Genomic DNA, 57,671 nt, shown 5'->3' with positions numbered 1-57,671 from the left:
GTTCTCGCCCGAGATGCGCAGGCCGATGTCGCCGCCCGCCTCGACATGGACCGCCAGTCTTTTGTCCACGGGCAGCAGCGCCAGCGCGGCGCCAATCGATGTGGTCTCGCCGCTGGGGGCGAGGTTTTCGGCGCGCGCCAGGTCGAGCAGGCGGCGCACCAGAAGATTGAGCCGTCCGGCGTCGGTGACGATATTGTTCGAAAACCGTTTCCGCTCGGCCTCGTCCATGGCGCTGCCCGAATCGCGCAGCAGCTCCGCCGCGCCCTGGATCGCCGTCAGCGGCGATTTGAGCTCATGCGAGACATGGGTGGCGAAGGTCTGGATGCTGTCGGAGCGCGCATGCAGCTTTTCGGCCATGTCGAGGAAAGCCGCCGAAAGCTCGGCCATCTCGCGCGTGCCGTGATGGTCGAGCGGCCGGATCGCCGTGCGGTCGCCGGCGGCGATGCGCTCTGTCCGCTCCATCAGCGCATAGATCGGCCGGCTGACGGTGCGCAGGAAGACGAAGGCGATGAGCAGCGTGCCGCCGAGAATGGCGATGGCCGCGAGCGTTACCTTGCCGCGTTCGCCATAGAGATGCTTGACGATGTTGTTCGGCGTCCGCGACAGATAGACGACGCCGGCGACCTTGCCGTCCACGGCAACCGGCATGGCGACGAAGACGCGCACTTTCGTGCCCCGGCTGACCGAATAGAGCGGTGGCGCCGGCTGATCGGGGATCCGCAGCCTGAGCTCACTGGCGTAGCGGCCGGAAAGCGCCTCGCGCACCTCCGCGACATCGGCGAGCGACTGCCCAACCTCTTCGCGCCCGGCAATGACGACGCCCCTGGGATCGAGCAGCCGGAAGCCGGCCAGCGTGGTTTTCTGTGTCTCGGCAAGGATGCCCGACAGACGCGAGCCGATTGCCGCGAAGACTGGGTCGAGACTGGCGGCGACGACCGCAGGTCGGGTCGACAGGACAGTGTCGGAGGCAAGATCGAGGCTCGGCTCGATCGGCCGGTAGCGGGAGGCGAGCTCGGTGCTCCTGCCCGGATATTCACTCTCTTCCGCGGGTATCGGAGCGCCAAGCCGTTCGGCTGGAATGCCGGCCTCGCGCACATCCTGCGCATAGATGGCGGCGAGCACCGCGCCCTGCGCGATCAGCTCGGCCTCGGTCTGGCGGATCAGCTGGTTCTCGTAGAGCCTGAAGAAGAACAGGCCGACCAGCGGCAGCGCCATCACCATGATCAGAATGGCGACGACGATCGTGGCCAGCCGCGGCCGCCATTTGGTGCCGATCCATTTTTGCGCGCTCACGCGCCGCATTTGCCGAGCCGGAAGCCGACGCCGTGCACGGTCTCGATCGCATCCTGGCAGCCGGCCGCCGCCAGCTTGGCGCGGATGTTGCGGATATGGCTGTCGACGGTGCGGCCGGCGACATGGATGTTGGCGGCATAGGCGCTGGCCATCACCGTCTCGCGGTCGAGCACGTGCGCCGGGCGCGCCAGAAACCCTTTCAGGATCGAAAATTCGATCGCGGTCAGCGCCAGCGTCCTGCCGTCGAAACTGGCGGCGTGGCTGGCCGGCGCCAGCGTGAGCCTGCCATGCGAGAGATGCCGGTCGTCGATCTCGACCGGCGCCGGGCGGGCGCGCCGCAGGATGACGTTGACGCGGGCGACCAGTTCACGCGGGCTGAACGGCTTGGTGACATAGTCGTCGCCGCCCATTTCCAGCCCGAGAATACGGTCGATCTCCTCGTCGCGCGCGGACAGGAACAGCACCGGCACGTCGGATCGCTGCCTGAGCCGCCGGCACACTTCCAGCCCGTCCATCTCGGGCATGCCGATGTCGAGCACGACGAGATCGGGCGCGCGGCGCTCGATCGCCTGCAGGGCGGCCGCACCGTCGGCGACGGGAAGCGTCTTCATCCCCGCTTTTTCCAGCGCAAAGCAGATGATCTCGCGGATATGCGGGTCGTCGTCGGCGACGAGGATGTGATGCGGCATCAATCAGGGACCCGACAGGGGACGTTCGAAGCGATCAGGAACCACGAACGGCCCGTGCGTGTCGAGATAGCCATCGAGCCGCCAGTTGCGAAAGCTCCAGGCCCGCCAGTTTTTCTGCACCACGCGATACGCAGCCTTGTTTGCTTCATGCCGGTCCACAAGGTTCAGCAAGGCGGTAACCGACGCTGTGTCGGCGGCGATCGATCTGCCCTGATGCTCGAGGAAGCGGTCGAGAGCCGGGAAGGCGCCCGGACCCAGCGCATGCAGATACCCGACATCGAGCGAAGTGCCCCTACCGGTCATTTCGAGACAATGGTCGACATTGTAGTTGGCGATCAGCGCGGCGAAGTTGATGTACGAGCAGGCATAAAGCGTCGCCGAAAGCGTCAGAAGATTGGCGGAAGAGAGCCATTCATTGGGTTTTTCCAGCGCGATGCGGGCGATGATCAGGGCAAGGCCCGCCGCCACCAGTCCCATCCAGACGAAGGCGGCGACGCGCCAGTAGGTCAGCGCATAGATGCCGATATAGAGGTCGAGCCGCAGGATCGACGAGACGACCAGCGCGATGGTCTGCGCCACCCAGGCATAGACCAGGGTGCGGATCAGCCGATCGCCTGACGTCGCGCTGCCGGGCCTCAGCGCCGCCAGCACGAAGCCGGCGGCGAGCAGCGCCGTGATAACAAGTGGATAGGCGCCACGATGCGCATAGGCGGCGTAAGTCAGGCCATCGGGGAGTGCCGCGCCACCCCAGAGATAGGCGGCGTCGAGCCCGGTCTGCACCACGAACAGGATGTTGAAAACGACGAGCGCGCGAAAAATGGCGGCCTTGCCGAAGACGATGTCCTCGATCGTGGTGGTGGTTTTTGCCGACGGCCGCACTTTGGCGGTCGGCGCCAGACGCGGAATGCGCCTGGCAAAGCGCGGCAGGCGCGGCCGCAGGAAGGCCCAGACGCCGGCAAGCACGACCAGCCAGAAGAACAGCCGCGGCAGCTGGATGAGCTTGAGCAGGGCGAAGAGGTCGATCAGCGAAAACCAATATTCGATGACCGGATTGGCGGCGCCGAACAGCGCCAGGAACACCGCGCCAAGCACCAGCGGCATGATCCAGACGGCGATTGCCGCGAAGCGGATGCGGCGCTGGCCAAGCTGCCGCGCCGCCCTGCGCCAGCGAAAGAAGTCATGGACGAACCGGAAGGGCGTGGCGAGCGCGAAGGCCAGGAGCTGGCCGGCAATGCGGGCAAGGTTGTGCCGCAGCCGCCGGGTGAGCGAAAGCGCAAAGACGGCCAGGGCCGCAAGCCCGATCGAGACGGACAGGACGCTGACATTTTCGGTGAGCGGCAGCAACGCGACCAGCAGTGCGGAAGGCTTCAACCAGACCCTGATGTCGCTGAGAGCGGAAGGATGCACGGCAACGACCGCACCGGCGGTCAGGATGGCGAACAGGAAGAAATTGATGCCGGCGGGCTGGCCGTAGAAGAGGAAATCCGCCAGGGCCGCAAGCAGCACGGCGACGCCGAAGCGGCTGCAATAGCTCGGCGTGAGATACGATGTCATATCAGGACCTTCGCGATCGCCCGGCCGGGATATCGCGGCGCGGGCGTTGGGATGAAAGGGAGCAGGGTGGAGCGCATCCCAGGTGGATCGATAAGCCACCAGCCTTCGTTTCGGAGCCGATACGGCAGCCGCCAGCGGGGATTTTCTTGATCTTGCATGCCCACCTCTTTCGCGTGCCGGCAAGGACGCGGCGGGGCGGACCGGAGGAGATTTTCTGCAAGGGCGTGCAGTTTTCGTGCAGTTGTTCCTCGCCCCACGAAGTGGGGAGAGGTGGCCCGGCGAAGCCGGGACGGAGAGGGGCCTTCGGGACGTCTGGGAACTGACTTCGAATTCTGCCCGGTCTCGCGCCCTGTCCCTCACCGGGTTTGGCTTCGTGACTGTCGTCCCCCTCTCCGACCCGGCTTCGCCGGGCCACCTCTCCCCCGCATTCACGGGGGCGAGGAGCCAAGAGCGCAAGCCCGATCTCCCTGCATGCTTGCCTCAGGCGGCCTCAGGCGGCATAGATCGGACATGACGCAAACCTATCGCCCGCGCCGCTCGGTGCTCTATGTCCCGGCCTCGAACGACAAGGCGCTGGCCAAGCTGCCGTCGCTGGCCTGCGATGCCGTCATCATCGATCTCGAGGATGCCGTTGCCCCGGCCGACAAGATCGCCGCACGGGAAAAACTGGCTGGCATTTTCGCCAACCGTCCCGGGCGTTGCGAGATGATCGTGCGCATCAACGCGCTATCCAGCGAGTGGGGCGCCGACGATCTGCTGGCCGTGGCCAAATGCGAGCCCGACGGCATCCTGCTGCCCAAGGTCGACAAGCCGCGCGATATCCTGGAAGCCGGCGATGTGCTCGACGACAATTTTGCCCCGGACGAGGTCAAGCTCTGGGCAATGATCGAGACGCCCAAGGCGCTGCTCAACATCGGCGCCATCGCCGAACTCGGCCGCGATCCGGCCTCGCGGCTTGCTTGTTTCGTTGCCGGAACGAACGATCTGGTCAAGGACACCGGCGTTCTCGCCACGCCGGACCGGCGCTATCTCGTGCCGTGGCTGATGCAGATGGTGCTGGCCGCGCGCGCCGGCGGCCTCGATATGCTCGACGGCGTGTCCAACGATTTTCGCGACCTCGATGCCTTTGCGCGCGAATGCGCGGAAGCGGCCGCCATGGGCTTCGACGGCAAGTCGCTGATCCACCCGGCCCAGATCGAGGCGGCCAACCGTGCCTTTGCGCCGTCCGCCGAGGAAGTGGCCGAGGCGCGCGCGGTGAAGGATGCCTTCGGGCTGGCGGAGAATGCCGGCAAGGGCGTTATTGCGCTGAACGGCAAGATGGTCGAGCGGCTGCACCTGGCGCAGGCCGAAAAATTGCTGGCAAAGGCCGCCGCCATCGGGGCATGATCATGCTTAAATCAAAGTGCTCGCGGGCGACGGCAACCACGACAGGGTCGAAGAATGAAACTCTACCGCTTTTTGTCCGCTCCGGACGATTCCAGCTTCTGCCACAAGGTGACGGCGGCGCTGAACAAGGGCTGGCACCTGTTCGGCTCGCCGACCTATGCCTATGACAAGAAGACCAAGTCCATGCGTTGCGGCCAGGCCGTGGTGAAGGATGTCGAGGGCCAGGAATACGGACCGGACACCAAGCTCAGCGATTGGTAGGCCATCCGTATACGCAGATCCCTTTGAGATGTTGGCGGGACAGCGCCGCTTCTCGACCTGCGCGCGGCACTCAAGCAGTCGTTACTCCGCCGCCTCTTCGATCTTCTCCATGTCGTCGTCCGACAGGCCGAAATGGTGGCCGATCTCGTGGATCAGCACATGGGTGACGATGTCGCCCAGCGTCTCCTCGTTCTCCGACCAATAATCGAGGATGGCGCGGCGGTAGAGCGTGATGCGGTTCGGCCCCTCGCCGGTCTGCGGATTCCAGCGTTCGGCGATGCCGCGCCCCTCGAACAGGCCGAGCAGGTCGAACGGCGTTTCCAGCGACAGATCGTCCATGATCTCGTCGGTCGGGAATTCGGCGATCTGGATGACGATCTCGCCGGTCAGCTTACGGAAATCCTCCGGCAGATGGGCATAGGCCTCCAGCGCCAGGAACTCGATTTCCTCCATCGACGGCGAAAGCTCGGCGTGCCAGGTGCGGGTCTTGTAGATGCGGGCCATGCTTTGTCCTTTCCCGGGCATATAGGCTTTCGCACCGGGTGAGGCAAATGACCGGGACGCTCCGTACGTGGGCGAGGGACAGGAATAGATTCAACATATCGTACTTCGCGTACCTTGTACGCTGATAGGAGCGGAATATGATTCCGGTTTCGATCAGTGAACTCGCCGCCATTCTTCGCGGCGGTGAACAAGAAGGAATTTTGGCCTTGCTTAGGGCCTACTTCGATGCGTCTGCGACTGACCCATCCAAGGGGGCCGTCTATGCTGTAGGCGGTTTCGTCGGGCGCGAAGGCGCTTGGATCAAAGCCGAAGCGGAGTGGAAGGAAGGATTGCGCACCTTCCAACTTAATGAGTTTCACCTAGCCGATATTATCCCAAATTTAGGCCACGAGATGGGTGGGCTCTGCATCCTTCATTTTTCAAAGATTGTTGGACGGTCAGGACTTCGAGGGATCGGCGCGTCCTGCGATATCGAACACTGGAAAAACCGGGATACCGGCTACGCCAACCCTTATCACTTCTGTTTCAGCATGGCGCTCAACATACTCCGTGAGGACGTGTCACTTGAACTAGGCGGCGAGCCAGTAGCGCTTGTCGTCGATGATGATGTGAAGCCACGTGACGTGACCGAAGGGGTATTTGCCGCGTACCAGGAGGATACGAACGGACAAATTTTCAAGGCGCTTGCGTTCGGCAATCGGCGAACCTTCCTGCCGATCCAATGCGCAGACTTGGCGGTAGGCGCGCTACGAAAGGAGTGGCTTGAAGGCATTTTGAGCGATAGCAAAAAAACGCTAAAGGAATTCCAAGGAGCGATTGGCTCTTAGGCCCGTTTCACCCACTTTTCGGCTGAAACCGAACGAATCGTCGACGAGGCGATGAATCGCATTAAGAACGGCGACCAGTCCCTAGAATAATGGTCTTTAGCGCGCGCTCAAATGTCTGCCCGGACTCATCCGCCTCTAGCTCCCGACCGGCCATTGGGAATAAATTCCCCATGACTCCGCTTGACTCTTCGATCCCCCTCTGGAATCTATAGGAACATAACAGGAACAATTGTGAGTGGAAGCTGACCGTCATGGCGATGACCGCCGTGGCGCGGGAGACTGTTTTTGCCCTGCGCCGCCAGATCGCGAAGATCGAGGGAACGCTGCTCGAGCGCCTGCAGGCGCCGGCCGGTGCGGCCCCGGCTGGCTTGCCTCCTGACGAGGATGCACGGGATCTGACCATTGTGCGGCGCGGCCTTGCGGTGGCGCCGCCCGATGCCTTCCTGCGCACCGGCGCCGAGCCTCTCGATGCCGCGCTCGGCGGCGGCCTGCCGAAAGCGGCGCTCAGCGAGATCCATGGCGCTGAAACCCGTGACGCCGGAGCCGTCACCGGCTTTGCCCTTTCGCTTGTCAGCCTGATCCTGAAGCGGCAACAGCCGCGCTTGCCCATTCTCTGGATCGGCACATCGGAGATTTTTCGCGAGGCCGGCTTTCCCTATGCCAGGGGGCTTCAGACCTCCTTCGGCATCGAACCCGGAGAATTGCTGTTTTCCGAAGCGCCACGGCTTGTCGATGCTTTGTGGGTCGCCGAGGAGGCCGCAAGGATGACGGCGCTCTCCGCCGTCATCCTCGAAATCCGTGGCAGTCCGCAGCGATTGGACCTCACCGCGACGCGACGCCTGCACGCCCGCGCGCAAGCGGCCGGCCGGCCGGTGTTCCTGCTGCGCCAGGCCGGCGAGGCCGAACCGACCGCCGCGCCCGTGCGCCTCATTGTGTCTACAGCCCCTTCCGCAAGCCGCGCCACGATCGCCGGGCCGCTCGCCGGCTCGATCGGCCGGCCCGCCTTCACCGTCGGCATCGGCAAGAGCCGCACCGCCTTGCCTGGCCAATTCACACTGGAGTGGAACCCCGATGACCATGTTTTCGAGCAAAGAAGGGCCGGGGAGGCAAAGGATCCTGTCCCTGTGGTTCCCGCATCTCGCCGCCGAAAGGATCCTGCGCCAGCGTCTGGGGCGGTCCTGGCGTTCGCGGCCGTCGGATCACCTGCCGCCATCTCACCCACCGCTCGTGATCAGCCATCGCGACCGCAACGCCCAGCGCATATCGGCCCTCGACGAGCGGGCTGAGGCGCTTCACCTGAAGCGCGGCATGGGCATTGCCGATGCGCGCGCCATGCATCCCTCGATCGATGTCGTCGAGGCCGATCCGCAGGCCGACCGCCGCCTGCTCGAAGGCCTTGCCGACTGGTGCGACCGCTACACCCCGCTGGTGGCGATCGACGGGATCGACGGCCTGTTCCTCGACGTCACCGGCTGCACCCATCTGTTCGGCGGCGAACGCGCGATGCTGGACGACATACTGTCGCGCTTTTTCCATCAGGGTTTCGGCGTCCGCGCCGGCCTTGCCGCCACGCCCGGTGCGGCCTGGGCGGCGGCCCGGTTTTCCGGCGACCACATCGTCCGGAGCGGCGAGGAGGAGGCGCTTCTTTCCCCCTTGCCGCTGGCCGCACTGCGCATCGAACCCGACATCCGCGCCAGCCTGGAAAGCGTCGGCCTGCGCACGGCGGGCGCCGTCATGGCAGCGCCGCGCGCGCCGCTTGCCCGCCGCTTCGGCGCAACCCTGCTCTTGCGCCTCGACCAGGCGCTCGGCCGCCTCGACGAGGCCGTCTCGCCGCGCCTGCCGGTGGCGCCGCTTTCGGTCGAACGCCATCTCGCCGAACCCATCATGCTGACCGACGACATAGAGCGGCTGGTGAGCCTGCTGGCGACGACGTTGAAGGCCGATCTCGAGCGCCGCGGCGAGGGTGCGAGACGGCTGGCGCTGCTGCTTTTCCGCGTCGACGGCGCCGTCAGCCGCATCGCTGTCGGCACCTCGCGTCCCCTGCGCGAGCCACTGTTGATCCAAAAACTGTTCCACGAAAGGCTGGCCGCGCTCGAACAGGATATCGATGCCGGCTATGGCTTCGACCTCGTGCGTCTCTGCGTGCTGTCGGCGGCGGCCTTCGACATGCAGCAGGCGGACCTGTCCGGCGAGACGGATGATTGCGACGCCGATATCGCGCTGTTCGCCGACCGCATCCGCGCCCGCCTCGGCGACGGCGCTGTCCTGCGGCCGGTCACTGTCGAGAGCCATCTGCCGGAGCGCGCCGTCGCCACTGTGCCTTTCTCGGAAGTCCCGCAAAGGACCTCGCCGCCGCGGAAGCCGGTCAGAAATCCGCCCATGACCATTTATCCGCCGGCCACGATCTACCCGCCAGAACGCCCGATCCGGCTGTTCCGTTCGCCCGAGCCGATCGAGGTGCCGGCCACCGAGATGCCTGAGGGACCGCCGATGAATTTCCGCTGGCGGCGGGCCTTGTATCGCGTCGCGCGCGCCGAAGGGCCCGAACGCATCGCGCCGGAATGGTGGCGGGGGCAGGGCGGCGAGGACGCGCCGACCCGCGATTATTTCCGCATCGAGGACAGCGACGGCCGCCGCTACTGGCTCTACCGCCAGGGCCTCTACGGCGCATCGCAAGCCTCGCCGCGCTGGTTCATGCATGGGGTTTTCGCATGAATGCGCTGACCATTGTTCCCTATGCCGAATTCGGCATCCAGTCGAATTTCTCCTTCCTGCGCGGCGCCTCCAAACCGGAGGAACTGGTGGTCGCGGCCAAGTTCCTCGGCTTCTCGTCGATCGGTCTTGCCGACCGCAACACGGTGGCCGGCGTCGTGCGCGCCTGGCAGCAGGCCAGGGTCGAGAAGCTGCCCTACCATCCCGGCTGCCGACTGGTTTTTTGCGACGGCACGCCGGATATTCTTGCCTATCCGCAGGACCGCAAGGGCTGGGGTCATCTCTGCCGCATGCTGACGCAAGCCAATCTACGCGACGAAAACGAGAAGGGCGCGACCCTTTTGAAGCGAAGCGACCTTCTCGAATGGGGCGATCTGCTGTCGCTGGCCGTCCTGCCCGAATTGACATCGGGCGCCGACGACAGTCTCGCATTGCTTAGCCGGCTCAAGGAGCGCTTCGGCGGGAACCTGCGGCTTGCCGTTGCGCCGGATTATCGCGGCAATGACCGCTTCCGCATCGAGCAGGCGGCAGCGATGGCCGAGGCATCAGGCATACCGCTGATGGCGACCAACGATATCCTCTATCACAGCGCCGAGCGGCGGCCGCTGCAGGACGTGCTGACGGCGATCCGCCTCAATATGCCTGTCGGCGAGGTCGGGCTGGAGCTGGCCGCCAATGCCGAGCGTCATCTGAAGCCGCCGGTCGAGATGGCCCGCCTGTTCCGCCGGCATCCGCAGGCGCTGGCGGAAACGCTGCGCTTTGCCGGGGAACTTACCTTCTCGCTCAGCGACCTCCAGTACAACTATCCCGACGAGCCGACGGAATCGGGCCTCGGGCCGCAGGCCGAGCTCGAACGATTGGCCAGGGAGGGGGCCGCCACGCGCTATCCGGCGGGCGTCCCCGCTTCCGTAATGCAGCGCATTCGCGAGGAGCTCGCTCTAATCGAGCGCCTGAACTACGCGCGCTATTTTCTGACCGTCCACGACATCGTCAAATTCGCCCGCAGCAAGGGTATTCTCTGCCAGGGGCGCGGTTCCGCCGCCAATTCGATCGTCTGCTTCTGCATCGGCATCACCGAAGTCGGGCCTGACAGGATCGATACGCTGTTCGAGCGTTTCATTTCCGAGGAAAGAAACGAGCCGCCCGACATCGATGTCGACTTCGAGCATGAGCGGCGCGAGGAGGTGATCCAGTACATCTATACGAAATACAGCGCCAAGCGCACCGCCCTGGCCGCGGCCGTCATCAGCTATCGCGGCCGCTCGGCGCTGCGCGAAGTGGCCAAGGCGATGGGCCTGTCCGAGGATGTCCGCAGCGCATTGTCCAGCTCGATCTGGGGCTGGTCGACCTCGGAGCTCGGTGAGAAGGAGGCCCATGCCGGCGGCATCGACCGCACCGACCCGCTGGCAAGGCAGGTGATCGAACGCGCCAACGAGATCATGGGCTTTCCCCGCCATCTGTCCCAGCATGTCGGCGGCTTCGTCATCACCAGGGACCGGCTCGACGAGATCGTGCCCATCGTCAAGACGGCGATGGACGAGCGCAAGATGGTCGAGTGGGACAAGGACGATCTCGACGCGGTGAAGATCCTCAAGGTCGACGTGCTGGCGCTCGGCATGCTGACCTGCCTGAAGCGTGCCTTCACCCTTCTGCACAACCACTACGATGTCCGCGACGAGTATGACCGTCCACTGGGGCTGGCGACACTGCCGGAGAGGGACGAAAAGGTCTACGACATGATCTGCCGCGCCGACACGCTCGGCGTCTTCCAGATCGAATCCCGCGCCCAGATGTCGATGCTGCCGCGCTTGAAGCCGCGCACCTTCTACGATCTCGTCATCGAGGTGGCGATCGTGCGGCCCGGCCCGATCCAGGGCGACATGGTGCATCCCTACCTGCGCCGCCGGCAGGGCAAGGAGAAGGCCGAATACCCCAAGCCGGAGCTGGAGAAAATCCTTGGCAAGACGCTGGGTGTTCCGCTGTTCCAGGAACAGGCGATGAAGATCGCCATCGTCGCCGGCGGCTTCCGGCCGGGCGAGGCCGATGAATTGCGCCGCGCCATGGCCACTTTCAAGCGCACCGGCACCATCGGCAATTACCGCCAGCGCATGATCGATGGCATGATGAAAAAAGGTTACCAGAAGGACTTCGCCGAGCGCTGCTTCAAGCAGATCGAAGGGTTTGGCGAATACGGCTTTCCCGAAAGCCATGCCGCCTCCTTCGCTTTGCTGGTCTATGCCTCCTGCTGGTTCAAGACCTTCTACCCGGATGTGTTCTGCGCCGCGATTCTGAATTCGCAGCCGATGGGCTTCTACCAGCCGGCCCAGCTCGTCCGCGATGCGCGCGACCATGGCGTCGACATCCGCGAGGCTGACGTCAATTTCTCCGGCTGGGACTGCGCCTTGGAGGAATCGGCCTTCGATCCGGCCCGCACCCTTGCCCGCCATGCCGAAATGCGAGGTGTCATACGGACCAACCATGCCGTGCGGTTGGGTTTCCGTCAGATCAAGGGGCTTTCCAAGGACCGCATGGAGGCTTTTGTCCAAAGACGCGGTTCAGGGTACGAGAGCGTCAGGGATGTCTGGCTGCGCTCGGGTCTCGACGTCGATGAGATCGAGAAACTGGCGCAGGCGGACGCCTTCCGCTCGATCGGCCTCGACCGTCGCGCGGCCCTGTGGGCGGTCCGCGCGCTTGACGGCAAGAGCGCCGCCGAGATGCTGCCGCTGTTCGACCAGAAGAATATCCGCCTGCGCGATCTCGAGCCCGAGACGAAGCTGCCGAAAATGCCGCTCGGCGAGCATGTCATCCATGACTACCGTTCGCTCGGCCTGTCGCTGAAGGCGCATCCCGTCGCCTTCCTGCGTGAGCGGCTCGACCGGATCGGGGTGACGCCCAATGCGCGCCTCCCTTCGGTTCGCGATGGCCGGCGGGTCTCCGTCGCCGGGCTGGTGCTCGTGCGCCAGCGCCCAGGCAAGGGCAATGCGATCTTCCTGACGCTGGAGGACGAGCAGGCGGTCGCCAACGTCATTTTCTGGGAGCGCACCTTCACCCGCTACCGGCCCATCGTCATGGGAGCAAGGTTCGTCCGCGTCACCGGCAAGTTGCAGTCGGAATCCGATGTCATCCATATCGTCGCCGAAAAGATCGAGGACCTGACGCCCTGGCTGGCAACGCTATTGGAGGAGAACGCACCTGTCGTGCAAAACGACCGGCGGGATATCGCGACGCTGTCGGGAAAGGCGGAAAGGGTCATGCCCAGGGGGCGCAATTTTCAATAGAGGTATCTTGCGAGATGTCGGCGGGACAGCGCCCCCCTCTGCCCTGCCGGGCATCTCCCCCTCAAGGGGGGAGATTGGCAGCTTCGCCTGCAGCACTTCTCCTGCAACGTTGGAGATTGGCGAAACCCGTGGCGACATCCAATCTCCCCCCTTGAGGGGGAGATGCCCGGCAGGGCAGAGGGGGGTGGCCGTAGAGTGCCGACCCGATGTGTTCAGCCCGGCCCGCCCAGGCGCGGCGGAGGCGGCGACAACACATCCTCGGCCGAGATCGCCCGCGCCTCCGAAGGCAGCATGATCGGGATGCCGTCGCGCACCGGATAGGCAAGCTTTGCCACCCTTGAGATCAGTTCGCCGCGTTCCGGATCCCAGGCCAGCGGTCCCTTGGTCAGCGGGCAGGCCAGCAATTCCAGCAGCTTGGGATCGACATCGATCTTCTTGCCGTCACGCCCATCCGCCGCCATCGGCTTCCTCTTTCCCGGTCAACTGAGAGCCTAAGGTGTGTTGAGATTCAGGTCAGGCCGAGTCGAAAATGGTGGATTCCGAGAACCGGAGCGGAGCGTACGTTTGGGTACGTGAGCACCGGAAGCGCAGGAAGCTGCCATTTGCAGGCCGGCATCACCTGAATATCGATACACCTTTACTGCAAGCTCGAACCAAAATCCTCATTCTCGCGCGCCAGCGCCATTTCGGTGATGGCGATCAGCGTTTCGGCGCGCGTCTTCAGGTCCGGCGCCTCGAGCAGCGCCTGTTTCTCGGCCGGCCCATAGGGCGCCATCATCGACAGCGCGTTGACCAGCATGGCGTTTTCCGCGCGGCTGACGCTTTCCCAGTCGGCTTCCAGATCATTGGCCTGCAAATAGGCACGGAACGCCTTGAGCAGCGCCGGCCGGTCGATCCCGGCCTCCGCCTGGTCTTCGTCCAGATCGGTGAGAAAGGGCGCGAAACGACACTGGCGAAACGGCGTCTTGACGGAGAGTTCCTGCACGATACGAAACCGGCACACGCCTTGCAGCGAGATCAGATAGCGGCCGTCACCGCTCTCGGAAAAAGCGATGATGCGCCCGGCGCAACCAACGTTGCAGAGTTCCGGCTCGCCATGGGCACGCAGCGCCCCGTCGAGGCTCGGCTGGATCATGCCGATCAGCCGCGGTCCAGCGATCGCCTCGTCCACCATCTGCAGATAGCGCGGCTCGAAGATGTTGAGCGGCATGCGGCCTCCCGGCAGCAGCAGGGCGCCTTCGAGCGGAAAGATCGGGATCGTCGCCGGCAGATCCGTGCCCAGCCGGTAATGCGCGTTTCCCGCTTGCACCTCGTTCCTCCGATCGCTTCATATCGAGAAGCGCACCTGCCTGCGATCCGCCTGTGCCCAACGCAGCGAGGCGATCGGACCTGTCCCGAAGCGTTCCACGTCCTGAACGGACCGATGCGCTTCAAGTCCTTGTTTTAGTGCATACCGTCCAAAACCGCTGCCTGCTCTTGGGCCCATGCACTAATCTGGCGCAGCCATCGCCGGCCGCAAGGCCAACGGTCAAAAACAGCGCCGGCTTACGAAAACAGCAACGACGACAATTTGCGTCGTGCCGACAGCGTCGCCTCGTCGGTCATGCCCCAGGCCTCGAAGAATTGCAGCAACTGGTTCCTGGCGCCATCGTCGTTCCATGTGCGATCCGCCTTGACGATCGCCAGCAGGTTGTCGGCCGCCGCCATGCGCTCGCCCTTGGCGTTCTGGATCATGGCAAGATCGAACCGCGCCTGGTGATCGCCTGGGTTTTCGGCCAGGCGCCGCTCGAACTCGGCCGGATTGCCAAGCGCTGAAGCCTGCGCGGCAAGCGCTATCTTGGCCCGCACCGCCGCGAGCGGCGGTGCATCCTTCTTTGCCTCCGGCGCCCGCGCCAGCACGGCTTCGGCACCCTCGGCATCGCCGGCCTCAAACAGAAGATCGGCCAGCCCGGCGATCGCCTCGATCGTTTCCGGCGCCTGTTCCAGGATCGCGTCGTAAATGTCTGCGGCCGTTTGCGCGTCGCCGGCCTCGCGCGCCTCCGTCGCCGCCGCAAGCGCCTCGGCAACCTGCGGCGCGCCACCACTCTTGCCGCCGACCTTGTCGATGAATTGGGTGATCTGGCTCTCGGGAATGGCGCCCATGAAGCCGTCGACCGGCTGGCCGTCCTTGAAGGCGATGACCGCCGGTATCGACTGGATGCCGAGCTGGCCGGCGATCGAGGGATGATCGTCGATATTCATCTTGACCAGCTTGACCTTGCCGCCGGCCGCCTTCACCGCCTTTTCCAGCAGCGGCGTCAATTGCTTGCAGGGGCCGCACCACGGCGCCCAGAAATCGACGAGCACGGGCTGACGGCGAGATTCCTGAATGACGTCGGCGGCGAATGTGGCGGTCGTCGTGTCCTTGATGACATCGGCCGGCGCCTCGCCAAGTCCTGCTTTCGCGGGTGCCGCCTCGGTGCCGCCATACTGCACCGACGTGGCGTACTGGCCGCCATTGCTGCCAAACTGGCCGCCAAATGGATTGTTGTCGCTCATCTCATCGCCCTTTCGGTCGCGCCGCCGGCTTCGGCCTGGCGCAACGTCTTGTCTCGGAATTCGGTCTTTCAGCCATCCCGGCTTTTCCGCCATGCATGTGGCGTTTATGCCGAGACTTTCAAGATAGCAGCATCGTGCCCGGTTGCCTCGACGAATCTGACGAGATCGGCGGCAGCGATCGACGTCGTTGCCTCATTGGTCAGCGGATGGGCGTTGATCACGGCATGGTCCATCAACGCCTGGTCGAGAACGACCTTGACCCGCAGCTTCGTATCGTTGATCAGGCCGAAAACCGTGACCGCGCCCGGAACGACGCCGAGCAGTTCCATCAGCATCTCCGGCCTGCCGAAGGAGACGCGGCCGGCGGCGCCGATCACCTGATGGATCTGCTTCAGGTCGACCACCGCCTCCTCGCCGACGCTGACCAGGAAGAAATTGTCCTTCTTATCCCTGAGGAACAGGTTCTTGGTGTGGCCGCCGGCGATTTCCCCGCGCAGCGCCTGCGAATCGGCGACGGTGAACAGCGGCGGATGGCGCCGCGTCGAGACGTCAATGCCGAGATCGGCGAGAAAGGCGAAAAGCTCTGCTTCGGTTTTCGGCATCAGGCATCCTGTCGGCGCGGTTCCGGTCAAGCCGTTTACGGCCAATGGCGCGGTCGAGACAAGACCGTAGCGCGGCGACGTGCTGGATTCCGTTAGCCGTCACCTATGCGGCGATCTCCGTTTGCGTCGCCGGGCGCCGCCGAAAAAGCCTGCGATTTCCCTGTTGCAATCGCCGCGCTCTTCAGCCATATAGGCGCGGCTTGCGGCCCAAAAGCCGCGCGAGCGGGTGTAGCTCAGGGGTAGAGCACAACCTTGCCAAGGTTGGGGTCGAGCGTTCGAATCGCTTCACCCGCTCCAGTTTCCTCCCAGGGAATCAAGCAGTTGAACAGGGCCGCCTTCGGGTGGCCTTTTCATTTTTCGCCGCGTGTCGCCACACTATCGCCACCGCGACTGATTTCCGAGAGCCAGGCGCACGAGATGTGGATGCCCCATCCAAGCGGCTGATGTTGGCCCGATCAAACATTGCCCGATGGTTCGCAGCCTGATACTCGACGCGAGTTGGAGATTGCGAGCGCCCGCTGAACCCGAGATTATCCAGCCCGATGAACAGGTTGAAGGCCTATCGAGAATTGGGGGACCGCGAACGCGACCGGCGCGTTCCCGTGATGAAGATGGGCTCACTGTATTTTGTCTGGTGGTCCTCTGGCAGAACTGACCCGCCCAAATGACCGCGAGACCCTTGCAACGTTATCACCTGGTCGACATTTCCAGAGGTGCGGCGGCCTTGGCCGTCCTGATCTACCACTATCAGCACTTCTACTTTCCACAGGCAGGTGTCGATCCAATCGCTGGCGACAGCAGTATGCTGCCGTGGCATGGGGCTTTGTGGATTTTCTACGACTACGGCTATTGGGCGGTGCAATTCTTCTGGATTATCAGCGGGTTTGTGTTTGCGGCCACCTACATTGATCATCCAGTAGGTGGAGGTGATTTTTTCATCCGCCGGTTTGCGCGGCTCTACCCGTTGCATTTTGCGACCTTGATCCTCGTTGCAGTTCTGCAATTCTGCTCATCAATGGCGGTGGGCCACGAGCAGATATACGAGCATAACGACGCCTATCACTTCACACTGAACCTGTTCATGGCTTCTGCGTGGGGCTTCGAAAAAGACTTGTCCTTCAATGGACCTGTGTGGTCGCTTTCGGCTGAAGTCGTCGTCTACTTCGTTTTCTTCTGGAGCCTGCCACGCCTACGGCGCTACCCGGCTCTCACCACCGCCATAGGCGTATTCGCACCACTTGCCATGTTGGCCCAGCACGTGGCGTCACCGGTCGTGCAGTGCGCCTTTTTGTTCTACCTCGGCGTGGCCGTTTTTCTTCTGCTGAGGAAATCGGTAACGCTGGCGATTGTGGGAGCCGTTTCGGCCCTTCTCTTCGTATCCGTCGCCCAAGCGCTCCCCATTCCGGTCAGCTTTCAGGTGGTGGTCGCTTTCATCGGTCTGGTGCTGGTGACTGCCATCATCGACACTACCGGCATATACAGATCGGGCTGGTTGAAATGGTTCGGCGATGCCACCTATGGGAGCTATCTCCTGCATGTCCCGTTGCAGATCGCGATCAACACAACCCTCGACTTTTTCAGAATCAACAGGCCAGAGGTTGCGTCCAATCCGTTATGTCTCGTTGCGTTCGTTGGCGTTGTTTTCGGCTTGGCCGCTCTGAGTTTCCGCTATTTCGAGAAGCCTTTCGATCAAGGCATTAGAAAGAGGTACGCCCGCTTGGGATTGAGTGCCCGATACTCGGGTACATTCATCCGTTCGGCCGATGTCCCTGGCCAGGGAACATCCGACATTAGAACCGATCCTTAGGGATCGTTGGACTGTCCTGCCCCTATAGACTGTCCAGAGAGCACCGCCGGCTCCGGCCGGCGGTGCTTTTGGCACGGGAATGCCGATACCATTCGTTCTGTGGTCACTTGGGTGCCGAGCTCAAAGGCCGGCTCGCAAAGCGGCCTCGCTCGGCGAGGCAGCGCGACGCGTTTTTAAAGCCCGGCCCTCAGCGCCAGATAGGGCGCGAGCGCCAGCGAATAGCTGGCGGTCAAATGATGATGGTCGCGCCAGACGATGATATTGCCAACGACTGCGGGACATAGAAGCGGGCCGCATATGGCATCGGTCATATCGACAAAAAGCGCATTCTGCGACTTCGCCGCCAACGCCAACGTGTTGTTCGATTCAACTTCATTTCGCTTGGTGAAGCATTTCGTCGGTGTGGCCTTCAGGCAGTCACCCGGGTCGAACTTGATATAGGGCGTGTTGCGAATAACGACGATTTGCGAGCCCGTTTCCGTCAATTTGCTCCAAACGCTGCGCAGACCATCGATCATCGATTGTTGCGGAACGATGCCGTAGTTGGATTGGCTGGTAAATATCAGGTACGGCTTCAGTTTGATGATCTCGGAGAGCACGTTCTCCCGCCACTCCGCGCACGGCAGGTCCGCCTTTCCGTGCGCGACGACAGCTACGCGGCTGAATGGGCAGGCGGACTTTGTGAAAGTGATCAGCTTGGCTTTTCGATCCTTGGCGATCTTGTCCAGCGCCGGAATCCATTGGGCCGCGTGGGAATCGCCCACGAGCACGATGGTCTTCACGCCGGCAGGATCGCCGAGGGAGCATCTCGTCGGTTCCGCACCTTCCTCTTGGTGGCACTTCGATACATAGGCTATCGGCAAATCCCGCTTCAGCCTGGCAAGGGGAGGAAGCAGATTGATGCCGTCCGGCACGGGGGTATCGCTGAGCAGCGCTGCCGGCCCAGGATAGGAAGACGTGCCAATCAAGGTCGTGTCGATGGTTTCAGTCTGCAAGAAATAAATGAAGCCACCGGCAGCCGCCACGCAGGCAAGAACCGCAAGCGTGCCGTATCCCAGCGGTTCCCATACCGCCCAGGCTTTGGCCTGCCGATATCGCTGCTCCACATAGCGATAGGACAGATCGGACAGCCCCATCGTCAGCGCGATCAGGGCCGCCCCGCTGACCAACGATATGGAATAACCCATGCCTAGAAAGAAAACCAGCAACGGCCAGTGCCAGAGGTAGATCGAGTACGAGCGATCGCCGATGAAGCCAAGCAGCTTTAAATCAAGCCACCGGAATCGTCCGAATTCGGCCTCGCCGGCCAGAATGACGAGCGCCGTGCCCAGTGTCGGCAGCAGCGCATAGGCGCCCGGAAAGGGCGTCGACGCCGAAAACAGCAAGGCGGACGCGAAAATGCCGGCCACGCCGGCAATCGCCAATGACTGCCCGGCCAAAACCGTCAGCCGAAACCGATGCGCGGTAAGGGCCAGCAGGCCGCCCAGCGCCAGCTCCCATATGCGCGTCTGGGTGACGAAATAGGCTTGGGCGGGATCCATCCTGGTCAGGACCACCGAAGCGATCAGCGATCCAGTGAAAACCAGTGACAGCGCCGCAGTCAGTGAGCGCCTCAGCGGCAACCCCCAACGGCGCGCCAGCCAGATCACCGCGATCATCAGGAGCGGCCACACGATATAGAACTGCTCTTCTATGGACAGCGACCAGTAATGCTGCACCGGGCTGAGCAGGCTGTCGGCATCCAGGTAGCTGACGGCGATCGAGGCCAGTCGCCAGTTCTGGACATAGAGCGCGCTGGCAATGATCTGGTTGGCGGTTTCCTCCCAGCGCGCCTTCGAGAGAAAAACCAGGGTTCCGCACAGTGTTGCCAGGAGCACCAGGGTTGCTGCTGGCAGAAGCCGCCGGATTCGCCGCGAGTAAAACGCGACCAGCGATATCCGGCCGTCACGCGTCGCGCTCTGCGCAAGCAAAGAAGTGATGAGATAGCCCGAGATGACGAAGAAGACGTCGACACCGACATACCCGCCTGGCAGGACGTCAGGCCACAGATGAAAAACGACCACCAGGGCGACCGCCAGACCGCGTAGCCCCTGTATTTCAGGCCGAAACCGATGCCCCTCACGCACTGCCTGAACTACCTGACGCTCGCTCTGCGAAAATCCGACGGCGACATGCCGGCGAGCTTGCGGAATGATTTGTTGAAGGCGCTGAGCGAGCCGAAGCCGCTCTCCATGGCGACGCGCAGCACATTGGCGTCCTGGTGCATCAGAAGCGCCTGCGCGTAGCTCAGCCGCAACAGGTTGACATACTCGTTGAGCGTCATCCCCGTCGATTTCTTGAACAGGCTCATGGCGTATTTCGGGTGGATGTCGGCGGCGGCGGCGATGGTCACGCAATCGATATCGTAGAGAAAATTCTCGGCGATGAAGTCGCACATGCGCCCGACATTGCGCGACGACTGCTGATCGAAAGGGCTGCCCGTCTCCTGCCCGGCCGGCGCTTCGGGCACCAGCCGGTAGGGCTCGAACCGCACCCGCTCCAGCCGCAGCAGAAGCTCGTTCACGGCGTGCTCGGTCCTGGCCGGATCGCCCGAGCGGGCATAGCGGTTCCAGCGCTCGAAACTGTCATTGTCGGAGCGGTCGGTGGCCGATGTCACCAGCGTGGCGCCCGTCATCAGCCGGTGCCTGATATCGGCGGGCAGATGCAGCCGGAAGAAGTGCACCAGCGGCAGATGCGCGCCGGCATAGACGGCATCGTCGCTGAGATCGTCCATCTGGTGCGGCAGGCCGCCCCAGAACAGGCACATCTCGCCGGCCGAAAGCGATATCTCGTGATCGTTCATGCGGTAGTGGACGGTGCCGCGGACGATGAAGTTCACCTCGACCTGGGCATGCCAATGCGGCTTCAGCATCACCAGCGGATGGTTGTGGAACATCTGCAGGGCCAGCGGCAGGCCTTCCACGCTGCTGGCGCCAGGCTGGTAGAAGGGCCGTTCCGCCATCTTACTTTCCGCCAATTTCTTATTCCCTTTGACGGGGACAAGCCTTCCGCGCTGCTTAGTCTAGCCATGCTCACAGTGAGAGAGCAAATGAAATGGGAGGATTTCAATGCGCACCACACTGACCTGCGCCGCGCTCGTGCTTGCCCTGGGCTCAGGCCCCGCGCTTGCGCAGTCCGGCGAAATCACGATCTGGAGCTGGAATATCGCCGCTTCGTCGCTGAAGGCCACGGTAGAAGGCTTCAACAAGCAATTCCCCGACATCAAGGTCACCGTCCAGGATCTCGGCAACCAGCCGACCTATGACAAGTCGATCGCCGGCTGCGCCGCCGGCGGCGTCGGGCTGCCCGACATCATCTCGATCGAGAACGGCGAGGCCGAGAACTATTGGAGCCAGTTCCCCGACTGCTTCGTCGACCTGCACACGCTCGGCTACAGCGCCGAGGACCAGGCAAAATTCCCCGATTTCAAGCGCACCGAGCTCGAAGTCGGCGAAAAGGCCTATGCCATGCCATGGGATTCCGGCCCGGTCGCCGCCTTCTACCGCCGCGACTTCTATGAGAAGGCCGGCGTCGATCCCGCCTCGATCAAGACCTGGGACGATTTCATCGCCGCCGGCAAGAAGATCCAGGCCGCCAATCCGGGCGTGACCATGACCAACGCCGATTTCAACGGCGACACCGAATTCTTCCGCATGATCTCCAACGAACAGGGCTGCGCCTATTTCGCCGCCGACGGCCAGTCGATCACGGTCAATCAGCCCAAATGCGTCGATACGCTGGCCAAGATCAAGGAGATGAAGGACGCCGGCATCATCACCTCGGCCGACTGGAGCACCAAGATCACCAACAACACCGCCGGCACCGTCGCCACCCAGGTCTATGGCGGCTGGTATGAGGGCACCATTCGCACCGAATCGGCCGGCGAAAACGGCAAGTGGGGCGTTTACCTGATGCCGAGCCTGACCGCCGACGGCCCGCGCGCCGCCAATCTCGGCGGCTCCTCGCTCGCCATCACCGCGGCGTCGAAGAACAAGGAAGCCGCCTACGCCTATCTGAAATACACGCTGGAGACCAATGAAGGCCAGATAGCCATGCTGAAGGGTTTCGGCCTGGTGCCCTCGCTGATTTCGGCGCTCGACGACCCCTATGTTTCGCAAGGGTTGCCCTATTGGGGCGGCCAGGCGGTGTGGAAGGACATTCTCGCCACCCTGCCCAAGGTGGTGCCGAGCCGCGGCACGCCGTTCCAGAGCGACGCCGAGATCATCATGCGCGCGGTGCAGACCAAGTACCTCGGCGGCGGCTATCCCGACGCCAAGGCGGCGCTCGACGACGCCGCCAACCAGATCGCCTCGGCGACCGGCCTGCCGGTCAAGGAGTGAGTGCCACTCTCCCTTCTCCCCTTGTGGGAGAAGGTGTCGCCGAAGGCGACGGATGAGGGGTGCTCCAGCTTGGCACCAAAGGCGATCCGTCCAGCACCCCTCAACCGTCTTGGCGCTGCGCGCCAATCCACCTTCTCCCACAAGGGGAGAAGGGAAAAAGGGAAGGAGGTAACAATGCGCACTCAGAACGCCACGGCCTACCGCTTCCTCGCGCCCTATCTCCTGATCTTCTCGGTCTTCTGGGTATGGCCGATCATCTCGTCCTTCCTGATCTCCTTCCAGGCGACGCGTACCGTGCCGTGGCGGTTCGCGCCCACCTTCAACTGGGGCCGCCTGATCGGCGACCCCGCCTTTTTCAACGCGCTGAAGAACACGCTGCTCATCCTCGTCATCCAGGTGCCGGTGATGATCTCGCTGGCGATCGTCATGGCGGTGCTGTTGAACTCGCCGCTGCTGAAAGCGCGCGGCCTCTACCGCTTTGCCTTCTTCGCCCCGGTCGTGGTCGGCGAGGTCGCCTATTCGGCGGTGTTTCGGCTGATGTTCAACCTCGATTTCGGCATCATCAACAAATTGCTGAACAGCGTCGGCGTGCCCAAGATCGACTGGTTTTCCAACGTCACGCCGGCGATGGCTGTCATCATGATCGCGGTGACCTGGCGCTGGGCCGGCTACAACGCCATCATCCTGCTCGCCGGCCTGCAGTCGATCCCCGATGACGTCTATGAGGCGGCGACGCTCGACCGCGTCAGCAAGGTCAAGCAGTTCTTCTACATCACCCTGCCGCTCCTCAAGCCGGTCATCGTCTTCTGCGCCGTGCTGTCGATCATCGGCACCATGCAGCTCTTCACCGAGCCGTTCCTGATCACCGAACGCGGCGGCCCCGGCGGCGGCACCGAAACGCTCGGCCTGTTGCTTTACCGCCAGGGCTTCCGCTCGCTCAATTTCGGCTACGCCTCGGCCATCGCCTACACCATGGCCGGGCTCGCGATCGCCATCACGCTGGTGCAGCTGTGGCTGACGAGGGACCCGAAATGAGTTCGCTGTCCCAAGCCAGGCTCGTACGCAGCATCGTGCTGCATCTGTTCCTGACGCCGCTGGCGCTGATCTGGCTGTTTCCGCTGTGGATGATGGTGGTGTTTTCCACCATGCCCGACAACGGCATCTTCAGCCCCGGCATCGAGCTTCTGCCGCATGACAGTTTCCTCGACAATTTCAACAATCTGCAGCGCGGCACCAATTTCGTCGGCGCCATCGGCATCTCGGTGTCGGTGGCGGTGACCTATACTTTCCTGTCCGTGCTGCTCACCTCGATGGCCGGCTGGGCGCTGGCGCGCTACCAGTTCTTCGGCAAGGGCATGGTCGTCGCCATCATCCTCGGCACCATCACGCTGCCCTATGCCGTGGTGCTTATCCCGCAATTCATCATGGTGGCGCGCGACTTCCAGCTCGCCAACACCTGGGTGGCGCTGATCGTGCCGCCGCTGTTCAACTCGCTCGGCGTGCTGTTCATGCGGCAGGCCTTCTCGATGATGCCGCATGAGCTGTTCGATGCCGCCCGTGTCGAAGGCGTCAAGGAATGGCGCATCTTCCTGTTCGTCGCGCTGCCGCTGGCGCGGCCGATGCTGGCAGCACTCGCCATCATCCTGTTCCTGGCCTCCTGGAACAATTACCTCTGGCCGCTGCTGATCAACAGCCAGCCCGGCGCGATGACGGCTCCGGTGGCGCTCGGCACGCTGATCGGCCTGACCAAAGTGTCCTGGGGCGGCATCATGGCGGGCGCCGTCATGCTGACCGTGCCTATGCTGGTCGTCTTCGTGCTGCTGCAGCGTCATTTCATCGCCGGCATCGCCGCCGGCGCGGTCAAGTAAGGGTCGGCATGGCAGGAGTCACACTCACCAATGTCGTCAAGCGCTTCGGCTTCTACGAGGTCGTCCATGGCGCCAGCATCGACATCAAGGACGGCGAATTCGTCGTCTTCGTCGGCCCCTCCGGCTGCGGGAAATCGACGCTGCTCAGGATGATCGCCGGGCTGGAGGACATCAGCGGCGGCGAGATCGCCATTGGCGGCAAGGTGGTGAACGATGTCGAGCCGGCCGATCGCGGCATCGCCATGGTGTTCCAGTCCTACGCGCTCTACCCGCACATGACGGTCGAGCAGAATCTGAGCTTCGGGCTGCGGATGAACGGCAACCCGAAGGCGGACACCGACCGGCGTGTCAAACGGGCCGCCGAGATCCTGTGCATCGACGAGCTGATGCAGCGACGCCCGAAGCAATTGTCGGGCGGCCAGCGCCAGCGCGTTGCCATCGGCCGCGCCATCGTGCGCGAGCCACAAGTGTTCCTGTTCGACGAGCCGCTGAGCAATCTCGACGCCGAACTCAGGGTGCAGATGCGGGTTGAGATCTCGCGCCTGCACAAGGAATTGGGCACGACGATGATCTACGTCACCCACGACCAGACCGAGGCGATGACGCTGGCCGACCGGATCGTGGTGCTGCGCGGCGGCAAGGTCGAGCAGATCGGCCGGCCGCTCGATCTGTACGACAATCCCGACAATCAGTTCGTAGCGGGTTTTGTCGGCTCGCCGAAGATGAACTTCATCAAGGGCCACATTGTCGGGCGCGATATCAGCGGCATCACGGTTGAGCTGGCTGGCCAGGAAAGGACCCGCATCACGCAACCCCTGGCGGGCGCCGGGCCCGAGACAGAAAGCCCTGAAATGGGCAGCCCCAAAGTGGGCAGCAAAGTCGTCGTAGGCGTGCGGCCCGAACATTTCGGCAATGCCGGAGAAGGCGACGCCGACCTTGCTGTCCATATCGACGTGGTCGAGCACCTGGGCGGCACGAGCTTTCTCTACGCCACGACGGCCAATGGCGAAGATCTGGTGATCCAGCGCGACGCGGCGAAGGTTCCCGACACGTCCGAGATCACCGTTTCTATACGCAAATCCTACCTGTTCGACGAAAACGGGCTGCGGCTGCGCTGACCGGCTTTCCCTTTCCGGGCTTCAAGGAGAATGACAATGACTTCAACCGCGCGCATCCGCTGGGGCATTCTCGGACCCGGCAGCATCGCCAAATCCTTTGCCGGCGGCGTCGCCCAGTCGCGCACCGGCACGCTGGTGGCGCTCGGCGCCCGCGACCCGGGCAAACCAGGCCTCGCCGAAACCTTCCCCGGCGCCCGCATCCTCAATGGCTACGAAGCCTTGCTCGCGGACCCGGATGTCGACGCAATCTACATTTCGATACCGCATCCCGGCCATGCCGAATGGGCGATCAAGGCGGCCGAAGCCGGCAAACATGTGCTTTGCGAAAAGCCGCTGGCGCTGACCGCTTTCGAAGCCGACGCGATGGTCCATGCGGCGCGCAAGGCCGGCACCTTTCTCGGCGAGGCCTTCATGTACCGGCTGCATCCGCAGACGCTGAAGCTGGTCGAGCTGGTCAGGTCGGGCGCGATCGGCGAGATCAGGATGATCAAGTCGAGCTTCGGCTTTGCCATGCCGGGCTTCATGCCGGAACACCGGCTCTATGCCAACGATCTCGCCGGCGGCGGCATACTCGATGTCGGCGGCTATCCCGTCTCCATGGTGCGGCTGATTGCCGGGGCAGCAGTGGGCATGCCTTTCGCCGAGCCGGACAAGGTGGTGGGCGTGGCCCATCTCGGCCAGTCCGGCGTCGACGAATGGGCCTCGGCGCTGTTGCATTTCCCCGGCGGTATCGTCGCCGAGGTCTCCTGCAGCATCTCGCTTAATCAGGAAAACGTGCTCCGCATCCTCGGCACCAGGGGCAGCATCGAAGTGCCGGATTTCTGGTTCGCCGGGGGGAACCGCGAAGTTGGCTTGGGAAAGATCGACCTGATCCGGTCCGACGGCACGCGCGAAACCATCAGCATCAACGAAACGCGCCATCTCTACTCTTTTGAGGTCGATGGCGCCGGCGACGCAATCCTCGCCGGCCGCCAGGAATTCGCCTGGCCGGGCATGGGCTGGGCCGACAGTCTCGGCACTCTGCGCGTGCTCGACAGATGGCGGGCGGCGATCGGGCTGGAATATGAAATCGAAAAGCCGGCAAAACGCCTCGACACGATTTCCGGCCGGCGGCTGCGCACCGATGGCGCCACGATCCCGAAACGCCAGATTCCCGGCCTGCGGCGGCCGGCTTCCTGTCTGGCGCTCGGCTTCGAGGATTTCCGCACTTTCTCCTCGGGCTCGATCCTGCTCGACGCCTTTTTCGAGGCCGGCGGCAATCTGTTCGACACCGGCTATGTCTACGGCGCCGGCTATACCGAGGCGCTGCTTGGCCAATGGCTGGGGAATCGCGGCGTGCGCGAGCAATCGGTGGTCATCGCCAAGGGCGCGCATTCACCGCTCTGCTATCCCGACGTGATCGGCAAACAGCTCGCCCAGTCGCTCGACCGGCTGCAGACCGATCATGTCGACATCTATTTCATGCACCGTGACAATCCGGATGTGCCGGTTGGCGAATTCGTCGACGCCATGGACCGGGAGGCCAGGGCAGGCCGCATCCGCGGTCCGTTCGGCGGCTCCAACTGGACGATGGAACGCATGGACGAGGCGATTGCCTATGCCGAGCGCGCCGGCAAGCAGAAGCCCGGCGCGCTCTCCAACAATTTTTCGCTGGCCGAGATGCTGGAGCCGATCTGGGCCGGCTGCGTTACCGCCTCCAGCGACGACTGGAAGGCCTGGCTGAGCGACCGGCAGATGCCGAATTTCGCCTGGTCGAGCCAGGGGCGGGGCTTCTTCACCGAACGCGCCGGGCGCGACAGGCTGGACAATGAGGAGCTGGTGCGGGTCTGGTATTCGGAGAAGAATTTCGGCCGCCGCGACCGGGCGATCGAACTCGCCGACAGGCTGGGCAAGGCCCCGATCCATATCGCGCTCGCCTATGTCCTGGCGCAACCGTTTCCATCTGTTCCGCTGATCGGCCCGCGCACGCTCAACGAACTGGACGACAGCCTGCAGGCGCTCGACATCGCGCTGTCGCCGGACGATCTGGCCTGGCTGGACAGCGGTTCGGGTCAGCCTCGCGCGCGGGTTGCGGGCTGACACTAGAAGGTTGGCGAAAGCAGAACAGACAGCTGATCTCCCCCCTTGCGGGGGAGATGTCCGGCAGGACAGAGGGGGGTGGGAAGGATCGCCAACCTTCGACTTAACCCATCCCAAACCGGCAACTGGCCTGACGAGATGGTGCCGATTGTTCGGCAAGTCGGAGGGACAGCACCCCCCTCTGCCCTGCCGGGCATCTCCCCCGCAAGGGGGGAGATTAAGCCTTCACGCCGTTCCGGCCTCAAACCTTGGCAAACCGACCTCACGCCAACTCCACAGTCTGCCCCTCTTCGATGCTCTGCTCGGCGGCGAGCACGATGCGCAGGCTGTTGACCGCGGCATCCATCTGCTCGGTGAGATCGAGATCCTCGCGGATGGCGCGCAGGAAGAACGCTTGCTCGCGATCGCAGAGCTCCTGGTGGCCGGGCTCGTCCTCCATGCTGACGATCTCGTCCGGCTTCTTGAAATTCTTGTCGCCGTCGACCTCGGCATAGTGGATCTTCAGCGCATCGGTCTTGGTGTGGCGATCGATATCGGCGGAGTTCGAGACCTCGGCCGCCTCGGCCGCGCTGCTTGCCGCCTGGCCGGCGACGATCGAGACAGCACCCTTCGGACCGACCACGTCCTTCACGAAATAGGCCGTCTCGCTCATCATCGGGCCCCAGCCCGCTTCGTACCAGCCGACCGAACCGTCATCGAAGGTGACATGCAGATGGCCGTAATTCTGCTTGTCGGCTTCCGCCCATAGTTTGGCGCCGATGCCATGCACGCGCACCGGCCTGGCGCCGGTCAGCTGGCACATCACATCGACATAGTGCACGCCGCAATCGACGATCGGGATCAGCGAATCGATCAGGTTCTTGTGCCAATGCCAGGCGCTGCCGCTGCTCTGCTGGTTGAGGTTGAGCCGCATGACCAGCGGCTTGCCGAGCGTCTTGCCGACCTCGATGAACTTGATCCAGGAGGGATGGACACGCAGGATATAGCCGAGCACCAGCTTGCGGTTTTTCGCCCGCGCCGCGGCGACCACCTTTTCGGCATCCTCGATATTGGTGGCGAGCGGCTTTTCCATGAACACATGGCAGTTGGCGGCGATCGCCTTCAGCGCATACTCGGCGTGCGTATTCGGCCAGCTGTTGATGGAGACGGCATCAGGCTTCGTCTCCTTCAGCGCCTGGTCGAAATCCTCGTAGAGCGGATAACCGGCGAGTTCGGCCGGGATCTTCTTGTTGCTCTTGATCGAGCGGCTCATGATGCCGACGATCTCGAAGCCATCGGAGCGATGATAGGCGCTGGCATGCGACGCGCCCATATTGCCCAGCCCAACCACCAGCACTTTTACCTTGTCGGCCAATGCCACCTCCCGCATGTTATTGAATAATTGCGGGCGGCGATCCGTTCGCCGCCCGCCGATCGTTTGCCGGCGTCCTACTTCACTGCCGAGTCGAACAGATGCGCCTTGATCTTCTCGACGTCGAGCGCGGCAAAGCCTTCCGACAGCTTGTAGCCATCGGCATCGGCCTTGACCTTGGCCTTGTCGAAATCGTTGGCCGGGCCGATCAAATCGTTGGTGCAGACATCCTCCGCCTTCACCGGATTGGTGATCTGGCCGATCTTGTGGATCTCGTCGAAGAAGCCCTGCCAGCTTGCCATGTCGTGCGAACCCCAGCCGCCGCGCTTGTCCATGTCGCCGCGGAAGACGTTGATCTGCTGCAGAATCGAGGTGGTGCCGAGTTCGGGTCCGAGATTCTTGGCCAGCGTCGGAAACTGCTCGAACACCGCTTCGACGGCGGCGCGCGGATTCTGGTAGCCGAACTCCAGCCCCATCGCCCAGCCACGCAGATATTTCTCCAGGAACGCCTTGCGGTCCGGGTCCTCGAGATCGGCGGTGCGCACGACGAATGTGTTGGCCGGCAGCTTCGAGTTCTGCACGCCGAGCCAATATTCGAAGTCGAGGCCCTTGGCGATCCATTCGGCGCGCAGCCCTTCCCACGACAAGGCGGCATCGCCCTGGCCGCCGGCCAGTGCTGTGCCCCAGGTCGGCCAGCCGGCCTCGACATATTTCACCTTCTTGATGTCGACGCCTTGCGCCGCCAGCAGCGGATCGGTGATCGACTGCCAGGCGGCGGAGCCGAGCAGGATGGTCTTGCCTTCGAGCGTCTTCAGGTCGTTCGTGCCCTCGCCCTTGCGGAAGGCCATGCTGAACGTGTCGCGTGCGCCCATGTGGAACACGGATTTCAGCTTCATGCCGTTCTGGATGGCGAAGGAGAACACGCCAGGCGAGGGAAAGCCCATATCGGCCTGGCCGACATCGACGAACTTCACTGTCGCCGTGCCGTCCGACGGCCCCGGCTGCATGTCGGTGTCGAGGTCGCCGAAATAGCCGGCTTTCTTCGCGGCCCAATAGGGATAGTCGTCGAGCACTTCGAGCGTGCCGCGCGGCGATATCCAGGTGAACTTTCCATAGGCCTCGGCCTTGGCCCTGAGGCCGGAAACACCAAGCGCCGTCGCCGTCACCAAACCGGCGCCAGTCACCTGCAGGAAAGTGCGGCGGGAGATCCCCGCGCTATGGCTGATTGAATTTTCTTTGGTCATGGCATTCCCCTTTTTTGTTGATTGCTCGTTTTGCCCTGCGCCCGCCTCCCGGGCGGCTCACCTGTTTGCTGTTATGCCTCCCAGCTCGCCCATTTCTTGCCGATCAGGAAGAACAGCACGTAGATCAGGATGCCGAGGGTCGACAGGATCAGCACCACCGCGAAGAATTGCGGCATCTGGATCATCGACGAATAGGTGGTCAGCCGGTTGCCGAGACCGAAGCCGCCGCCGACCATTTCGGCCCCGACCGCGGTCAGCAGCCCGAAGATCGCGCCGATCATCAGCCCGACCAGGATCATCGGCAGCGCCATCGGCGCGCGGATCTTCCAGAAGATCTGCAAGGTGCTGGCGCCATAGGAGCGCGCCAGCGCGATCTTGGCGCTGTCGACGCGGCGGAACCCTGTCGCGGCGTTGATCATCACCATGGGACCGGCGGCGAGCGCCACCGCGATGATGCGCGGCGTGTAGCCGAAGCCGAAGCGCAGGATCAGAAGCGGCACCAGCGCCAGCATCGGCGTGGTGACCAGCAGCAATATGTAGGGCGCGACGATCTTCTCGGCGAAAGGAAACTGGGTGATCACCGCCGCCATCACCAGTCCAATGACCGCGCCGATGGTGAAGCCGGATATCAGCTCGACCAGCGTGTAGCCGAGATGCGGCGCGATCAGCGGGAATTCGTCGAACAGAGCGTAGGCGATCGAGCTCGGCGGCGGCATGATGTAGAGCGGCACGTGGAACAGGCGCAGCGCCAGTTCGATGCCGCCGATGATGATCACGGCGACAGCGAGGATGGCCGCCACCTCCTTGCCTGACTTGATGCCGGGACCGCTGGCGAAGGCCGACAAATTGGTCAGGCTGACATCATGCCCATCGCCGGCCTTGGCACCCGCCTTGGTCTTGGAGAATTCCGGGATCGCGTCGCCTCCGCTCACGGCCTGATCCTCACGATTTCGGCTGTGGGCCGGTCCGGCGCCTTTGGCCGGGAGCGCGCCCCGACAATATCCATCTTGATCTTGTTGGTGAGGTCGAAGACTTCCTTGGTCGCCATGATCTCCAGCGAGCGCGGGCGCGCGAACGGCACGCGATATTCCCTGGCGACGCGGCCCGGCCGCGCGCTCAGCACCACCACCCGGTCGGAGAGGAAGATCGCTTCCTCGATGCTGTGGGTGATGAAGACGATGGTGGTCTTGGTGTCGAGCCAGATCTCCTCGACGAGCCGGTTCATCTCCTCGCGGGTAAAACTGTCGAGCGCCCCGAACGGCTCGTCCATCAGCAGCACCGACGGTTTCAGCGCCAGCGCCCGCACGATCGCCGCGCGCTGCTGCATGCCGCCGGACAGCTCGCGCGGGAACTTGCCGCCGAAGCCGTCGAGCCCGACGCGGTTGATGAGATGCGCGATCCAGGCGCGGTCCGGCTTTTCGCCCTTGATCTCGAAGGGAAAATGGATGTTGGCGTCGAGATTGCGCCAGGGCAGGAGATTGGCTTCCTGGAAGACGATGCCGATATCGGGATGTGGACCGGTGATCTCCTTGCCGTCGAGCTTGATACCACCGCTAGTCAGCCGGTGCAGCCCGGACATCGACCACAAAAGCGTGGTCTTGCCGCAGCCGGACGGGCCGACGATCGAGACGATTTCATTGGCGTGGACGTCGAGGCTGCAGCGGTCCAGCGCCAGAAGGTCGCCGGAGGCCGTGTGATAGACCTTGGTCGCGGCCTGCACGCCAAGCTTCGGGGTGGTTGCACTGCCCGCGTTCATGCGCCCCTCGGAGATTGCGCGATGAGCCCCTGGGTCATCCCGCGAAGTCAGTCTGTAACTATCCTACTTTGCTGTCAAGCGGAGAGCAGGAGCGTAGCCCGGCAGTTTGCGCGTGCATTTAGTATTGTATTGTTTTCATTGTGCTTTCTGCCACTTGAAAAGGATGTTGCTTTCCTACATACTTTCTCAAAGCGGCCCCCTGCGGTCCACAGGGTGGTTGCACCGCGAGGCGATGCGGCAACGCGAGACAAACGCAGTATTTACGCCCCGCGTTGCGGACGTGATGACGGCATGCAGACATGGTAGAGATTCCAGCTCCACGAATGGCAGGAAGGCTCAATGACTAAAGCTGATGGGCGGAGCTCAAACGACAATGCCGATGGGCGCGCTGCCGATGAACACGACCATGTCCGGCGCATCCCCGACATCATCTCGCTGATCAAGGATTCCTACGCCGAGCTGCGTCCGGCGGAGCGGCGCGTCGCCGATGTCGTGCTCGACGACGTCAGATACGCGGTCGACGCTTCCAACGCCGCACTCGCCCAGCGGGCCGGCGTCAGCGAACCCACCGTGACCCGCTTCTGCCGCGCCATCGGCTGTGACGGCGTGCGCGACTTCAAGCTGAAGCTGGCGCAGAGCCTCGTCGTCGGCGCGCTCTATCTGAGCAAGCCGCCGCCCGCCAGCGCCGACAATGGCATGCCGTTCTGGAATGCTGTGTTCGGCGAGGCGCGCCAGGCGCTGCAGGAGGCCGAGCGGCAGCTCGATCCGGCGCAGCTGGTCAAGGCGGCCGAGCTGATCGCCAAGGCGCGCCAGGTCACCGTATTCGGCCTCGGCGGCTCCTCGTCGGCGCTGGCGCAGGAAACCCAGTACCGGCTGTTCCGCTATGGCATCACCGTCAGCGCCCAATGCGACCCCTATCTGATGCGCATGACCGCCTCGACGTTGAAGCCCGGCGATCTGGTGATCGCCATCTCGGCCACCGGGCGCACGCGCGAAGTGATCGAGGCCGTCGAACTCGCCAAGCACTACCGCGCCAACGCGATCGGCGTGACCGCGCCCGACACCGATCTCGCGCGCGCCTGCGACGTCAGGCTGACGGTGGCGGTGCCTGAATATCCCGACACGCTCAAGCCGACGGCGTCGCGCTTCGCCTTCCTGGCCGCGATCGACCTGATGGCGGTGGCTTGCGCCTACAAGCTCGACGGCTCGGCCCGCGAGACAGTCCGCCGCATCAAGTACAACGCCCAGATCCACAGGACAGGCAAGGAAATGGAACCGCTGGGGGATTGAGGCTGAGGAGCGTCTTTTCCTTCTCCCCTTGTGGGAGAAGGTGGATTGGCGCGCAGCGCCAAGACGGATGGTTGGACGGAGTGAGACGTTGGTGTCCTCTGGAACACCCCTCATCCGTCGCCTTCGGCGACACCTTCTCCCACAAGGGGAGAAGGACAGAACGGCGGCGCTGGCCTCGACAAAAGTTTAGCGTCGACTTTCGGCGGCTTGGGAAGAGAGAAGGAAAGAAATGCTCGAGATCGCACCATCGAAACAGGCCGGCACCTGGCTTTCCTCCTTTGCCCAAGCGCTCGAAGCGGGCGACGTTGACGCCGTCACCAACCTGTTCGTCAACGACTGCTACTGGCGCGATCTCCTGACCTTCACCTGGAACATCAAGACCATGGAAGGCCGCACCGCGATCCGCGAGATGCTCGATGCCACGCTGGCTGTCGCCAGGCCGACCGGATGGCAGCTCAGCGGCGAGGCCAGCGCCGACGAAGGGACGATAGAAGCCTGGTTCACCTTCGAGACGGCGTCAGCCTGGGGCCAGGGCATCATGCGCCTCAACGACGGACGCTGCCGGACGCTGTTCACCGCGATGACCGACCTCAAGGGTTTTGAGGAGCGCAAGGGCCCGGCGCGGCCGCTAGGTGTCCGCCACAAGGCCGATCCGGACCGCGAAACCTGGGCGGAGGCGAGGGCGCGCGAGACGCGCGACCTTGGCACCGGCGAGCAGCCCTATTGCCTGGTCATCGGCGGCGGCCAGGGCGGCATCATGCTGGGCGCCCGGCTCCGGCAGCTCGGCGTGCCGGCCATCGTCATCGAGATGAATGCGCGGCCCGGCGATTCCTGGCGCAACCGCTACCGCACCCTCGTGCTGCACGATCCGGTCTGGTACGACCATCTGCCCTACATTCCGTTTCCGGAGAACTGGCCGGTGTTCACGCCCAAGGACAAGATGGGCGACTGGCTGGAAATGTACACGCGCGTCATGGAACTCAATTACTGGGTCGCAACAAAGTGCGTCAGCGCCAGCTATGACGAGGCAGAGAAAGTCTGGACGGTCGTCGTCGATCGCGTCGGTCGGCGCATCACGCTGAAGCCGAAGCACATCGTCTTCGCCACCGGCGCCTATGGCCCGCCAAGGCGGATCGACCTGCCAGGCGCCGATGCCTTCCAGGGCGAGCTGCTGCATTCGAGCCAATATGCCAGCGGCGAAAAATTCCGCGGCAGACGCGTTGCCGTCATCGGTGCGGCAAGCTCGGGACATGATGTCTGCGTCGATCTCTGGGAGAGCGGCGGCGAGGTGACCATGATCCAGCGCTCGCCGACCACGGTGGTCAAGTCGGACACGCTGATGGAAGTCGGCTTCGAGATCTTCTCGGAAAAGGCGCTGGAGCGCGGCATCACCACCGAGAAGGCCGACATGATCGTCGCCTCGACGCCGTTCGCGCTGGTGCCGCAAGGCCAGCGGGCGCTCTACGACATCATCAGGGAGCGCGACGCGGCCTTCTATGATCGTCTGCGCGCTTCCGGCTTTGCTCTCGATTTCGGCGACGACGAAACCGGGCTGCTGATGAAGGCTTACCGCACCGGTTCGGGCTACTACATCGATGTCGGAGCGTCGGACCTGATCATCGACGGCAAGATCGGCCTGCGCAGCGGCGTCGGCATCAAGGCGCTGACGCCGACCGGCATCCTTTTCGACGACGGCACCGAACTCGCGGCCGACGCCATCGTCGCCTGCACCGGCTACCAGTCGATGAACGAGACCGTGGCGCAAATCGTCTCGCGCGAGGTCGCCGACAAGGTCGGCCCATGCTGGGGCCTCGGCTCGGGCGTGAAGGGCGACCCCGGACCATGGCAAGGCGAGCTGCGCAACATGTGGAAGCCGACGGCACAGGAAGCGCTGTGGTTCCACGGCGGCAATCTGGCGCTGTCGCGCTTCTATTCGAAATATGTGGCGTTGCAGATCAAGGCGAGGATGGAGGGGATTGCAACGCGGGTTTATGGGCCGCCGAGTAACTCCGGCAGCTGACCTATGCCTTCGTCATCCTAGGGCGAAGCAAGGAGCGCAGCGACGCGGCGCAGACCCGAGGATCCATGCCGTGCCACTCATGACAGACGTAGGCGGTCCTGAAGCAAGGTTCCATGCACCAACGGCGGTAAATGGACTCATCGAACGACTATCCTGTTCCGTTGCATTCTTAGGCAAAAGTCACGGCATGGATCCTCGGGTCTGCGCTCCGCTTCGCGTCACTCCGCCCGTGGATGACGAAGTCCCGTAGCGCCCGCACAGGCACAGCCTCAATCGTGGCTGTGCCCGAAATGCCGGGCAGCAACCTCGACATGGCTATGCCTTGCATGCGCTTCGAAGCGTTCGGTGTCGCTGAGGTCATCCGCCGCCTCGTTCGGCCACCAGGTGCCGCCGATCACGATGCCGTCCGAGACCAGCCGTTGCTCTGCGACCAGCGCCGCGCCGAGCGAATCGACGAAGGTGAAGCTACCCGAGCGCAGCCGCAGCACCGCGACGTCGCCGACGCCTCCCACCTTGAGCGTGCCGAGATGGGGCCTGGCGATCGCTGCCGCCGGCCGCTGCGTCGCCGCGCGCAAGACCTCCACCAGCGGCATCCCCAGCGCCAGCAGTTTCGACATGCAGACCAGGATGTCGAAGGCCGGGCCGTCGACGCAATAGAGATGCACGTCGCTGCTGATCACGTCGGGCGCCAGCCCCTCCTTCAGCATCGCCTTGGCGACCTCGAAGTCGAACGAGCCCATGCCGTGGCCGATGTCGAAGATGACGCCGCGCTCGCGCGCCAGCCGCATATCGGGCCGCACCGCGCCCGAGGCGAACACCGGCGCATTGGGAAACGGCCGGAAGCAGTGGGTGAGGATATCGCCCTTGCGCAGGCGCGGCAGCACTTCCGAGCGGCCGGGCGGCGGCTCGTCTATATGCGCCATCAGCGGCAGGCCCGCCTGGTCGGCTGCCTCCAGCGCCAGATCCACCGGCGCGATGCCGCTGGTGCCGCCGGCATGGCGGCCCGAGCGCACCTTGACGCCGACGACCACGTCCGCGTGCTCGCGCACCGCCGCCACCGTCTCACGCGGTTCGCAGAGCCGGAGGTCACTGCATTCGCCGACCGCCACGCTGTGCGAGAAGCCGAAGATGCCGGCAAAGGAAATGTTGACATAGGCCAGGATGCGGACTTTCGAGCGCTCGATGACATGGCGGCGAAAGCCGAGGATATTGCCGGCGCCAGCACTTCCCGCATCGATGAAGGTGGTGGTGCCGCTCCTTGCGGCAAGACGGTCGGCATCGACGCCAAGCGAGGTGCCGCCCCAATAGACATGGCTGTGCAGGTCGATGAGGCCGGGCGCGACGATGGAGCCGCTGGCGTCGATGACGCGCGCGGCGCGTTCGAACGGGATGTCGGCGTCGATCGCGGCGATGCGGCCATTGGTGATGGCGAGATCGCGCGGCGCGTCGAGCCCGGACGCCGGGTCGATCAGGCGGCCGCCCTTCAGCAGGAGATCAAATTGCATCGATGCCTAGCCTCCGGTTGAGAAACAAAGCCGGCTTCAGGCCGCGGCCTCGCCAGAGCTGCCAGTCCCAAAAGGGTCTGCCACGATCGGCCAGATCGGGCGCTTGAGCTTGCGGTAGGGCGTGGTGACGGGGTTGTTGGGATAGCAGCCCTCGACCGCGACATAGATGATTTCACGCGCGACGGGCACGAAGCCGGCATGGAAATGGTTGGTCGATTTGATGAGCAGCACCTGCTTGCTCAGCGGGTCGATGCCGAGATTGGAGAAGATGTCGGGCTCGAAGGTCTGCGTGCGGTTGGTGTTGATGACGATGTCGATCTCGGTGCCTGCCAGGCGCAGCACCGCCGAGGGGCCGAGCGGCACCAGGCTCGACCCGAACGACTGCCAGGCATCGGGCGCCAGGCGGCGGACCTCGAACGTGCCGTCGAAGGGCATGCCGCTGGCAACGCTCGTTTTGCCGCCGATGCGGATGTCGAGCACCGTGCCTTCGCCGGCGCCTTGCGCCCGCGCCACGGCCTGCGGATCCCAGATCGTGGCCACGCCAGCACTTTTGATGCCGCTGTCGACCAGCGCATGCAGCAGCACGGTGTTGTCGCCGGCGGTACCGCCGCCGGGATTGTCCCACATGTCAGCGAGCACGAACGGCTTGTCGCCATGGCCGCCTGCCCTGACCCGCTCGATCGCCTCGCCGACCGTCACGCTGCGCATCGCCGTCGAGCCGCGCATGGCGAAAACCTCCCGGCCAAGCCGCTCGGCCAGCGCATCGCCGGCGGTGCGGTCATTGTCGCTGACCACCAGGAGCTGCGTCCCGGTCTCGGCGGTGTCGCCGGCCAGAAACCCGTGGATCAGCGACACCGACAGGATGCCGTGCTTGCCCTGCAGCGCCTTGATCCGGTCGACGAAGGAGCGCATCGGCTCGCGGCTGGTCGGGAACACGTCGATCATCCGGCAGTCGAAGGCCGAGATGACCGGCCGGATCCTGCCGCGCGCTGCTGCCAGCGCCAGCTCGACGACATGCTCGGCGCGCTCGACGAAATCGGTATGCGGAAATTCGAGGAACGCCGCCAGTATGTCGGCCGCCGCCACGCGCTTCTTTGTCAGATGGCTATGCGGATCGAGTTCGGCGGCGATGATCACCTTGGGGCCGACGATCTCGCGCACCCGGGCCAGCAGGTCGCCTTCGCAATCGTCCAGCCCGCGCGCGATCATCGCGCCATGCAGGCCGAGCACGACGCAATCCACCGGCATCGCCGCCCGCAACTGATCGAGGATCTCGTCGCGCAGCGCCTCATAGACGTCGAGCCGGACATAGCCGCCGGGTTCGGCCCAGGTCGCGGTGCCTTCGATCAGGGTGAAGCCTTCTTCCCTGGCCCGCCGGCGCAGCACGGGGATCGGCGCGGAGCACAGCGTCGGCGTTTCCGGATGCTTTCCCGGCGGTGCGTAGAATGCCATCTCGAAGGACGAGCGGTCGGTCGAGACCGGCGAGAAGGTGTTCGTCTCGGTGGCAAGCGAGGCCGTGAAGACACGCATGGCGGCTGTTCCCGTTTCTGTCCCTGTCGGCTGTCCTTGTCGGCGCCGCTCAGAGCGGCCGGTAGGCGACGGCTTCGACCTCGATCTTGATGTCGATCATCAGCCGCGACTCCACCGTGGTGCGGGCCGGCGGATCCTTTGGAAAATGCCTGGCATAGACGGCATTGAAGGCGCCGAAATCGCGCGCGTCCTCAAGCCAGACCGTCGTCTTGACCACGTCGTCCATGATGCAGCCGGCCAGCGCCAACGCCGCCTTCACATTCGAAAGCACCTGCTCGGTCTGCTCGACGATACCGCCCTTGACCACCACACCGTCGCCGCCGACCGGCACCTGGCCGGAGACATAGACGAAGTCGCCGGCCCGCACCGCCGGCGACAGCGGCACATGGGATGTTCCAAAACATTGCTTGGGCAAGAAAAGCCTCCTGTTCATGCGCGACACGGCGCGATCTTCCGATAGCGCCATTTGCCGGTTTCCTCGGCGACGGTTTACGCCTGTCCAGACGATTCTCAAACAGGCTTTGTAAGAAAGCAACATTCTTTGGAATTTATGTTGCTTTATTACAGTGGCGTCAGCATCCTGCACGCCAACCGTTGCACCAGGCACTTTACCAGGCGGTTGCGTCAAGCGATTCGGCAGGGGAGGATCGAGTGAGAAACAAGCGAGGAGCCCTATGATCGATTTCGGTGGCCGCGGCGTGGTCGTGACCGGCGCCGCCGGCGGCGTCGGCAGCGCCCTGGTCGCGGTCTTGTCGGCCTGCGGGGCAAGGGTGATCGCCTGCGATCGCGAGGGCACCGACCTGACCGCGACGGCAATTGCCGAGGCGCATCATTTCGACCTGCTCGATGACCAGGCTGTCGCATCGTTTGCCGGCCGCATTGGCAAGGGCAATCCGCCGGCCGCAATCATCTCGAACGCCGGCTGGACGCGGGCGGAAACACTCGCCGACGTTTCGCTCGCCGCGCTCGACCATGAGATGGACCTAAATTTCCGCAGCGCAGCACTCCTGTCGCAGGCGCTGCTGCCCGCCATGCGCAACCAGAAGCAGGGCGCCGCCTTCGTCTTTATCTCCTCGGTCAACGCGCAGGCGCATTTCGGCAACCCGGCCTATGCCGCGGCCAAGGCGGCGCTCAACGCCTGGATGCGCGCCATTGCCACCGAGGAAGGCCGCAATGGCATTCGCGCCAACGCCGTCATTCCCGGCTCGATCCGCACCGGCGCCTGGGAACATCGCCTTGCGCAGAAGCCGGAGATCCTCGCCGCCGTCGGCAAGCTCTATCCGCTCGGCAGGCTGGTCGAACCGGTGGAAGTCGCCCGCGCCGCGGTCTTCCTGGCGTCGCCCTTTGCCAATGGCATCACCGGCACGACGCTCAATGTCGACGCCGGATTGATGGCCGGCAATCTGCCGTTTCTCGACCAGATCGGCGGATAGTGCGTCCACGAAGGACGCTCACTGATTCAGCCGGTGTCCGGTCTTGGCGTCGAACAGATGCGCGCAGGCGCGATCGATCTCGATCCGCACCGGTTCGCCCTGCTTCAACGCCAGCCGCTCGCGGAACAGGCAGGAGATCTCCTCACCGGAACAATCCACCCTGGCGAAAATCTCGGAACCCGTGGCTTCCAGCAGCGTGACCGTACCGGAGATTCCTTGCGCGGCGGCCCGGATATGTTCGGGGCGGATGCCGTAGACGAGCTCACCCCCCGAGGCATGGGCTGGATGAACGTCTTCAGGCAAGGGCAGGGTCAATCCGCCCGTGCTGCGGAACACGCCTTCCTCGATCCGGCCATGGATGAAATTCATGGCCGGCGAGCCGATGAAGCCGGCGACGAACAGATTGGCCGGGCGGTCGTAGAGATCGAGCGGCGCGCCGATCTGCTCGACCAGGCCGTCATGCAGCACGACGATCTTGTCGGCCATGGTCATGGCCTCGATCTGGTCGTGCGTGACATAGATGGTGGTGGTGCCCAGCCGCTGGTGCAGCGCCTTGATCTCGCCACGCATCTGCACGCGCAATTTGGCGTCGAGATTGGAGAGCGGCTCGTCGAACAGGAAGACCTGCGGGTCGCGCACGATGGCGCGGCCCATGGCGACGCGCTGGCGCTGGCCGCCGGAGAGCTGGCGCGGATAGCGGTCGAGCAGCTTGTCCAGGCCGAGGATGCCGGCCGCCCTGTTGACGCGGCTGGCGGTATCGGCCGGATCGGCTTTCTTGATCTTGAGCGCGAAGCCCATATTGTCGGCCACAGTCATATGCGGATAGAGCGCGTAGTTCTGGAACACCATGGCGATGTTGCGGTCGCGCGCCCTGAGATCGTTGACGGTGCGCTCGCCGATCGTGATCTTGCCGCCGGAGATCGTTTCCAGTCCGGCGATCATGCGCAGCAGCGTCGACTTTCCGCAGCCTGATGGCCCGACCAGGATGACGAACTCGCCGTCGGCGATATCGACGCTGACATCGTGGATGATCCGGGTGGCCCCGAAGGCCTTCTGCACGTTGTTGATGGTAACCGATGCCATGGGATGTCTCCGCAAAAAGAGTGATGTCGGGCGGGTGCTCAACCGCCCTTGACGGCGCCCGCGGTCAGCCCCGCGACGATCTGCCGTTGCGCGAACATGGTCAGCACCAGCACCGGCAGCGTCACCACCAGGGCTGCCGCCGCGAGCGGTCCCCAGCTCACCTGCTCGTAGGACAGCATGTTGTAGACGGCGACCGGCAATGTCCGCGTCTCGCGGCTGGCGAGCACCACGCCGAAAACGAAATTGTTCCACGAGAAGATGACCGACAGGATGAAGGCGACGACGATGCCAGGCTTGGCGATCGGCAGGGCGACCAGCCGGAACACTTGCCAGGCGCTGGCGCCGTCGATGTTGGCGGCCTCTTCCAGTTCCATCGGCGTCGTCTCGAAATAACCGATCATCACCCAGACGACGATCGGCACCGTCACCACCAGGTGGATGATGATCTGCGGCCACAGCGTGCCGAGGATGCCCAGCCATTGGAACAGCAGGAACAGCGGGATGAGATAGGAAAGCCCCGGCGTCATGCGGGCGATCATGATGACGACAGCCGAGCGTTCCGCCTTGAGCCGGGCGATGCCGTAGCCGGCCGGCACGCCGATCAGCAGCGCCAGCAGCGTCGCCGTACCGGTCACCAGAACCGAATTCCAGAGATAGAGCAGGAAATTGTTTTCCTCGAACACCTTTGCATAGTTCGACCAGGCCAGGCGCTCGGGAATGAGGATCGGCGGGTAGGCGCCGTTGTCGATCTCGAACTTCAGCGACAGCGAGATCATCCAGAGGAAGAACAGGATCGCCGGCGAGACGAGGACCAGCGCCGCGAAGAACAGGCCGATCCGGTTGAGAATCCGTGAGCTCATCTATTTGCCCTCCTGGTCGATCCAACGCGAGCGCTGGCGCAGCATCAGCAGGATGAAGGACAGGGCCACGATGACGACGAAGAACACCACGGCCATGGCCGAGCCATAGCCGATGTCGTAGTAGGAGAAGGCGGTGTTGTAGAGATAGATGTTGATGGTTTCCGACGCGGTGCCCGGCCCGCCCTGCGTCATCGCATAGATGATGTCGAAGCTCTTCAGCGCATCGATCGAGCGGATGATGACGGCGATCATCAGGAAAGGCGCGATCATCGGCAGAGTGAGGTAGCGGAACTGCTGCCAGACATTGGCGCCGTCGATCTCGGCGCTCTCGAAGGGCTCGCGCGGCACCGAGGCCAGCCCGCCCAGCACGATCAGCATCACCAGCGGCGTCCACTGCCAGGTCTCGACCGCGACCAGCGAGGGAATGACCGTATTGGCATTGAAGATCCATTCCTGCGCCGGGATGCCGACCAGCGACAGAAGGTAGTTGAGCACGCCGAGCTGCGGATGGAACATCATGGTCCAGACCAGCGCGACCGCCACGGGCGTCGCCATCATCGGCATCACGAAGACGGCGCGCAGCAGGCCGCGCAGCGGAAACCTGGCGTCGAAGATCAGCGCGGCGATGGTGCCGAGGACCATCGGTGCTGCAACCGACAGGAATGTGTAGGTCAATGTATGCCAAAGCGATTCCCAGAACCGGGCGTCGCTTGCCAGGCGCAGATAGTTCTCCATCCCGGCAAAGCTTCGCGACTGGCCGAGCGTCCAGCGGTTGACGCTCATCCACAGCGTGAACGCCCAGGGAAAGACGATCACGGCGCCGACGACGACGAGAGCCGGAACGACGAAGGGCCAATAGTTGGGAGCCAGCCGAACCGGCTGGCCCCCTTCGATTGCCTGCGTCGTGACCCCGGTGCGTTCTGGGGTGATGGCCGACATCAGCCTTGCTCGCTCCTGTCGAGAACCGGCTGGAATTGCTCGGTGGCCTTCTTCAGCTCATCGGCGGGATCGGCGCCGGCGATCATGTTGGTCAGCGCCACGCCGTAGATGTCGCGGAACTCGGTGACCGGGATGATGACCGGCAGCGCCAGCCGACTGACATTGCCGGAGCCGACCACTGCGTCCAGCCAGCTCGCCGGCATGGTGACGCCTTCGCGCACCTTGGGATCCTCCAGCACCGATTTGCGGAACGGCACGCCGGCGCCGGCCTGCAGCAGGCGCGCGCCCATGGCAGGCGACACCGCCCACTGGCAGAAGAGATAGGCAGCCTCCTTCTTTTCGCTGGCGGCCGTCACGCCGATGCCGTCGCCGAAGGTGCCCGAGGCATGCGCCTTGGGGCCTTTTGGCATCACGCCGTAACCAACCTTGCCGACCACGCGCGACTTTTCCGGATTTTCCATCGGCGGGGCAAAGCCGACGCCATCGAACCACATGCCGATCTTGCCTTGCAGGAAGGCGGACTGCGCCTCGGCCCAGTTGAAGCCGGTGACGCCTGGAGGGGCCGACTTGGTCATCAGGCGCTGATAGAGGCTGGCGGCCTCGATCGCCTCCGGCGAGGTGGTACGAAGCTTGCCCTGGGCGTCGAGCGGCGTCATGTCGTAACCAAGCATCAGTGACGTCCACACCGGCGTGTTGGCGTTCTTGATGCCGCGGGCGACGAAGCCGAAAGTGTTGCTCGACGGGTCGGTCAGCGCTTCGGCGGCGACCACCAGTTGCTCGAATGTCTCGGGGTATTTGAGGCCCTTGGCTTCGAACAGTTCCTTGTTCCAATAGAGGATCCAGTAGTCCACCGAGAACGGCAGCGAGCGCAGCACGCCCTGGCCATCCTTGGCGAACAGCATGCCGGCCTCGGCGAAATCGCCTTCGACAAGCCCTGGATCGGTAAGGCTGGGGTCGGCAAGGTAGCCGGAAATGTCGGCCAGCCAGCCGCCCTTCTCGAACTGCCGCTTCTGCACGTGATAGCTCAGATGCACGACGTCGAAGCTCGGCTTGCCGGAGCTCAGCTCGATCACCGTCTTCTGGCGCTGCTGCTGTTCGGGCGTCGCCTCGGCATTGACCTTGATGCCGGTCAATTCCTCGAATTCGGCGAGGTACTTCAGGATGGTGTCGCTGCGCGGGCTCTTCACCAGATTGACGTCGAGCGTCGTGCCGGCAAAGCGCTTCCAGTCGACATCGGCGGCAAAGCCGGGGCGCAGGCCGGCAAGGCCGGCGGCGGCCAGTGCCGCGGTTCCCTGAAGCAATTGCCTTCTGGTTGGGTTGAACGGATTGTACGACATTTTTTCCTCCCGGTTGCTGTCGTTGTCGATTGCGCCGCGGCTGCGGCGCGCTCATGCTTCCTCAGATCTGGAGCGCCAGCCGGCGCGCATTGTCGATATGCGCGCTGATGGCCTCGACCGCCTTCCGCGGGTCGCGGCTTTCGAGTGCCTCGATCACCGCCAGATGTTCGCGCATCACCGGCACGACGCGGCCGTCGATGCGGAAGCGCTCCTGGTGGATCAGCCGGATCTTCACCGAGTTGACCAGATAGGCCTTGGCGATGATTTCGTTGCCGAGCGCATTGATGAAGGTGTCGTGCATGGCCCAGTCGACAGTCTGCGCCTTGGCTTCCATTTCCGGTGTCGGCGTCTCGGCCAGCGCCTGGGCCAGCATGTCCTCATGCTCGCGCCGCAAGCGGGCAAGCTCGGCGTCGGACGCACTGGTGGTGAACAAAGCGACCGCTTCGCGTTCCATGAACAGGCGGAACTGGAAAGCCTCGCGGATCAGGCTGATGTCGATATGCGCGATCTGCATGCCGCGCTGCGGGATCGTCGTCAGCAATCCCTCGGCCTCGAGGCGCGGAACGATCTCGCGGATGGCGCCGAGCGGCAGTCCGGTGAAGGCGACGAGTTCGCGTTGCGACACGAACTGGCCCGGCAGCAAATCGCGGGCCAGCAAATGCCGCGTGAAGCTGGCATAGGCCTTTTCCCGGAGGTTGGTCAGTTCGTTGCCGTTGCCCATCTTGAAACCGATATCCTGGCGCTTCCTGTGCCGTTCAGGCCGGGATTGCCGCAAACAGCCCGTCGTAAGTAGCGACAAGCCGTTGCCGCTCCGGCAAGGCGACCGGCTCCAGCGGCGGGCGAACCGCCAGCCAGCGTTCGTCGCCGGTCTTGTGCACCACCATCGCCTTCACCGCCGGGATGACCGAATGCTTGAGCAGCTCGAGCACGAAGCGCTCGACGCGGGGATCGTCGCGGCCGTTCTCGGCCATGGCGCGGATTTCGGCGGCAGCGAAGTTGGCCATGCCCGAGATCGCGCCCTGGGCGCCAATCCTCACCGCTTGCGCCAGATGCCTTTCGTCGCCGATCAGGATCACCAGGTCGCCATGGGCGCCAAGCAGCGCCTGGCTGTAATCCCAGTCGCCGCCGGAATCCTTGACCCCGGTTACCACGCCCGGAAAGGCGGCGCGCAACCGGCCGATCAGGCCGAGCGACAGCTTCACCATGGTGACGGAGGGGATGTTGTAGACGAGCACGTCGCGGCCGAGCGGTCCAAGTGCGGCGAACACCGCGGAAAACCAGCCGAACAGGCCGTCGTCGCCGACATTCTTGAAGTAGCTCGGCGGCGCCAGAAGGATATTGCGGGCGCCGCGCCGCAAGGCGTCGCGCGCCTGCCCGGCGGCGTCTTCGACGGCATCCACCAGCACCCCGGCAACGAGCTGGTCTGGCGCGATGCCGGCGGCCAGCATGGCCTCGGTGACGGACCGCCGTTCCTGCGTACCCACCGACGCGCCTTCGCCGGTGGTGCCGAAAAGCGTCACGCTGCCGCAGCCTTCGGCCAGGCATTTGCGCGCCTGGGCGACCATCGCGGGCATGATGATTTGCCCGGAGGCATCGAAAGGCGTGGCAAGGGCGGCCGAAAGGCCAAAGCGTGATGTCACAGGGCGGTCTCCGAAAGGAAGTTCGTGGTCAGTACTATCATACTAACATGTTAGTAGTAAACGACCTTGTTGATGTTTTTCGGATGCAAGGGGGAGATTGGCGGCTTCCGCCCTCTTAGATGCTGGAAACTCGAAGCATCAGCCCCTCCTCAGCGGTCGATCCGCGTCGAAAGGATGATCGACGACGATGTACGCTCGACCCCGTCCATAGCGCCGATCTCGTCGAGCAGCGTATCGAGATCCCTGATCGACGGCGCGTCGACGATGACGATCATGTCGAAATTGCCGCTCACCGAATGCAGTGTCCTGACCGGCGGCAAGGCTTGCAGGGCGCGCACCACTCTGTCGGCGAGCTTGGGCGTGACTGTCAGCAGGACATGCGCCCGCACCAGGCCGCGTTCATGGTCCGGCGAGAGCCTCACCCCATAGCCGGCGATGATGCCGCGCTGCTCCAGCCGCTCGATCCGGCTCTGCACGGTCGTGCGCGACACGCCGAGCCGCTGCGCCAGCTCAGCCGTTGACGCTCGCGCATTGTCACGCAGCAGGGAAATCAGTGCCTGGTCAGCTTCACTCAGCATTTCGACGATCCATATCGGCATATCGATCAAACAGGGACTTCGTTTCGAACAATTCCACGCTTCCTTTCGACAGGCAAGCTGCGATCCTGAGCCCTCAACCAATTTAGGCGAGGGAAGCCGTCATGAAGAAAATCGTAGTCGTCGGGGCCGGCAAGATCGGCTCGACCATCGCCGCAATGCTGGCCGATACGGGCGACTATCATGTCACCCTCGTCGACCGTTCGGTGGCGCAGCTTGGCGCGGCCGAACTATCGGCCACGGTTGCGACGCTGGAGCTCGACATCGCGGAAGTCGGCGCTCTCGAAGCAGCGCTCGCCGGCCGTTTCGCGGTGCTGAGCGCAGCGCCCTTCCATTTGACCACGCGCATTGCCGAAGCCGCGGCAACCGCCGGCGTGCACTATCTCGACCTGACCGAGGATGTCGCCGCCACCAGGCGCGTCAAGGAGCTGGCCCGTTCGGCCAGCAGCGCCTTCATCCCGCAATGCGGGCTGGCGCCGGGCTTCATCTCGATCGTCGCCAACGACCTCGCCAGCCGCTTCGACACGCTGGAGAGCGTGCGCATGCGGGTCGGCGCGCTGCCGCAATACCCGTCGAACGCGCTGAACTACAATCTGACCTGGAGCACCGACGGCGTCATCAACGAATATTGCGAGCCTTGCGAGGCGATCGTCGAAGGCGAGCTGGTCGAGGTGCCGCCGCTGGAGGAGCGCGAGGAATTCTCGCTCGACGGCGTCACTTACGAGGCGTTCAACACGTCGGGCGGCCTCGGCACGCTGGCCGAAACGCTGCGGGGCAAGGTGCGCACGCTGAATTACCGCACCATCCGCTACCCCGGCCACGCCGCGATCATGAAGGCGCTGCTCAACGACCTTGGCCTGCGCCACCGCCGCGACGTGCTGAAGGACATTTTCGAAAGCGCCCTGCCGGCGACGCTGCAGGACGTGGTCATCGTCTTCGTCACGGTCAGCGGCCGCAAGAACGGCCGCCTGCTGCAGGAGACCTACGCCAACAAGATCTACGCCAGGCGAGTCGGCGAAATGGTGCGCAGCGCCATCCAGATCACCACGGCCTCCGCCATCTGCGCCGTGCTCGACATGCTGGCCGACGGCAGCCTGCCGGCCAAGGGCTTCATCAGGCAGGAAGACATCGCCCTCGACGCCTTCCTCGCCAACCGTTTTGGGCACACCTATGCGCAGCACGAGATGGTAAGCCGGCTGGCGAGTTGAGCGCTACCACCTTTCCTTCTCCCCTTGTGGGAGAAGGGGGAGCCGCCCCCCTCAAATATGCAGCGCGTGTCCCAGCGCCTTCAGCGCCGCTTCCTGGAACGCCTCGCCTTGCGTCGGATGGGCATGGACGGTGCCGGCGATATCCTCCAGCCGCGCGCCCATTTCCAGCGCCAGGCCAAAAGCCGCCGACAGTTCCGAGACACCTTGCCCGACCGCCTGGATGCCGAGCACCAAATGGTTGTCGGCGCGGGCAACGACCCGCACGAACCCTTCCTCGCCCAGCTTCGTCATCGCCCGGCCATTGGCGGCAAAGGGGAACTGGCCGATCTTGATCTCGCCCAGCGCCTTCGCCTCCTCCGGCGACAGGCCCGCCGTGACCAGTTCGGGATCGGTGAAGCAGATCGCCGGGATCGAGCGCTTGTCCCAGCTTCTCTTGTGACCGGCGACGATCTCGGCGACCATTTCGCCCTGCGCCATCGCCCGGTGCGCCAGCATCGGCTCGCCGGTGACGTCGCCAATGGCGAAGACGCCGCACATCGAGGTGCGGCACTGGTCGTCGATGCGAATGAATTTGCCTGACCTGTCGAGATCGATCTGCTCGAGCCCAAACCCTTCGGTCAGCGGCTTGCGCCCGACCGTGACCAGGATCTTGTCGGCGGCAATCTTAGCCGTCTTGCCGTCAGACGTCTCGACCAGCAGCGCATCGCCTTTACTGGAGAGGCCCTTGGCTTTCGCGCCTGTGATCACCTCGATGCCGAGTTCGGCCAGCCGCTTTACTACCGGCCGGGTCAGCTCCGCATCATATTGGGCGAGCACGCGCGGCAAGGCCTCGACCACGGTCACCGCGGCGCCGAGCTTGGCGAAGGCAATGCCCAGCTCCAGCCCGATATAGCCGCCACCGACGACCGCGAGCCTTCTGGGCACTTCGCTCAGCGCCAGCGCTTCCGTGGATGAGATCACCGGCGCGCCGAAGGGCAGGAACGGCAGTTCGACCGGAGCCGAACCGGTCGCGATCACGACCGTCTCGGCTCGGATCACCTGCGTTCCGGTCTCGGTCTCGACCTCGACGGTCTTGCCGTCGCGGAACGTCGCCCAGCCCTGTACGGTCTTGACCTTGGCCTTCTTGAGCAGTCCGGCAACGCCGTTGGTAAGCCGGCTAACGATACCGTCCTTCCAGGCCACGGCTTTGGCCAGGTCGAGTGAAGGCGGCGCGACCGAAATGCCGAGCGGCCCCTTGCCGCCGGCCATATGCGATACCTTCTCGAACTCCTCCGCCGCATGGATCAGCGCCTTGGACGGGATGCAGCCGACATTGAGGCAGGTGCCGCCCGGCCTGCCCGCTTCGACGATGACCGTGTCGATGCCGAGCTGGCCGGCGCGGATGGCGCAGACATAGCCGCCAGGCCCGGCGCCGATGACGAGCAGCTTGCAGGAGATTTCTTTCATGTCGACTGCGTCCTTCCGGCGATGGGCGCCGCGCGCCTTGTCCTTCTCCCCTTGTGGGAGAAGGTGGATCGGCGCGCAGCGCCGAGACGGATGAGGGGTGTTGGACGGATCGCCGTCCGTGCCGAGCTGGAACACCCCTCATCCGTCGCCTTCGGCGACACCTTCTCCCACAAGGGGAGAAGGGGGAGCCCACATCCCGGCGCCCCACGCCGGCGACTCTTCTCTGCCCCATGTACGTTCGAGATCGACCTCATCTCATCAATCCACGAAAATCAGCGCCGGCGTCTCCAGCAGCGTCTTGATGCGCTGGATGAACACCGCGGCGTCCCAGCCGTCGATCACGCGGTGGTCGAAGCTCGACGACAGGTTCATCATCTTGCGCGGGATGAACTGGGTGCCGTCCCACACCGGCCGCACCATCATCTTGTTGACGCCGACGATCGCCACTTCCGGATGGTTGATCACCGGTGTCGTCGCCACGCCGCCCATGGCGCCGAGCGAGGTGATGGTGATGGTCGATCCCGACAGCTCGTCGCGGCTCGCCGTGCCCGATTTTGCCGCCTCGGCCAGCCGGTTGAGCTCGGCGGCGCAATCCCAGATGTCGCGCGCCTCGGCATGTTTCACCACCGGCACCACCAGCCCCGACGGCGTCTGCGCGGCAATGCCGATATGGACGCCGCCATGCTGATGGATGATGCCGGCCTCGTCGTCGAACAGCGCGTTGAGCTGGGGCTGGTCGGCGATCGCCTTGACCATGGCGCGCATCAGGAACGGCAGCAGCGTCAGCTTCGGCCTTTCCGCGCCGGCCGGCCGTTTCTCCTTGTTGAGCGCGGCGCGCAGTTCCTCCAGCGCGGTGACGTCGATCTCCTCGACATAGGTGATGTGCGCAATGCGCGATTTGGCGAGCGCCATCTTCTCGGCGATCTTGCGCCTCAACCCGATCACCTTGATATCCTCGACGGCGTCGTTGCGGGCGAGGCCGGATGTCCTGGCGACCTGCGGTCCCCGCGCCAGGAAGGCGTCGATGTCCTCATGGCTTATGCGGCCTGCCGGGCCGCTGCCCGCGACCTGCCTGAGATCGATGCCGGCCTCCTTGGCCCGCAGCCGGATGGCGGGCGAGGCCAGCGGCTTTTCGCCTTCGGGACGCGGGGCGCCGGAGATGGACGGCCGCACCGTGTTCTTCGAAATAGAAGGAGATGGCGCCGGTTTCGCCTTTATCTCATCGGTTTTTGACGGCGTCTTCGCGAGCGCAACCTCGGGTTTCGGCGCTGCAGGCTTCGCTGGAGGCTCGGCACGGATGGCCTCTTCCGCCACGCCGCTCTGCGCCTTCACATTGCCCTCGCCCGCCACTTTCAGCCGCACGATCGGCGAGCCGATCGCCACCGTGTCGCCGATCTCCGCGCCGAGCCACAGGATCTCGCCATCGACCGGCGAGGGTATTTCGACCGTCGCCTTGTCGGTCATGACCGCAGCCAGCACCGCGTCCTCGCGCACGAGATCGCCGACCTTGACGTGCCATTCGACCAGTTCCGCCTCGGCGACGCCTTCGCCGACATCCGGCAGCTTGATGACATGCTCGCCCACGCTAGGCCTCCATCGTTTCAAGCAAGGCGCGGCCGAGCCTGGCGGGCCCGGGGAAATAGTCCCACTCCTGCGCATGCGGGTAGGGCGTGTCCCAGCCGGCAACGCGCGCGACTGGCGCTTCGAGGTGATAGAAACAGTTCTCCTGCACCAGCGCCGACAGTTCGGCGCCGAAGCCGGAGGTCAGCGTCGCCTCGTGCACGACCACGCAGCGCCCGGTTTTCTTCACCGAGGCGACTATTGTGTCGAGATCGAGCGGCAACAAGGTCCTGAGATCGATGATTTCGGCATCGATGCCGGTCTCGGCGGCGGCGGCTTCGGCGACATAGACCATCGTGCCATAGGCAAGCACGGTGACGGCAGCACCCGGCCGCCGGATGACGGCCTTGCCGAGCGGGACCGTGTAATGACCCTCGGCGACCTCGCCGAGCTCATGCTTGGACCACGGCGTCACCGGGCGGTCGTGATGGCCGTCGAAGGGGCCGTTATAGAGCCGCTTCGGCTCCAGGAAGATCACCGGGTCGGGATCCTCGATCGCCGAAATCAGCAGGCCCTTGGCGTCATGCGGATTGGATGGCACCACGACCTTCAGGCCGGAGACATGGGTGAACAGCGCCTCCGGGCTCTGGCTGTGGGTCTGGCCTCCGAAGATGCCGCCGCCGGTCGGCATGCGCACCACGATCGGGCAGGTGAAATCGCCGTTCGAGCGGTAGCGCAGCCGCGCCGCCTCCGAGACGATCTGGTCGTAGGCCGGATAAACATAGTCGGCAAACTGCACCTCGACGCAAGGCTTCAGGCCGTAGGCCGCCATACCGATGGCCGAGCCGACAATGCCGGCCTCGCTGATCGGCGCGTCGAAGCAGCGGCTCTTGCCGTATTTTGCCTGCAGGCCCTGCGTGCAGCGGAAGACGCCGCCGAAAAAGCCGACATCCTCGCCATAGACGATGACGCGTTCGTCGCGCGCCATCGACACGTCCATGGCGTCGCGGATCGCCTCGATCATCGTCCGTCTTGGCATGGTCAGACCCCTGCCTGCTGGCGCTGGCGCCTGAGATGCGGCGGCATCTCGGCATAGACGCCTTCGAACATGTCGCGCGCCGACGGCTTGCCGCCGGCATGCAGCGTGCCGTGGCGTTCGGCTTGCCTTTGCGCCGCGATCACCGTCTCGAGGATTTCCGCTTCGGCCTGGGCGTGGCGCTCGTCCGACCAGACGCCGCGCTGGATCAGGTGGTTCTTCAAGCGCACGACCGGATCGCCGAGCGGCCAGGCGTCTGACTCGGCCTTCGGCCGGTAGGCCGACGGATCGTCGGAGCTCGAATGCGCGCCGACGCGGTAGGTGACATATTCAACCAGTGTCGGCCCGAGATTGCTGCGCGCCCGCTCCGCCGCCCATTTGGCCACCGCGTGCACGGCAAGATAATCATTGCCGTCGACGCGCAGCGAAGGAATGCCGAAGCCGAGGCCCCTTGCGGCGAAGGTACCGGAGCCGCCACGCGCAATGCCCTGGAAAGTCGAGATCGCCCATTGGTTGTTGACGACGTTGAGCACGACCGGCGCCTTGTAGGTCGAGGCGAACACCAGGGCTGCATGGAAGTCGGACTCGGCCGTCGAACCGTCGCCGATCCAGGCGGCGGCGATGCGTGAATCATTGGAGATCGCCGAAGCCATCGCCCAGCCGACCGCCTGGATATATTGCGTCGCCAAATTGCCGGAGATCGAGAAGAAGCCATGCTCCTTCGACGAGTACATGATCGGCAATTGCCGTCCCTTCAGCGGATCGGCCTCGTTCGAATAGATCTGGTTCATCATCGTCACCATCGGATAGCCGTCGGCGATGAGCAGGCCGGCTTGCCGATAGGTCGGAAAATTCATGTCGCCCGGCGCCAGCGCCTTGCGGAAGGCGCAGCTCACTGCCTCTTCGCCAAGGTGCTGCATGTAGAAGGAGGTCTTGCCCTGGCGCTGCGCCATCTGCATGCGTGCGTCGAAGCTGCGCAGCGTCATCATATGGCGCAACCCCTCCAGCAACTCGTCATCGGACAGCAGGCCGGCCCAGGGGCCGACGGCCTCGCCGTTGCGGTTCAGGACACGGATGATCGAAAACGCCATGTCGCGGATGGTGCGCGGATCGACATCGATTCCGGGGCGCGGCACCGAGCCGGCCTTGGGTATCGTCACATTGGAGAAATCCGGCGTCCCGCCCGGCCGCACTTCCGGTTCCGGCACATGGAAGCGCAGCATTCCAGCATCGGCCATGACCTTCGTCCTCCACTGTTGCCCGATCTTCGCACACCGCCAGACCAGTGCCAATTCGTTGTGGCGATTGAAATGCTGCCGAAGAGCCTCGGTCCGGCAGCTGACCCACTGCGGCGTAAGATGAAGACAAGCGCTCGTAATTTCCTGTCTAACTTCCGCCGCAGCGCGCAATTTGGGCAAAGGTTGCGCGAGCTTTTCCGCCAGAAGAGACAATTGGCAGCGGCGGGTTGTCGCGCGGGCCCTTCTCCCCTTGTGGGAGAAGGTGTCGACGAAGGCGACGGATGAGGGGTGCTCCAGCTTGGCGCCGACGGTACTCCGTCCAACACCCCTCATCCGTCTCGGCGCTGCGCGCCGATCCACCTTCTCCCACAGGGGGAGAAGGGAAGAGCCGTTCACCCAGCGCCCACACCATGCTAACCATCCCCCATGGCACAGAAGAAAGCATACGAGGTCGATTCCTGGCTCGCGAAGCCTGATCCGCGCGTCTCGATCGTCCTGATCTACGGTCCCGATCGCGGGCTTGTCGCCGAGCGCGCCAGGGCATTTGCCGGTAAAACCGGCCTGCCGCTCGACGATCCGTTCTCGGTGGTCAGGCTCGACGGTTCGGAGATCGATCGCGACGAGGGCCGCCTGCTCGACGAGGCCCGCACCGTGCCGATGTTTTCGGATCGGCGCCTGCTCTGGGTGCGCAATGCCAGCGGCCAGAAGGCGCTGGCCGACGACATCAAGGCGCTTGTCACGGAGCCCGCGCGCGATGCGATCATTCTCATCGAAGCCGGCGACCTGAAGAAGGGCGTCGGCCTGCGCTCGATCGTCGAGGCGGCCGACAATGCCATGGCCCTGCCTTGCTACGCCGACGAAGCCAGGGACATCGATGGGGTCATCGACGACGAATTGCGCAAGGCCGGCATGTCGATGGCGCTTGACGCAAGGCAGGCGCTGCGCCGCAATCTTGGCGGCGACCGGCTGGCCTCGCGCGGCGAGATCGAAAAGCTCGTTCTCTACGCCCACGGCCAGAAGGAGATCGGCCTCGACGACGTCAAGGCGACGTCGGGCGATGTCTCGGGCGCTTCTTTCGACGACGCCGTCGATGCCGTGCTCGAAGGCAAGATCGGCGATTTCGACACCGCCTTCACCCGCCATTGCCAGTCCGGCGGCCAGCCCTTCCTGGTGCTGTCGTCGGCGATGCGGCAATTGCAGGCGATGCAGGCCATGCGCGGCCAGATGGACTCCGGCGGCCGCAATGCCGCCTCGGTCGTCGCCGCGGCCCGCCCGCCGGTTTTTTTCTCGCGGCGCAAACTGGTCGAGCGGGCACTCGAACGCTGGAACAGCGAGGCGCTCGGCCGCGCCCTGAACCGGCTGCAGACCGCCGTGCTGCAAACAAGGCGGAGGCCGGATCTGTCGGTCGCGCTGGCGCGGCAAGCGCTGCTCGGCATTGCTGTGGAGAGCGCAAGGCTGGCGCAGAGATAGGAACACCTGACCTTCTCCCCTTGTGGGAGAAGGTGGATCGGCGCGCAGCACCGAGACGGGGGGGTGTTGGACGGAGTACGGTCGGTGCCAAGCTGGAGCACCCCTCACCCGTCGCCTATCGGCGACACCTTCTCCCACAAGGGGAGAAGGGAGAGCCGCGCCAAGCCTTCGACGCTGGCAAGACAAGTAGTGCACCATGGAGTGAACAGGGCTTAAGGCTTTAGGGGAGCCAGCCGCGCTGCCCAAAAAGATATAATTCGCCGGCTAACTACCGCTCTTGCTTCAGTCGTCGGCACAATTCGTCGAGCTGTTCCAGCGTCCGGTACGAGACGTGGAGCACCCCACCCTTCCCCTTGTGCTCGATCGACACGATCATGCCGGTCGTATCGGTCATCAGCTTCTCCAGCGCCAGCGTGTCGGCATCCTTATGCGCCGGTTCGGCCTTCTTTGGGGCGGCTGGCGCACCGGCCGGCATCTGCGCCAGCGCTTCCGCCTGGCGCACCGAAAGCCCGTCCTCGACGATCCGTTTGGCAAGGCCGGCCGGGTCTTCCGCAGTCACCAGCGTGCGGGCATGCCCGGCCGAGAGCGCCCCCTCGACAAGCATGTCGCGGATCACGTCCGGCAGCTTCAACAGCCTCAGCGTGTTGGCGACATGGCTGCGGCTCTTGCCGATGACATTGCCGAGATCGGCCTGGGTGTAGCCGTGGTCGTCGATCAATTGCTGATAGCCCTGTGCCTCCTCGACCGGATTGAGGTCGGCGCGCTGGACGTTCTCGATGATCGCCAGTTCCAGCGCCGTGCGGTCGTTGACGTCGCGCACGATGATCGGGATCTCGGTCAGCCCGGCGCGCTGAGCCGCACGCCAGCGCCGCTCGCCGGCGATGATCTCGTAGCGGCCGGGCTGCGTCGGCGACGGCCGCGCCACCACCGGCTGCACCACGCCATGTTCGCGGATCGATTGCGCAAGATCGGTCAGCTCGGCATCGCCGAAATGCCGGCGCGGGTTTTTCGGATTGGGGCTGATGAACTCGATCGGCACCTTGCCGTCGGCGTTCATGCCCTGCTTTTCCACCGCCGCCGGGCGATCGATTTCGCCGATCAGCGCCGCCAGTCCCCGCCCCAGTCTTTTTCTTGAAAGGTCTTCAGTCATCGTCCGTCCAGATCGTTTCGGTAGCGAATCGGCTTCTTTCGTATCGCTTTAGCAAAATCGGGCAAACCTTTACGCGGCGCGCAATTTGCGCTCGCGGCGAATCACTTCGGAGGCAAGCTGCAGATAGGCCTGGCTGCCCGAACATTTGAGGTCATAAAGGATCGCCGGCTTGCCGTAGGACGGCGCCTCGGACACCCGGACATTGCGCGGAATGATGGTCTCGTAGACCTTGTCGCCCATATGTGCCCTGACGTCCTGCACCACCTGGTTGGCGAGATTGTTGCGGCCGTCATACATGGTCAGCACGATGCCCTGGATGATCAGATCCGGATTGATCGTGCGGCGCACCTGCTCGACCGTTTCGAGCAGCTGACTGAGGCCTTCCAGCGCGAAGAATTCGCATTGCAGCGGAACAAGAACAGAATCGGCTGCCGCCATTGAATTCAAAGTCAAAAGATTGAGCGAAGGCGGGCAGTCTATCAGCACATAACCGAAGGGCGCGCCACGCTCGCTCGCCGCGCGCAGCGCATTGCGCAGCTTGAGCACCCGGTCGGGTGCGGAAGCGATCTCCATCTCGATGCCGAGCAGGTCGAGCGTCGACGGCACGATCGACAGGCCCGGCACCGCCGTTGGAATCGCCGCTGCTTCCAGATCCAGCTCGCCCGTCAGCACGTCATAGGACGAGACGGTGCGGTCCTTGCGGTCGATGCCAAGGCCCGTCGAGGCATTGCCTTGCGGATCGAGGTCGACGATCAGCACCTTTTCGCCGATCGCCGCCAGCGCCGTGGCCAGATTGATGGCGGTCGTGGTCTTGCCGACGCCGCCCTTCTGGTTGGCTACGGTGATGATTCGAGGGCCGTTCTTCATCATGGGTCTATGCCAGAAATTCATTCCGAGGTCGCCAGTCAAAGGGAATCGCATGTCAGACGGGTCGCAAGCCAGACAGTTCGAGGATGACGCCATGGGCGTCGGTCACACTGGCATGTTCTACCAGATCGAAGGACCATCGTTGAGTACTTTCTGCCACTTCGGCGCGGTAATCCCGGCCTTTGTGGAACAGGCCGCGCGCGCCCTTGGTCAGCCAGGGCGATGCCAAGTCGAGCAGCATGGGGAGCGGCGCCAGCGCCCTAGCCGTGACGAGTTCTGGTGTCGGAACAAGAGGATAGCTATCGTCGATGCGGCGCGCGACGACCCGCGCCGGCAGGTTGAACTGCCCGACGACCGTTTGCAGGAACGACGCTTTTTTCCGATTGCTTTCAACGAGATCGATGCTGGCGCCATCGCGCTCGGCAAGCAGAAAGGCAAGAACCAGGCCGGGAAAGCCGCCGCCCGAGCCGAGATCGACCCAGCTCTTCGCCTCGGGCGCGATTCGAGCGAGCTGGGCGCTGTCGAGGATGTGACGGCCCCAGACATCGTTCATCGTCGAGGGCGCGGCAAGATTTATGCTGCGGTTCCACTTCTGAAACACCCCTTCAAACGCGACCAGGCGCTCGAATGTTTCACGTGAAACCGGGCCGGCTGCCTCTTGCAGGCTCGCCCAGGACGCAGCGCTCACGCAACATCCCTTCGCGCGGCCTCGGCGTTGCGGACATGCGCGACGATGATCGCCAGCGCCGCCGGCGTCATGCCCTCCATGCGCTGCGCATCGGCAATGGAGCGCGGCTGGCGTGCCCGCATCTTCTGCTTCAGTTCGTTCGACAGGCCAGGCACTGCCGTAAAGTCGAGCGAAGCCGGAATCAGCCGGCTCTCCTCATGCCTGATCTGCGTGACATCCGCCTGCTGGCGGTCAAGGTAAACGGAATATTTCGCCTCCGTTTCAAGGCGTTCCGCCGTCTTGGCATCGATCGCGCCGAACTCGGGCGCGATCCTCGTCAGCCAGGCGACGTCGACGCCGGGATAAGCCAGCAGTTCATAGGCCGAGCGGCGCACGCCGTCCTTGTTGATCTCCAAGCCATGGCGCGCCGCCTCGTTGGGCGTCATGGTCGTGCCAAGTGCCAACGCCCGCGCCGTCTCCAGATCCTGCACGACTTCATTGAACCGCTGTGTGCGTTCCCGCGAAGCGATCCCGAGCTTCATGGCCAAAGGCGTCAGCCGCTCATCGGCATTGTCGGCCCTGAGCGACAGCCGGAACTCGGCCCGCGACGTGAACATGCGGTAGGGTTCGCTGATGCCGCGGCTGGTCAGATCGTCGACCATCACGCCGATATAGGCCTCGGTACGGCTGAGCACGATCTGGTCGCTGGCCGAAGCCTTCCGGGCGGCATTCAGGCCAGCCAGCAAGCCTTGCGCCCCGGCTTCTTCATAGCCCGTCGTGCCGTTGATCTGTCCGGCCAGGAACAGACCGCCGATCCGCTTCGTCTCCAGCGTCGGCTCGAGCTCGCGCGGATCGACGTGATCATATTCGATGGCGTAGCCGGGCTGCAGCATGCTTGCGCGCTCCAGGCCGGGAATGGTCTTCAATATGTCGAGCTGCACATCTTCGGGCAGCGAGGTCGAAATGCCGTTCGGGTAGACGGTGTCGTCGTCCAGCCCCTCGGGCTCGAGGAATATCTGGTGGCCCTCTCGGTCGCCAAACTTGACGATCTTGTCCTCGATGGATGGGCAGTAACGCGGCCCGACGCCTTCAATCGAGCCGGAAAACATGGCGGAGCGGCCGAGATTGGCGCGAATCAGCTCGTGCGTGGCCGTCGTGGTGCGCGTAATGCCGCAATGGATCTGTGGATTCTCGATAGCGTCGGTCATCAGCGAGAACGGCACGGGATCTTCATCCGCCGCCTGGCTCTCCAGCGACGCCCAGTCGATGGTGCGGCCGTCAAGCCGCGGCGGCGTGCCGGTCTTCAGCCGCCCAAGCTTGAAGCCCGCGCGGCTCATCGTTGCCGACAGGCCGAGGCTCGCCTGCTCGTTCATGCGGCCGGCGACGATCTTCCTCTCGCCGATATGGATGAGACCGCGCAGGAACGTGCCGGTCGTCAGCACCACGGCGCCGCAGCCGAGTCTTCGGCCATTGGCCAGCAGTACCGCCACCATGCGCCCATCGTCGATTTCGAAATCCAGCACCTCGCCCTCGACCACGTCGAGATCGTT

Annotated in this window: 49 protein-coding genes and 1 tRNA gene (2 of these 50 cut by a window edge); 18 read left to right on the top strand and 32 right to left on the bottom strand. The window is 64.1% G+C overall.

Translation table 11 applies throughout. The features are described 5' to 3' along the window. The 3 genes in view from C9427_RS26045 to C9427_RS26035 are tightly spaced (at most 3 nt apart) and all read right to left on the bottom strand, a layout consistent with a single transcriptional unit that may run on beyond the window. On the bottom strand, positions 1-1,302 hold the 5' portion of the coding sequence (locus tag C9427_RS26045; RefSeq protein ID WP_107651926.1) for an ATP-binding protein. 303 nt of this gene lie to the left of the window's left edge; the window shows 1,302 of its 1,605 coding nt (coding positions 1-1,302); it begins with the start codon at positions 1,300-1,302; the stop codon falls past the left edge of the window. Further along, on the bottom strand, positions 1,290-1,982 hold the full coding sequence (locus tag C9427_RS26040; protein WP_107651994.1) for a response regulator transcription factor: 693 nt from the start codon (positions 1,980-1,982) through the stop codon (positions 1,290-1,292). The genes C9427_RS26045 and C9427_RS26040 overlap by 13 nt, the downstream gene beginning before the upstream one ends. Before the next feature lie 3 nt (positions 1,983-1,985). Beyond that, on the bottom strand, positions 1,986-3,536 hold the full coding sequence (locus C9427_RS26035; protein WP_107651925.1) for a DUF4153 domain-containing protein: 1,551 nt from the start codon (positions 3,534-3,536) through the stop codon (positions 1,986-1,988). Between the two features lie 510 nt (positions 3,537-4,046). On the opposite strand from C9427_RS26035, the gene C9427_RS26030 reads away from it, so the two are divergent. Both C9427_RS26030 and C9427_RS26025 read left to right on the top strand, forming a co-directional pair. After that, on the top strand, positions 4,047-4,922 hold the full coding sequence (locus C9427_RS26030) for an HpcH/HpaI aldolase/citrate lyase family protein (protein ID WP_167434484.1): 876 nt from the start codon (positions 4,047-4,049) through the stop codon (positions 4,920-4,922). Positions 4,923-4,976: 54 nt separating this feature from the next. Then, positions 4,977-5,183, top strand: a complete 207-nt coding sequence (locus C9427_RS26025; RefSeq protein WP_107651923.1) for a DUF1737 domain-containing protein — start codon at positions 4,977-4,979, stop codon at positions 5,181-5,183. A gap of 81 nt (positions 5,184-5,264) precedes the next feature. Here the strand turns inward: C9427_RS26025 and C9427_RS26020 are convergent, their stop codons facing one another. After that, a complete protein-coding gene (locus C9427_RS26020; RefSeq protein WP_008873295.1) occupies positions 5,265-5,687 on the bottom strand; it encodes a metallopeptidase family protein in 423 nt (140 codons plus the stop codon). A gap of 137 nt (positions 5,688-5,824) precedes the next feature. On the opposite strand from C9427_RS26020, the gene C9427_RS26015 reads away from it, so the two are divergent. From C9427_RS26015 to C9427_RS25995, 4 genes are all read left to right on the top strand, one after another. Beyond that, complete coding sequence (locus C9427_RS26015) at positions 5,825-6,514, top strand: hypothetical protein (protein WP_107651922.1); 690 nt, start codon at positions 5,825-5,827, stop codon at positions 6,512-6,514. A 251-nt stretch (positions 6,515-6,765) separates the two neighbouring features. Beyond that, positions 6,766-7,800, top strand: a complete 1,035-nt coding sequence (locus tag C9427_RS34930) for an ImuA family protein (RefSeq protein ID WP_107651921.1) — start codon at positions 6,766-6,768, stop codon at positions 7,798-7,800. Next, on the top strand, positions 7,742-9,229 hold the full coding sequence (locus tag C9427_RS26000) for a DUF6504 family protein (protein ID WP_107651920.1): 1,488 nt from the start codon (positions 7,742-7,744) through the stop codon (positions 9,227-9,229). The genes C9427_RS34930 and C9427_RS26000 overlap by 59 nt, the downstream gene beginning before the upstream one ends. Beyond that, positions 9,226-12,504: an error-prone DNA polymerase gene (locus C9427_RS25995; protein ID WP_107651919.1), complete on the top strand. Its 3,279-nt coding sequence runs from the start codon at positions 9,226-9,228 to the stop codon at positions 12,502-12,504. Before C9427_RS26000 ends, C9427_RS25995 begins: the two co-directional genes overlap by 4 nt. Positions 12,505-12,716: 212 nt before the next feature. Here C9427_RS25995 and C9427_RS25985 read toward each other — a convergent pair whose 3' ends face one another. From C9427_RS25985 to C9427_RS25970, 4 genes are all read right to left on the bottom strand, one after another. Then, complete coding sequence (locus tag C9427_RS25985; RefSeq protein ID WP_107651918.1) at positions 12,717-12,965, bottom strand: Trm112 family protein; 249 nt, start codon at positions 12,963-12,965, stop codon at positions 12,717-12,719. Between the two features lie 176 nt (positions 12,966-13,141). Then, positions 13,142-13,813 (bottom strand): LON peptidase substrate-binding domain-containing protein, encoded by a 672-nt coding sequence (locus C9427_RS25980; protein ID WP_107651917.1) that lies wholly within the window; start codon positions 13,811-13,813, stop codon positions 13,142-13,144. Positions 13,814-14,049: 236 nt separating this feature from the next. Then, complete coding sequence (trxA, locus tag C9427_RS25975; RefSeq protein WP_107651916.1) at positions 14,050-15,042, bottom strand: thioredoxin; 993 nt, start codon at positions 15,040-15,042, stop codon at positions 14,050-14,052. Positions 15,043-15,146: 104 nt separating this feature from the next. After that, positions 15,147-15,644 carry a prolyl-tRNA synthetase associated domain-containing protein gene (locus C9427_RS25970; protein WP_107651915.1) on the bottom strand — a complete coding sequence of 166 codons (498 nt, stop codon included), beginning with the start codon at positions 15,642-15,644 and terminating at the stop codon, positions 15,147-15,149. A 222-nt stretch (positions 15,645-15,866) separates the two neighbouring features. On the opposite strand from C9427_RS25970, the gene C9427_RS25965 reads away from it, so the two are divergent. Together C9427_RS25965 and C9427_RS25960 are read left to right on the top strand one after the other, a co-directional pair. After that, positions 15,867-15,941, top strand: a tRNA-Gly gene (locus C9427_RS25965). 367 nt (positions 15,942-16,308) lie between these two features. Further along, complete coding sequence (locus C9427_RS25960; RefSeq protein ID WP_107651914.1) at positions 16,309-17,451, top strand: acyltransferase family protein; 1,143 nt, start codon at positions 16,309-16,311, stop codon at positions 17,449-17,451. 173 nt (positions 17,452-17,624) lie between these two features. Here C9427_RS25960 and C9427_RS25955 read toward each other — a convergent pair whose 3' ends face one another. Beyond that, positions 17,625-19,577, bottom strand: a complete 1,953-nt coding sequence (locus C9427_RS25955) for an acyltransferase family protein (protein WP_167434483.1) — start codon at positions 19,575-19,577, stop codon at positions 17,625-17,627. An 8-nt stretch (positions 19,578-19,585) separates the two neighbouring features. Continuing rightward, positions 19,586-20,452, bottom strand: coding sequence for a helix-turn-helix domain-containing protein (locus tag C9427_RS25950; RefSeq protein WP_107651912.1), 867 nt, complete (start codon positions 20,450-20,452; stop codon positions 19,586-19,588). Between the two features lie 106 nt (positions 20,453-20,558). Between C9427_RS25950 and C9427_RS25945 the strand changes: the two genes are divergently transcribed. The 5 genes from C9427_RS25945 (at position 20,559) to C9427_RS25925 (ending at position 26,895) form a co-directional block, all read left to right on the top strand. After that, positions 20,559-21,830, top strand: a complete 1,272-nt coding sequence (locus C9427_RS25945; protein ID WP_107651911.1) for an ABC transporter substrate-binding protein — start codon at positions 20,559-20,561, stop codon at positions 21,828-21,830. 174 nt (positions 21,831-22,004) lie between these two features. Further along, the gene (locus tag C9427_RS25940) at positions 22,005-22,865 is read left to right on the top strand and encodes a carbohydrate ABC transporter permease (RefSeq protein WP_107651910.1); all 861 of its coding nucleotides are present in this window, start codon (positions 22,005-22,007) and stop codon (positions 22,863-22,865) included. Further along, positions 22,862-23,698 carry a carbohydrate ABC transporter permease gene (locus C9427_RS25935; RefSeq protein ID WP_107651909.1) on the top strand — a complete coding sequence of 279 codons (837 nt, stop codon included), beginning with the start codon at positions 22,862-22,864 and terminating at the stop codon, positions 23,696-23,698. The genes C9427_RS25940 and C9427_RS25935 overlap by 4 nt, the downstream gene beginning before the upstream one ends. Positions 23,699-23,706: 8 nt before the next feature. Then, positions 23,707-24,816: an ABC transporter ATP-binding protein gene (locus C9427_RS25930; protein ID WP_107651908.1), complete on the top strand. Its 1,110-nt coding sequence runs from the start codon at positions 23,707-23,709 to the stop codon at positions 24,814-24,816. 36 nt (positions 24,817-24,852) lie between these two features. Then, complete coding sequence (locus tag C9427_RS25925) at positions 24,853-26,895, top strand: aldo/keto reductase (protein ID WP_107651907.1); 2,043 nt, start codon at positions 24,853-24,855, stop codon at positions 26,893-26,895. 262 nt (positions 26,896-27,157) lie between these two features. Here C9427_RS25925 and C9427_RS25920 read toward each other — a convergent pair whose 3' ends face one another. From C9427_RS25920 to C9427_RS25905, 4 genes are all read right to left on the bottom strand, one after another. Next, complete coding sequence (locus tag C9427_RS25920; RefSeq protein ID WP_208636419.1) at positions 27,158-28,264, bottom strand: Gfo/Idh/MocA family protein; 1,107 nt, start codon at positions 28,262-28,264, stop codon at positions 27,158-27,160. 59 nt (positions 28,265-28,323) lie between these two features. Beyond that, the gene (locus C9427_RS25915) at positions 28,324-29,490 is read right to left on the bottom strand and encodes an ABC transporter substrate-binding protein (protein WP_107651906.1); all 1,167 of its coding nucleotides are present in this window, start codon (positions 29,488-29,490) and stop codon (positions 28,324-28,326) included. 71 nt (positions 29,491-29,561) lie between these two features. Next, entirely contained in the window at positions 29,562-30,422 is an 861-nt protein-coding gene (locus tag C9427_RS25910) for an ABC transporter permease (protein ID WP_107651905.1), read from the bottom strand. Continuing rightward, positions 30,419-31,246: an ABC transporter ATP-binding protein gene (locus C9427_RS25905; protein WP_107651904.1), complete on the bottom strand. Its 828-nt coding sequence runs from the start codon at positions 31,244-31,246 to the stop codon at positions 30,419-30,421. The genes C9427_RS25910 and C9427_RS25905 overlap by 4 nt, the downstream gene beginning before the upstream one ends. Positions 31,247-31,585: 339 nt before the next feature. On the opposite strand from C9427_RS25905, the gene C9427_RS25900 reads away from it, so the two are divergent. Continuing rightward, entirely contained in the window at positions 31,586-32,536 is a 951-nt protein-coding gene (locus C9427_RS25900; RefSeq protein ID WP_107651903.1) for a MurR/RpiR family transcriptional regulator, read from the top strand. 229 nt (positions 32,537-32,765) lie between these two features. Beyond that, positions 32,766-34,556 (top strand): NAD(P)/FAD-dependent oxidoreductase, encoded by a 1,791-nt coding sequence (locus C9427_RS25895; RefSeq protein ID WP_107651902.1) that lies wholly within the window; start codon positions 32,766-32,768, stop codon positions 34,554-34,556. 269 nt (positions 34,557-34,825) lie between these two features. On the opposite strand, the gene C9427_RS25890 is transcribed toward C9427_RS25895, so the two are convergent. Genes C9427_RS25890 through C9427_RS25880 form a run of 3 tightly spaced genes read right to left on the bottom strand, consistent with a single transcriptional unit; the run spans position 34,826 to position 38,024 of the window. Continuing rightward, a complete protein-coding gene (locus C9427_RS25890) occupies positions 34,826-36,061 on the bottom strand; it encodes an amidohydrolase/deacetylase family metallohydrolase (RefSeq protein ID WP_107651901.1) in 1,236 nt (411 codons plus the stop codon). A 36-nt stretch (positions 36,062-36,097) separates the two neighbouring features. Continuing rightward, the gene (locus tag C9427_RS25885) at positions 36,098-37,591 is read right to left on the bottom strand and encodes a M81 family metallopeptidase (protein WP_107651900.1); all 1,494 of its coding nucleotides are present in this window, start codon (positions 37,589-37,591) and stop codon (positions 36,098-36,100) included. A gap of 49 nt (positions 37,592-37,640) precedes the next feature. Beyond that, entirely contained in the window at positions 37,641-38,024 is a 384-nt protein-coding gene (locus C9427_RS25880; protein WP_208636421.1) for a RidA family protein, read from the bottom strand. Positions 38,025-38,265: 241 nt separating this feature from the next. Here C9427_RS25880 and C9427_RS25875 point away from each other — a divergent pair, with 241 nt between their 5' ends. Further along, on the top strand, positions 38,266-39,024 hold the full coding sequence (locus C9427_RS25875) for an SDR family oxidoreductase (protein WP_107651899.1): 759 nt from the start codon (positions 38,266-38,268) through the stop codon (positions 39,022-39,024). 18 nt (positions 39,025-39,042) lie between these two features. Here C9427_RS25875 and C9427_RS25870 read toward each other — a convergent pair whose 3' ends face one another. From C9427_RS25870 to C9427_RS25840, 7 genes are all read right to left on the bottom strand, one after another. Continuing rightward, positions 39,043-40,107, bottom strand: coding sequence for an ABC transporter ATP-binding protein (locus C9427_RS25870; protein ID WP_107651898.1), 1,065 nt, complete (start codon positions 40,105-40,107; stop codon positions 39,043-39,045). Positions 40,108-40,145: 38 nt separating this feature from the next. Continuing rightward, positions 40,146-40,967: a carbohydrate ABC transporter permease gene (locus C9427_RS25865; protein ID WP_107651897.1), complete on the bottom strand. Its 822-nt coding sequence runs from the start codon at positions 40,965-40,967 to the stop codon at positions 40,146-40,148. Then, positions 40,968-41,906, bottom strand: coding sequence for a carbohydrate ABC transporter permease (locus C9427_RS25860; RefSeq protein WP_107651896.1), 939 nt, complete (start codon positions 41,904-41,906; stop codon positions 40,968-40,970). Continuing rightward, positions 41,906-43,243: an ABC transporter substrate-binding protein gene (locus tag C9427_RS25855; RefSeq protein WP_107651895.1), complete on the bottom strand. Its 1,338-nt coding sequence runs from the start codon at positions 43,241-43,243 to the stop codon at positions 41,906-41,908. The genes C9427_RS25860 and C9427_RS25855 overlap by 1 nt, the downstream gene beginning before the upstream one ends. A 61-nt stretch (positions 43,244-43,304) precedes the next feature. Then, positions 43,305-43,964, bottom strand: a complete 660-nt coding sequence (locus C9427_RS25850) for a GntR family transcriptional regulator (protein WP_107651894.1) — start codon at positions 43,962-43,964, stop codon at positions 43,305-43,307. Positions 43,965-43,998: 34 nt separating this feature from the next. Next, complete coding sequence (locus C9427_RS25845; protein WP_107651893.1) at positions 43,999-44,883, bottom strand: dihydrodipicolinate synthase family protein; 885 nt, start codon at positions 44,881-44,883, stop codon at positions 43,999-44,001. Positions 44,884-45,032: 149 nt separating this feature from the next. Beyond that, positions 45,033-45,461 carry an Lrp/AsnC family transcriptional regulator gene (locus tag C9427_RS25840; protein ID WP_107651991.1) on the bottom strand — a complete coding sequence of 143 codons (429 nt, stop codon included), beginning with the start codon at positions 45,459-45,461 and terminating at the stop codon, positions 45,033-45,035. A gap of 122 nt (positions 45,462-45,583) precedes the next feature. Here C9427_RS25840 and C9427_RS25835 point away from each other — a divergent pair, with 122 nt between their 5' ends. After that, on the top strand, positions 45,584-46,687 hold the full coding sequence (locus tag C9427_RS25835) for a saccharopine dehydrogenase family protein (protein ID WP_107651892.1): 1,104 nt from the start codon (positions 45,584-45,586) through the stop codon (positions 46,685-46,687). Positions 46,688-46,738: 51 nt separating this feature from the next. On the opposite strand, the gene lpdA is transcribed toward C9427_RS25835, so the two are convergent. The 4 genes from lpdA to C9427_RS25815 form a co-directional block, all read right to left on the bottom strand. Next, positions 46,739-48,133, bottom strand: coding sequence for a dihydrolipoyl dehydrogenase (lpdA, locus tag C9427_RS25830; RefSeq protein WP_107651990.1), 1,395 nt, complete (start codon positions 48,131-48,133; stop codon positions 46,739-46,741). 258 nt (positions 48,134-48,391) lie between these two features. Continuing rightward, the gene (locus C9427_RS25825; protein WP_107651891.1) at positions 48,392-49,717 is read right to left on the bottom strand and encodes a dihydrolipoamide acetyltransferase family protein; all 1,326 of its coding nucleotides are present in this window, start codon (positions 49,715-49,717) and stop codon (positions 48,392-48,394) included. A 1-nt stretch (position 49,718) separates the two neighbouring features. Beyond that, the gene (locus C9427_RS25820; protein WP_107651890.1) at positions 49,719-50,732 is read right to left on the bottom strand and encodes an alpha-ketoacid dehydrogenase subunit beta; all 1,014 of its coding nucleotides are present in this window, start codon (positions 50,730-50,732) and stop codon (positions 49,719-49,721) included. Between the two features lie 2 nt (positions 50,733-50,734). Continuing rightward, positions 50,735-51,967, bottom strand: a complete 1,233-nt coding sequence (locus tag C9427_RS25815; protein WP_107651889.1) for a 3-methyl-2-oxobutanoate dehydrogenase (2-methylpropanoyl-transferring) subunit alpha — start codon at positions 51,965-51,967, stop codon at positions 50,735-50,737. 426 nt (positions 51,968-52,393) lie between these two features. Between C9427_RS25815 and holA the strand changes: the two genes are divergently transcribed. Then, the gene (holA, locus tag C9427_RS25805; RefSeq protein ID WP_107651887.1) at positions 52,394-53,437 is read left to right on the top strand and encodes a DNA polymerase III subunit delta; all 1,044 of its coding nucleotides are present in this window, start codon (positions 52,394-52,396) and stop codon (positions 53,435-53,437) included. A gap of 268 nt (positions 53,438-53,705) precedes the next feature. Here the strand turns inward: holA and C9427_RS25800 are convergent, their stop codons facing one another. The 4 genes from C9427_RS25800 to mnmG all read right to left on the bottom strand — a co-directional run. Next, positions 53,706-54,587, bottom strand: a complete 882-nt coding sequence (locus C9427_RS25800) for a ParB/RepB/Spo0J family partition protein (protein WP_107651886.1) — start codon at positions 54,585-54,587, stop codon at positions 53,706-53,708. 69 nt (positions 54,588-54,656) lie between these two features. After that, complete coding sequence (locus C9427_RS25795) at positions 54,657-55,457, bottom strand: ParA family protein (protein ID WP_097576920.1); 801 nt, start codon at positions 55,455-55,457, stop codon at positions 54,657-54,659. Positions 55,458-55,509: 52 nt separating this feature from the next. After that, on the bottom strand, positions 55,510-56,142 hold the full coding sequence (gene rsmG, locus C9427_RS25790) for a 16S rRNA (guanine(527)-N(7))-methyltransferase RsmG (protein ID WP_107651885.1): 633 nt from the start codon (positions 56,140-56,142) through the stop codon (positions 55,510-55,512). Next, on the bottom strand, positions 56,139-57,671 hold the 3' portion of the coding sequence (gene mnmG / locus C9427_RS25785) for a tRNA uridine-5-carboxymethylaminomethyl(34) synthesis enzyme MnmG (protein WP_107651884.1). 339 nt of this gene lie beyond the right edge of the window; 1,533 of the gene's 1,872 nt are visible here — the last part of the coding sequence; the start codon falls outside the window, past its right edge; the stop codon is at positions 56,139-56,141. Before mnmG ends, rsmG begins: the two co-directional genes overlap by 4 nt.

It is taken from the genome of Mesorhizobium helmanticense, from assembly GCF_003034915.1.
Classification (GTDB): Bacteria; Pseudomonadota; Alphaproteobacteria; order Rhizobiales; family Rhizobiaceae; genus Mesorhizobium; species Mesorhizobium helmanticense.
Note: the sequence above shows the minus strand (reverse complement) of the source record. Positions and strands in the feature narration are given on the sequence as shown.

Coding starts and splice junctions, on each gene's coding strand:
- C9427_RS26040 (WP_107651994.1), bottom strand. CDS start 1,982: ATGCCGCATCACATCCTCGTCGCCGACGACGACCCGCATATCCGCGAG.
- C9427_RS26035 (WP_107651925.1), bottom strand. CDS start 3,536: ATGACATCGTATCTCACGCCGAGCTATTGCAGCCGCTTCGGCGTCGCC.
- C9427_RS26030 (WP_167434484.1), top strand. CDS start 4,047: ATGACGCAAACCTATCGCCCGCGCCGCTCGGTGCTCTATGTCCCGGCC.
- C9427_RS26025 (WP_107651923.1), top strand. CDS start 4,977: ATGAAACTCTACCGCTTTTTGTCCGCTCCGGACGATTCCAGCTTCTGC.
- C9427_RS26020 (WP_008873295.1), bottom strand. CDS start 5,687: ATGGCCCGCATCTACAAGACCCGCACCTGGCACGCCGAGCTTTCGCCG.
- C9427_RS26015 (WP_107651922.1), top strand. CDS start 5,825: ATGATTCCGGTTTCGATCAGTGAACTCGCCGCCATTCTTCGCGGCGGT.
- C9427_RS34930 (WP_107651921.1), top strand. CDS start 6,766: ATGGCGATGACCGCCGTGGCGCGGGAGACTGTTTTTGCCCTGCGCCGC.
- C9427_RS25995 (WP_107651919.1), top strand. CDS start 9,226: ATGAATGCGCTGACCATTGTTCCCTATGCCGAATTCGGCATCCAGTCG.
- C9427_RS25985 (WP_107651918.1), bottom strand. CDS start 12,965: ATGGCGGCGGATGGGCGTGACGGCAAGAAGATCGATGTCGATCCCAAG.
- trxA (WP_107651916.1), bottom strand. CDS start 15,042: ATGAGCGACAACAATCCATTTGGCGGCCAGTTTGGCAGCAATGGCGGC.
- C9427_RS25970 (WP_107651915.1), bottom strand. CDS start 15,644: ATGCCGAAAACCGAAGCAGAGCTTTTCGCCTTTCTCGCCGATCTCGGC.
- C9427_RS25960 (WP_107651914.1), top strand. CDS start 16,309: ATGACCGCGAGACCCTTGCAACGTTATCACCTGGTCGACATTTCCAGA.
- C9427_RS25950 (WP_107651912.1), bottom strand. CDS start 20,452: ATGGCGGAACGGCCCTTCTACCAGCCTGGCGCCAGCAGCGTGGAAGGC.
- C9427_RS25945 (WP_107651911.1), top strand. CDS start 20,559: ATGCGCACCACACTGACCTGCGCCGCGCTCGTGCTTGCCCTGGGCTCA.
- C9427_RS25940 (WP_107651910.1), top strand. CDS start 22,005: ATGCGCACTCAGAACGCCACGGCCTACCGCTTCCTCGCGCCCTATCTC.
- C9427_RS25935 (WP_107651909.1), top strand. CDS start 22,862: ATGAGTTCGCTGTCCCAAGCCAGGCTCGTACGCAGCATCGTGCTGCAT.
- C9427_RS25930 (WP_107651908.1), top strand. CDS start 23,707: ATGGCAGGAGTCACACTCACCAATGTCGTCAAGCGCTTCGGCTTCTAC.
- C9427_RS25925 (WP_107651907.1), top strand. CDS start 24,853: ATGACTTCAACCGCGCGCATCCGCTGGGGCATTCTCGGACCCGGCAGC.
- C9427_RS25920 (WP_208636419.1), bottom strand. CDS start 28,264: ATGCGGGAGGTGGCATTGGCCGACAAGGTAAAAGTGCTGGTGGTTGGG.
- C9427_RS25915 (WP_107651906.1), bottom strand. CDS start 29,490: ATGACCAAAGAAAATTCAATCAGCCATAGCGCGGGGATCTCCCGCCGC.
- C9427_RS25905 (WP_107651904.1), bottom strand. CDS start 31,246: ATGAACGCGGGCAGTGCAACCACCCCGAAGCTTGGCGTGCAGGCCGCG.
- C9427_RS25900 (WP_107651903.1), top strand. CDS start 31,586: ATGACTAAAGCTGATGGGCGGAGCTCAAACGACAATGCCGATGGGCGC.
- C9427_RS25895 (WP_107651902.1), top strand. CDS start 32,766: ATGCTCGAGATCGCACCATCGAAACAGGCCGGCACCTGGCTTTCCTCC.
- C9427_RS25890 (WP_107651901.1), bottom strand. CDS start 36,061: ATGCAATTTGATCTCCTGCTGAAGGGCGGCCGCCTGATCGACCCGGCG.
- C9427_RS25885 (WP_107651900.1), bottom strand. CDS start 37,591: ATGCGTGTCTTCACGGCCTCGCTTGCCACCGAGACGAACACCTTCTCG.
- C9427_RS25880 (WP_208636421.1), bottom strand. CDS start 38,024: ATGAACAGGAGGCTTTTCTTGCCCAAGCAATGTTTTGGAACATCCCAT.
- C9427_RS25875 (WP_107651899.1), top strand. CDS start 38,266: ATGATCGATTTCGGTGGCCGCGGCGTGGTCGTGACCGGCGCCGCCGGC.
- C9427_RS25870 (WP_107651898.1), bottom strand. CDS start 40,107: ATGGCATCGGTTACCATCAACAACGTGCAGAAGGCCTTCGGGGCCACC.
- C9427_RS25865 (WP_107651897.1), bottom strand. CDS start 40,967: ATGAGCTCACGGATTCTCAACCGGATCGGCCTGTTCTTCGCGGCGCTG.
- C9427_RS25860 (WP_107651896.1), bottom strand. CDS start 41,906: ATGTCGGCCATCACCCCAGAACGCACCGGGGTCACGACGCAGGCAATC.
- C9427_RS25855 (WP_107651895.1), bottom strand. CDS start 43,243: ATGTCGTACAATCCGTTCAACCCAACCAGAAGGCAATTGCTTCAGGGA.
- C9427_RS25850 (WP_107651894.1), bottom strand. CDS start 43,964: ATGGGCAACGGCAACGAACTGACCAACCTCCGGGAAAAGGCCTATGCC.
- C9427_RS25840 (WP_107651991.1), bottom strand. CDS start 45,461: ATGCTGAGTGAAGCTGACCAGGCACTGATTTCCCTGCTGCGTGACAAT.
- C9427_RS25835 (WP_107651892.1), top strand. CDS start 45,584: ATGAAGAAAATCGTAGTCGTCGGGGCCGGCAAGATCGGCTCGACCATC.
- lpdA (WP_107651990.1), bottom strand. CDS start 48,133: ATGAAAGAAATCTCCTGCAAGCTGCTCGTCATCGGCGCCGGGCCTGGC.
- C9427_RS25820 (WP_107651890.1), bottom strand. CDS start 50,732: ATGCCAAGACGGACGATGATCGAGGCGATCCGCGACGCCATGGACGTG.
- C9427_RS25815 (WP_107651889.1), bottom strand. CDS start 51,967: ATGGCCGATGCTGGAATGCTGCGCTTCCATGTGCCGGAACCGGAAGTG.
- holA (WP_107651887.1), top strand. CDS start 52,394: ATGGCACAGAAGAAAGCATACGAGGTCGATTCCTGGCTCGCGAAGCCT.
- C9427_RS25800 (WP_107651886.1), bottom strand. CDS start 54,587: ATGACTGAAGACCTTTCAAGAAAAAGACTGGGGCGGGGACTGGCGGCG.
- C9427_RS25795 (WP_097576920.1), bottom strand. CDS start 55,457: ATGATGAAGAACGGCCCTCGAATCATCACCGTAGCCAACCAGAAGGGC.